The organism is Streptomyces sp. NBC_00523 (assembly GCF_036346615.1).
Taxonomy (GTDB): Bacteria; Actinomycetota; Actinomycetes; order Streptomycetales; family Streptomycetaceae; genus Streptomyces.
In genome coordinates this window covers 7,118,215-7,172,119 of record NZ_CP107836.1, presented here as the reverse complement: position 1 = coordinate 7,172,119, position 53,905 = coordinate 7,118,215, and the positions used below count along the sequence as shown (strand labels likewise).

Here is a 53,905-nt window from a genome sequence, read left to right as displayed (position 1 = left end):
CGCACCGGGCTCCCGCCGGCGCCCTGGTGACGGTGGACGGCCTGGCCGTCGTCCTGCCGGACGGCACCCGTCTCGTCGACGAGGTCTCCTTCCACGTCATGCCCGGCGAAATCGTCGGATTGGTGGGGGAGTCCGGCTCCGGCAAGTCGTTGACGGCGATGAGCGTGGCTCGGCTTCTCCCGGAGGGACTGTCCGCCCACGCGGCGGAAATGACCCTGGACGACCTCGATCTGGCCGACCCCACTGCCGATCGCAAGCGTCTGGCGACCGAGATCGGCATCGTCTTCCAGGATCCGTCCTCCTCCTTCAACCCGGCGCTGCGGATGCGCGGTCAGCTCACCGAGACGCTCCGCGTGCACCAAGGCGTGAGGGGGGTGGAGGCGGACCGGCGGGCCGTCGAAGCCCTGGAGCAGGTACGGATCAAGGAGCCCGCCCGGGTCATGAAGCAGTATCCGCACGAGCTGTCCGGCGGCATGCGGCAGCGTGCGATGATCGCCGCCGCGCTGCTGCCGGGGCCGCGGCTGATCATCGCCGACGAACCGACCACCGCTCTCGACGTGACCGTCCAGGCCGAAGTCCTCGACGTCCTGAAGAACATCAACCACCGGCGTGGCACGAGCGTGCTCCTCATCTCCCACGACATCGGTGTCGTCGGCACGGTGTGCCACCGGGTCGTGGTGATGTACGCGGGACGTGTCGTCGAGGAACTGTCCGCGGCCGACCTGCGGGCAGGCCGCGCCCGGCACCCGTACACGAGGGCGCTGCTGGCGGCGAGTCCGCGACTGCGGGACACCGGCAGCGGAGAACGCGCACCGCTCGCCACGATCCCGGGTCGCCCGCCGACGCCCGCCGACCGGCCACAGGGCTGTGCCTTCACCGACAGGTGCCCGGTGGCGCTCGACGCGGTCTGCGCGACCGAACGGCCGCGTCTGATCGACGACGTGGCCTGCCATGCCGTACGACAGGAGGTAGAGGCCGGATGACTTCATTCCCGCACAAGCTGGCCGTCGAGGACCTGACCGTCGCCTTCGGCCACGGCCGGCGCGTGCGAACCGTGCTGCACGGCGTGTCCACCGGCGTCCGGCCGGGGCAGACCCTCGGCCTGGTCGGCGAGTCCGGCTCCGGGAAGTCGACCATCGCCAAGGCCATCGTCGGCACCCACCCCGCCAGGACGGGCCGCATCCTCCTCGACGGAGTGGACCTCACCGGACTCGAGCGCAAGGAGCTCGCCGCGGTGCGCCGTCGGGTGCAGCTCGTCTCCCAGGACCCGTACGCCTCGCTCAACCCGCGCATGACGGCCGGTGAGGCCATTGCCGAGGCCGTCGACCCCCTGGGGGCCGACGCCAGGAAGCACGCAGCGACGGTCGAACGGTGGCTTGAGACCGTCGCGCTGGACGGCTCTGCGGCCGACAGGTACCCACACGAGTTCTCCGGCGGCCAGCGCCAGCGCATCGTGGTGGCCCGTGCTCTCGCCGTGGAACCCGATGTGCTGATCGCCGACGAGATCACATCGGCGCTGGACGCATCCGTGCAGGCCGAGGTGCTCAACCTCCTCGAGGAACTACGCCGGTCCCTGTCCCTGACGATGATCTTCATCTCCCATGACCTGGCCGTCGTCCGCCATGTCAGCGACGAGGTCGCCGTCCTGTGCCAGGGCGAACTGGTGGAGCAGGGCCCGGTCCGGGATGTCTACCACGCCCCACAGCACCCCTATACGCGCCGTCTCCTGGCGAGCGTGCCGACATTCGAAGAGAAGGAGGAAGCGGCATGAGTGCACCGACCGCCGTCGCCCGCCTCACGCAGGAGGTCATCGCGGGCTTGGAGCCCGCCATCCTGCGGGACTTCTACCAGGACCTCCACCGCCACCCGGAACTCGCCTTCCAGGAGCACCGAACCGCCGCGAAACTCGCCACGCGGCTGCGGGCGGCCGGCTACGACGTCCTGCCGGGTAAGGGGAAGCCCAGGCGGTGCGCTGAGGCAGGTGCTCAGGATGCTCACCGTGTCCATGAGCCACAGGAGCAGGAGCTCACGCAGCCCTCTCGGCTGATCGTGTTCGGGCAGCGTCGCGACGTGCCGGGCGACCGTGTCGGCGACCCCTTGCACGATCTGGCGCCCGGCGGCCGGGTCTTGGAGGCCGATGGCGAGGAGGAGGGCCCGGCCGGCGAGCTTCGCGATGTCCGGCTCGGGACCAGCCGCCCCCTGCATGGCCGGGTCGATAAGCGTGAGGCGGCCGGAGCCGATGAGGAAGACGTGCTCGGGCTTGAGGTCACCGAACACGACCGTCTCGCGCCGGGTGGAAAGCCCGTCGGCCATCGCGAGGAGCCGCCGCACTGAGGTCTCCACCCGGGCGACGACCTCCTGGCGCTCGTACTCGGCCAGTCCCCGGTCCTCACCGAGCGCACGCAGATACGTGCTGCTGCTCTGTCCGCCGAACTTGCGGCGGAAGACACCGACAACGGACCGCTCCGTGATCGGTGCCGCCTCGCGGAAACATGCCGCACCGGCCGGGCTGTGGAGGCGGCGCAGTTCGTCGAGAACCTGGTTCAGGAGCGCGGCCGTCTCCCAGGGGCGGGCGATCAACTCCTCGGCCAGCGACGTGCCGGGCACAATCCTCGTGAAGAGCACTCCGTCCTGCAGCCCTGCCGTCCTGCACACCTGGAGTCCGAACCAGTCGTCGAAGTCCGGAGCGAGCCAGTGTTTGCTGTGTCCTGCACGTTCGCCCATGGCACTGCCCCTCGTCGCGGCCGGGCGCTCCCGGCCCACGGATCGGGCACGGGACCGGCTCGTTCCGTACCCCGTTCCTCCAGCGTTCCACCGGCCCACGGCCCGGCACAGCGACCCTGCGGGGTCCTGCGAGGGCCCGGACGGCTCATTCACGCGGGGCTGACCGGCCCCGCCTCGGGCGAGGTCCGCGACCGCCGAGCTGCGGGATGAGCCGTTCGGGCCCGATCGAGACCTGCCCGGCCCTGCTGCGCCGGGCGGAGGGCAGGGCACGCTGAGTCTGTGACCCCGCACGAGGAGGTGCGTCATGACAGCACAGGTCATCGCCGGACTCGACGGCTCCGATGAGAGCCTTGCCGCCGTGGAATGGGCGGCCAAGGAGGCGCGGGTGCGGCAGGTGCCGCTCGCCCTGATGAACGTCGAGGAACTGCCCGCAAACCCCGAGATCCCCCTGGCACAGCTCAGCGAGGCGGCCGAGCGTACAGCGGAGCTGCTGCGGACGACCTCGGAGCGTCTGCGCGCCGAACACGCCGGGCTGGAGGTGTCCGTCGTACGGGCCAGGGGCCGGGCGGCCGAGGAGCTGACGGCCGCCGCGCATACGGCGGACGTCACCGTCCTCGGCTCGCGGGGGCTCGCCAGGATGGCCGGCTTCCTCGCGGGTTCGGTCTCGCTCGCCGTCGTCGGTGCCGCTCTGAACCCGGTCGTGCTGGTGCGGGCGCAGGACGAACGGATCGCGCCGCCGGGCGGCCTGCTCGTGGGCGTCGACGTCGACCGCGCGCCCGATGAGCTGTTCGCCTTCGCCTTCGCGGAGGCCGCTCGCCGGAACCTGGACCTGCGGTTCCTGCACAGCTGGACCCTGCCGGCCTCGTACGGCTACGCGGCGCTCATGGACCCGGCGCTCGGCGTGGATCAGAGCGAGCATCTGGCCCGTACGCTGCGGGACCTGATGGAGCCGTGGCGCCGGCGGTACCCGGAGGTGGAGGCCACCGCAAAGGCGGTCGTGGGGTCGCCCGCGCTCCAGATGGTGGAGGCGTCCCGCGACGCCGAACTGGTCGTCGTGGGCCGGCGCTCCCGCCGGCTGCCGCTGGGACCGCACCTCGGGCACGTCGCCCAGGCCGTCATCCACCACAGCCCGGCTCCGGTCGTGGTCGTGCCCGTGCCCGTGCCCTGAACGACGCGGCGGCACGGCCGAGCCCCCGGACGCCTGACGCGTCCGGGGGCTCCAGGGAGCCGGGGAGCCGGGGAGCCGGGGTCAGCCTCCGCCCCCACCAGGAGCGAACTCGGTGGAACCGGGTGCACCGGGGACCCGTATGCGCCGCCCGGTGACCCGGTCCGGGGAGAGCGTCACCACCGTCGTACGCCCGTCCCCGGCCCAGGGCTTCGAGTCCATGACGCTTCGCAGGCGTTCGGACTCCGGTCCGGCCGGGAGCGTACGGGTCCTGCCGACGGCCAGTACGCTCCACCCCTGGCTGAACGCCTCGTCCAGCCGGTCCAGTTCGAAGGCGACTTCGGTCCCGGCCGATGCCGCCCGTGCGAGGCCTGCGTCGGGGGCGGTCAGGAAGACGATCCGCCCGTCGGTGACCTGGTAGTTCACGGGGAAGACCACGGGGCCGTCCGCTCCCGTCATCGCGATGCGGCCGACTCCGTGGCCGTCGAGCAGCTTCCAGCACTCGGCCTCTTCGAGTTCTTCCATCCGCGGGTGGTGGCCTGCGGCGGCCCCGCCCTGTGGCAGGTCCGCGTTGAACCCGGCGAGGTCCTGCACGGTCGTCTCCAGCGCGTCCGCGAGCCGGACGAGGAAGGCGGGTCCTGGGGCGGGTACCTGCTCCTCCACATAGGCGAGGTAGCTGGGCGTGGAGCCCGCCCGGTCCGCCACTTCCTCCAGGGAGAGGCCGAGCTGGGCACGCCTGGCGGCCGCGCGGCGGCCCAGGTCTCCCGCGCCGTGCACGTCACGGGTTCCGGTCATCACGAGTCTCCTTCCGCTTCCGCGCCGGTCGCCGGGCCCCGGTGCGGGACGACGGCGACCGGGCACGAGGCGTGGTGCAGCGAGCGGTGGGCCACCCGGCCCAGCTCCAGCCCCACGAGTCCATGTCTGCGGCGCGCTCCGACGACGAGCAGGTCGGCCGCGGCCGACCGTTCCGTCAGCACCCGGTGCGGCACGCCCTCGACGGTGCTCCTGCGGAGCCGGACCCCGGGATACGCGCGGGCCAGGGGCTCAAGCGTCCGGTCGAGCACTTCGGCGGCCCGTCCCTCGTGGTGGCCCTCCCCGCCCGCCATGAGCGGGTGCGCGGCGGGTTCGTGGGCCGGCCGGCGCCAGACGCAGACGGCGTCGAGTTCCGCGTCCCGTGCGGCCGCCTCGCGGAACGCGAAGCGGAGGGCGGGCGGGTCCTCGTCGTGTTCCGCGATCCCGACCAGTATCCGGCCGTGCCGTGAGTCGCGGGCGTCCCGGTCTCCGCGGACCACGACCACCGGGCCCCGGGAACGCGCTGCCACGATGAGACCGACGGACCCGAGGAGGAGGCTGGCGAACCCGCCGCGTCCACGGGAGCCGACGACGACGGCCGCGGCCTCGGTCGCTTCGCGCAGCAGGGCGCCCGCCGGGTCCTCGGCCAGTACCTCGGCGGTGATGTCCAGGTCCGGGGCACGGCGCCGGGCCCGCTCGGCCGCGACGGCGACGATGCGCTCCGCGACGACCTCGTCGAACGGGCGGTCGGTGGACCGGGCCGGGAGCACTCCCTCGTACCGCTCCCAGAGGGACGCGTGCACGACACGCAGCGGGAGTCCGTGCCGGACGGCCTCGTCGGCCGCCCAGTCCACCGCTTCCAGACCGGGTTCCGAACCGTCGACACCCACCACCACGGGCAACCGCATCGGGCCCGCCTCCTCACGTCACCGCAGGGCCCCTCCTGCCACGGTCACACCACCACCGGCGGGCGGGAAGGGCCGGACGGTCCCGGACGGGTACGCATCGGCTCATGCGCGGCGGCCGTTCGCCCGGAATCGTGGAGTACCCGGCCGTACGAAGGCTCACGGAGGTGCGTCGTGACACGACCAGTGACCGTCGGACTGAACGGAACACGGGCGAGCGACGCGGCCGCCGACTGGGGCGCCCAGGAGGCGGACCTGCGGATGCGCCCGCTGCGCCTGGTGAGTGCCTGGGAGTGGCAGCCCTACTCCCACGCACCCCTCACGGGGACGGAGACACCCGAACAGTGGTCGCGGCGGCTGCCCGGCGAGACCGCGGCGCGGCTGGCGGAGCGGCATCCGCACCTGGTGATCGAGGCCGACCAACTCACCGGGCCACCACCCGAGATGCTCTGCCGGGCCGCCGCCGGGGCCGAGCTCCTGGCGCTCGGCACCGCCGGGCTCGGGGCGCTCAGGGGCTTCTTCCTGGGCTCGGTCGCCATGGCCACGGTCGCCCACGCCCACCGGCCCGTCGTCCTCGTCCGCCCGGACCGCGCCGCGCCCGGCCCTGCGGTGGACGACGGCGGGGCGGGGGAACAAGCCGCCGCTCCGGTCGTCGCCGGGATCGATCTCGGACCCACCACGGACGGCGTGCTGCGCTTCGCGTTCGAGGCGGCGGCCGTGCGCGCGGCCGGGGTGGAGATCCACTACTGCTGGAACCCGCCGGTCGGCTACGTACAGGGCATCGGCGGAGACCTGCGGTGGCGCACCGACATCGCCGAGGAGAGCATGCGCATGGTGCGGTCCCTGCTCGCACCCTGGTCGCAGAAGTATCCCCGGATCGCGGTGCGTGTGCGATGCGAGATCGGATCGCCGGCGCGCCATCTGGTCGATGCCGGTGCCCATGCCTCTCTGGTCGCCGTCGGCCGGCGCACCAACCGCTACTGGCCGCACGAGCCGCGCATCGGGCATGTCGCCCACGCCGTACTGCACCACTCGCCCGCCCCGGTCGCCGTGGTCCCGCAGGACTGACCGCGTCACGTCTCCCCAGCTGATTGAACCGGCGTCCGCCCCGGTATAGGGAACGACATGACCACCCATGAGATCGGCCCACGCATGATGGGCGAGCGGCTGATGTACAACCGAGCGGTCCGCGTGGACGACCCGCGCAGTTGGCTGTTCGTCTCCGGCCACGAAGCCCGCGGCGACGACGGCGGCATCGCCCACCGGGGAGACATGGCCGGGCAGATGCGACTGACGCTGCGACGGTTGGGTGAAACCGTCGCGGAGGCGGGGATGACGATGGGCGACGTGGTGCAGATCCGGATCGTCACCACCGACCTCGCGTCGTGCAAGGCGCACTACGACGTACTCCTGGACGGACTCGCGGCCGCGGACTGCCGGCCGGCCAGCCTGCTCGCGGAGGTCGGCGCCCTGTCCGATCCGGACATGCTCATCGAGATCGAAGCCGTAGCATGCGGCCATGTCTCATGAGATCTGCGCACTCGTCATAGCCGGGCCGGTCGATGCGCAGAGGGCGCACTCGGTGGGCCTTCGGGCCGTGCTCGTTCATGAGGGCGTCAGTGTGTTCCCGGTCAACCACTACTTCTCCTCGTACTGGGCCGCGAAGCGCGGAAACAGTGCGCTGCTCGATCTGCCGGACGGCCTCTCCCTCCTGTTTCCGACGGAAGCGGTGTTGCGTGACCTCGTCCGCGAGGTGACCGGGACGGACAGGCCGCGGTTCGCGATCATCGAGACGAACTACTTCGGCGGGGCCGGTGATCAGGGCGCTGTCGCGTTCGACGGCGAGGAGCGGTTGACGCCTGACGGGGCATCCATCAATCAAGCACTTGCCGCCCTCGGTGTGCGGGCGACCGCTTCGATGGATGAGTTCGAGGTGATCGGCCTGACCGGGTTCCGGCACAACCCGGAATACCTTGACGTGTACGTCGAGCTGTGCGAGGAGCTCGGCCTGTAGCCGCCTTCGGTGCGGCAAGGACGCGGTCAGAGCAGCGGAAGCGCGAACGTATGGGCGCGCTCCGCGTCGCATCCCTGGCACGCGCCCACGAACCGGGAGAGCAGGAGGTCACCCTCCTCGTCAAGGACGTTGCGCCAGGAGCAGCGGAACTCCCCACACGCGCAGGTTCGTTGAGCGACGTCCAAGAGCGCGGACAGGGTCGATTCGTGTCCCGCTTCGGCGACCGGGGGCGGCATGGCGTCCTCCGTGTCCGCTCCGTACAGCACATGCCGGGGTCGCCACCACGGCACGATCGCGGGGTGGCGGAGTCCCCTTCCCGCACACTCCACGCACCTGCCGGGACCGGCGTTGTTCGCGATGCACCAGCAGCGTTGGTATCGCCGCTCGTACGGGCGGCCCTCGCAGGTCAGGCACACCCCCCAGCCGCAGCAGTCGTCGCACAGCACACCATCGGCCGTGCTGCGCGTGAAGGGCGGTTGCCCGAGCCGTAGTTCGGGATACGTCACCGGCGTCCACCCGGTGAGCGTCACGAGCCCGGACCGGCCGCCCTCGTACACCCGCACCTCGAACTCCTCGCGCCGGGCCGTCCCCCAACTCTCCCCGCCCTGGCCCTCCGTCCCGTTCTCGCGCACCTCCCAGCCGGCCTCGGTGAACGCCGTCAGGGTCTCCCCGAACTTCGAGGGCGAGGGGCGCCCGTCCCAGCCCAGCCCGATGAGGAACACGGAGCGGAATCCGACCGGTTCGGGGTCGAGGAGCCGTACGGCATCACTCCACTCACGGGCGACCACCGGACCGCGGTCCGGACGCAGGGCCGACGCGATGTCCAGGAGGGCCCGTCTGAGCCACACCGCTCCGCTCGAAGCGCCGGGCGCGCCCCGGTCCATGCGGTCACCGGTTGTCTCGGTCATCGTGGTGTCGGTCCGCTTCCGCTCTGAGGTGCGCATGAGGGGTCGATGGCTGGTCAGGGGCTGACGACCAGTTGGCCGAGCCGCACGGCCAGCCACGGTTTACGGCCACCGGCCCGCATCCGGCCCGTCGCGACCGCCTTCCAGATGGGCGTGCGCCGGAAGGAGACCAGGAGGAAGGTGGCCGGGGCCGCGACGATCCGGCAGTCGTAGGCGCGCGGCGGGGCGTCGCGGGTCACCGTCACCGTTCCGTCGTCCACGACGACCGCGAGGCTCGGACCGTCCTTGATCGCGAGGTCGAAGGCGACGCGCACGCCCTTCGCCTTCACCGGGTCGAGGGCCGCCGCCATCATCGTCGGCATCGACTGCCCCAGGACGAGACGGGCCTCCTCGTCGCCGATCGGCCAGGCGAGGCGGGCGCCGCGCGCGACGTCCAGGCCGTGCACAAGGGTCTCGCTGAGCATCAGCCCGGTCAGCGTCGCCAGGGTGAACGGCACCTCCTCGTACCAGGGCGGTGCGACCGGGGTGTCCGGGGCCATGCCCTCGGTGACCCGCAGAAACGTCTCGCACTGCTCGGCGATGAAGTCCGGCACCTCCGCGCGTCGCTCGCGCTCGAACAGGGCCAGGGACCGCTCGTTGATGGCCGTGATCCGCTCGGCGAACGTGCCCTCGCCGGGCGGCGGGATGTCGCCCCAGTCCATCGCGCCACCGTCCGAGACGAGCGAGGTGTACGCGAGGTAGACGGCCGCCAGGTGCGTGCCGACGTCCCCGACCGTCCACTCGGGGACACCCGACGCCGCGTCCGGATCGGACACGGCACGCAACAGCTCGCCCAGCCGTGCGCCTGCGCCGGCCAGTGCGGCACGGGTCCGCTCATGCTCGGTGACGGTGCCCATGCAACTCCCCAGGTCGCGAACGAAGCCGAAGATTACCGCCCAGTAGCCCCACAGCGACACCCCCTAGCACGCGCCGACCTCCCCGGCCGGGCCTCTGCGGCGCTCACCGGCCGCGTTACGGTGCTCCTGACGGAAAGGCCCGGTGAAGGCAATGGAGATGAGCCGCGCGGAGGCGGTCGCGCTCGTACAGCGCATCATGGACGTCGATGACGCCTCCGACGACGAGATGGCGGAATCCCTGGACAGGCTCGACAGAGCCCTGGTCTGTCCCTCCGGTCACGTCAGCGACTTGATCTACTGGCCTCCGGAGCGGGAACTCTCGGCCGAAGAAGTGGTCGATCAGGCCCTGGCGTATCGGCCGATCGCTTTGTGATCCGAGGAGTCCAGGCACCGCCCGGCGGGGCGACCGGCGTGCGGTGGGGCTTACGGTTTGTGGGTCACCCAGAGCGCTTCCGCCGGCCAGTGGTGGGCCCAGTCGGGTGGGTCCGTCTTGTTGTAGCCGTTGGCTGCTTCGGGGTCGGGGCGCGGTTCGATGAGGTCGTCGATGACGAGACCCGCGCCGCGCAGGACCCTGATCCAGTCGCCGTAGGTGAGTTGGTAGCTGACCGCACCCTGGTCCTCATCGATGGTGTCCAGGCCGAAGTAGTCCTGTTGCAGCGTCGTGGTCGCGCGGCTGGTGGCTTCGTCGTAGCAGGCTTCGAACCAGGGGCTGGCGACGTTGAACACCAGGCGCCCGCCTCGGCGCAGTACGCGTGCGGCCTGGGGTACGGCGACGTGCGGGGGTGCCCAGCTGAGCCCGCCGTAGTCGCAGAACACCAGGTCGAAGGTGTCGTCGGCGAACGGGAGGTGTTCGGCGGCGCCCTGCACCAGCGCGTAGCGGGCCGGACCCATCGCGTGAGCGGCGGCGGCAAGCTGCTCCTCGGACAGATCGAAGCCGACCACCGCCGCCCCCTCGGCCGCCAACGCCCTGGACCACTGGCCGGCGCCGCAGCCGAGTTCCAGGACGCGCTTGCCGGTGACGTCGCCCAGCGCTCGCAGGTGCGCGTCGGGGATCGCGTACGTGCCCCACAGGCGGGGCGTCGCGCCGATCCGCGCGTCGTGTTTGTGCTGGTAGGCGCCGCTGAGATGGTTCCAGAACCGCCTGTTGCCGGAAATGCTGTCCACGTACCGACCCAAGCACCACCCGCCGGGGGCGGTCAACGTGGTTGTGGCGGCTCGCTCGTACGGAAGAGGGCCGTCCACAGAAAGCCCTCGCCGAAATGGGGCGAGCCGGGTGGCTCGTCCCGCATGCGGCGCAGTTCGACCTCCACGAGGTCGGAGAAGATCCAGCGCAGTGATGCGGGGGTGTAGGCGAGGCCGCCGTGCAGCCGGCCTTCGCGGTAGAGGTCCGCGTCCGCGAGCTCGGAGCCCATTCCCTGCTCACCGGCCGCGAAGCAGGTCAGGGCGAGGTGGCCGCCGGGGGCCAGGACGCGGTCGAGCAGAGCGAGGTAGCTCACCCTGCGATGCGGCGGCAGGTGGTGGAAGCATCCGGAGTCCACGACCAGGTCGTACGGTCCGCTCAGCTCCGTGCCCGCCAGGGCGAACGCGTCGCCGCACACGAAGCGCGCCTCCGCCCCCGCACCGGCCGCGCGCTCCCGGGCCCACGCGATGGCCACCGGCGAGAGGTCCACGGCGTCCACCTCGAACCCGAGCGAAGCCAGGTACAAGGCGTTGCGCCCCGCCCCGCAGCCCAGATCCAGGGCCCGGCCTGGCGCGATCAGGCGCCGCTCGAGGTAACCGGCCAGGCTCTCGTCCGGCTTCGCCGGGAAGAACGGGACGGGCCGCGACCTGTCGGCGTAGAACCGGTCCCAGAAGTCCTTGCCGTCCCCGGCCGCCAAGTGACCGCTCCCGGATTCGGAGACGAACAACCCGTCCAGGAGCGCCAGAACATCTTCAACGGTACGCACGGTCCGGTCCACCCGGGCCCCCTTTCCACCACGTCCGACCCTAGGAGCGCAGACACCGAAAGACCAGGTCACCCCAGGCGCCCCACCAGCCGGAACACCCCCCTCCCGCCCTACGCGAACCCCACCGGCACACCACCGCCCGCCCCGGCCCGGCGCCCGTTGAGCGGTGCACCGAAACCCCTCAGGGGGCCGTCCACAGCCGCGCCGGGCGAACGATTTCCACGAGTCTGCGCATCGGCCATCCCGGAGGCCGGGCACGCCACCTGACGGACGCTTCGCGCAGCCATGGCGCGTGGGCGCGGACGCGCGACGGGTCCTCGGGAAAGCAGCTGTCCCAGTCCTCGTTCAGCGGCATCCAGGCCGCCGGCTGCCCGCTCTCCGCGCGCAACGGCGTACCGGATTCCACGATCGCGGCATACGACAGCCCGAGCGTCGCAGGCCATCGGGAGTGGTAGGAGCGCACCGTCGCCGTGGCAGGTTCCGGCAGCAGTTCCGCCTCCACTCCGGTCTCTTCGAAGAGCTCTCGGCGGGCGCCCTCGCAGGGAGATTCCCCCGGCTCGACGGACGTGGACCTGACACCGATGCTCCGGTCGGGACCGGTTCCGATGAGTTCACCGTCCGCGAGCGGTCTACCCACTGACTCAGTCATCCACGGCAGGAGCGCCATGTCCACCATTCAGCCAGTGATCCTCACCGCCCACCAGGACGTCCTGGCCGGGTTCTATACGGACCTCTTCGGCGCCGAGGAGATTTTCCGGGTGCCGGCCGAGGGTCCGGTGTTCTACCTCGGTCTGCGTATCGGCGACACCGACCTCGGGTTGGTGGCCAAGCCGGAGGCGGAGGACGCTGCGGCGCCCCGGATGCTGCTCAGCATCGCGGTGGACGATGTCGACGCGACGCTCGGGCGCGTGGAGGCGCTGGGCGGATCGGTCAGCGGCGGCCCGAAGGACATGCCGTGGGGACAGCGTGTCGCCCACGTCCTGGACCCCGACGGCAACCCGGTGAACCTCACGCAGGCTCTCAGCGAGGCGGCCGGCCAGTCGTGATGGCGGGTCAGGAAGGCGGCGCCCATCTGGCCATCCTGGCTGGGTAGTTGGCCCGGGCAGGCGGACGGGAGGGCAACCTTCCGTCCGGGCCGGTCGTCCTGTACTGCATGAGAATCTCATTCCTCATCCATAGCGCGTACGCGATCGGAGGGACGATCACCACCACGTTCAACCTGGCTCGCGCACTCGCCGATCGGCACGAGGTGGAGATCATCTCCGTGCTCCGGAACAGGGATCGCCCGAGCATCGCACTCGATCCGCGTGTGCGGTTACGGCCCCTGGTGGACCTGCGGCACGAGAAGGACGACCCGCGACACCTCACCCCGGCGAAGGTCTTTCCCTCGTCCGAGTACCGCTACAGCGAGTACAGCGCACTCACCGATGAGCGAATCGGCGCCGCGCTCACCTCACTCGACGCCGACGTGGTCGTGGGGACGCGGCCCGGGCTCAATGTCCACCTGGCGCTTCACGGACCCGCGCGGTCGGTGCGGGTCGGGCAGGAACACCTCGCGCACGACCACCATCCCCCGCGCCTGCGCAGGGCGCTGCGCCGGGCCTATCCGCGGCTGGACGCGATCACCCCGGTCACAGAGGCCGACTCGGCCGTCTACCGGCGCAAGATGCGGCTGCCGGGTGTACGGGTGGAGGCGCTGCCCAACAGTGTCCCCGCCCCGGGCCTCGAACCGGCGGACAGCCGGGGGCGCATCGTGGTCGCCGCCGGGCGGCTGGCGCCGGTGAAGCGGTTCGACCTGTTGATCGATGCCTTCGCCTCGGTCGCGGCGGCGTATCCCGAGTGGCAGTTGCGCATCTACGGCAGGGGCGAGGAGCGGGAGCGGCTGCGCGCGCTCATCGACCGGCTCGGCTTGTACAACAACGTCTTCCTGATGGGTGCGGTGAACCCGATGGAGGCGGAGTGGGTCAAGGGGTCGATCGCGGCGGTGACCTCCGATTTCGAGTCCTTCGGCATGACCATCGTCGAGGCGATGCGCTGCGGCCTGCCCGTCGTGAGCACCGACTGCGCGTACGGCCCCGGCGAGATCATCGCCGACGGGGAGGACGGCCGGCTGGTGCCCGTCGGAGACCGGGACGCGCTGGCCGGCGCCCTGCTGGACCTGGTCGGCGACGAGGAACTGCGCCGCCGCCTGGGGCGTAACGCAGCGGAGAATTCCAGGCGTTACGGCCCTGAGCCCGTCGTGGCCCAGGCGGAGCGGCTGTTCGAGGAGCTGCTGACCGCCCGGCGTGAGGGTCGGGCGGTGGCCGGGACCGGCCGCACCTTGGCGAGCAGCGGTTTCGCGGCCAGGGACACGATGCTCGTGGCGGCCGGTCATGTCGTGAGGGCCGCACGGAAGGCGCGACGATGAGCGGCGACGGCGCAAACGCAATCGTGGAGAGGCCGCGTGGCGCGGTGACGGTGCGGGACGGAGGGCGTCTGGTCGTACGCGTCCAACTGCCCCTGCCCGCCTCGGCGCAGCCGCGGCTGCTGCTTCAGCGACGCCCGAAGAAGGGGCAGCCGGAGGAGACCGGGCGCTCGCTCGTACTGGAGTCCGCACGGCCGGACGAGTGGGAGGCCGTGCTGGAGGCCGACCCCGCCCTTGAGGAAGGCCGCTGGGACGCCTATGTCGTGACCGGACCGGACGAGGAGCGCGTGCCCTTGCTGCCCGGCCTGCGCGATCTGCGCGGGCTGATGTCCGGCGGGGATGCCGTACGGTACACACCCGTGGCGGTCCGGATCCCGTACGCCACCAAGGACGGCCGGCTCGCGATACGGGCCTGGCGGCGCGCCAGTCACGCGGAGGCCGGCCGGATCACCGTCGGGTCCGGCGCGATGACGGTGACGGCACGGCTGTACGGTGCCGGGCTGGGCGAGGGCGCGCAGGTCGCCCTGGTCCGGCGCGGGCGGAAGGCCAACGTGGTGCGGGTCGCGCTGAGCGCCGGGGAGGACCAGGACTTCTCGTTCACGGTCGACTACGCGGACCTCCTGGCGGAAGCGGGGGAAGGCGCACCGGCGGTCTGGGACGTGTTCATCCACCCGTGCGCCGAAGCTCCCCGGGTGCGGGTCGCCCGGCTGCTGGACGATGTCGCGGACCGGAAGACGGTGTTCGTCTACCCGGCCATCACGCTGGGCGGGGTGTCGGTGCGCCCGTACTACACCCTCGACAACGATCTCTCCCTGGAGGTCGCACCGCAGCCTTCACGGTGAACGCGGCTCGTACCCGGGAGCGCGCGGCGGACTTGGCAGCAGGTGCGCCGCCGACAGCACGGCGCAGGCCGCGACGGTCAGGAGCCCGCCGCAGAGGAAGGTGCCCCGCACTCCGGCGAGCGAGAGGACCAGCCCGCCGAGTGCGGCGCCCGCCGCGATTCCGGCGTTGTAGGAGCCGGAGTTCGCCGCGAGTGCGATGTCCGTGCGGCCCGGGGCGCAGTGCAGCATCGCGTTCTGGGTGGTCATGAAGACCGGTCCGAGTGCCGCGCCCGTCAGCGTCAGGAACACCACCGCCGCCACGGGCTCGGTCCCGGCCGCGTACAGACCGAGCATGCCCACCGCCTGCGTGGCGACGGCGGCGGTCAGTGCCGCTCGTGGGAAGCGGTCCAGCACGGCCCCGGTGACCGTCACTCCGGCCAGACACGCCAGGCCGAACGCCACGAGCAGGGCGCTGACCGCGCTCGTGGAGAACCCGCTCACCTCGCCCAGGAACCTGACGACGTAGGTGTATCCCGCGAAGGCCCCGGTGGCGGACAGGGTCCCGACCGCCAGGACGACGGCGAACCGACGCGCATCGGGGCGGGAGCCGCGGGCGGCGCTCCCCTCCTCGGGGCGGGACGTCGGCAGCAGCACGGCGATCGGCACCAGCGCGGCGAGCCCCAGCGCCGCGAGCAGGGCGACGGGCACCTGCCACGCGCTCTGCCGTCCCAGCCACGTTCCGGCGGGAACACCGAGTACGAGGGCGAGCGAACCGGCGACGGACAGCGCCCCGACCACACGGCCACGGACTCCGGGCGGGAACAGGCCGACCGCGACCGGTCCCATCACGGCCCAGAACAAGGCTTGGGCGAGCGCGGTGAGCAGCCGCGAGAGGAGAAGCACCGAGTAGGAGGCGACCGCCGCCGCGCACAGGCTGGACACGATCAGCACGGCCAGCAGTCCGGTGAGCACATGGCGTCGGGGCACGGCCCGCGTGGCGTGGGCGAGCGGGAGTGACGCGACGGCCACGGTCAGGCCGTAGCCGGTGACCAGGAGACCGACTGCCGAGACCGGGACCCGGAGGCTTGCGGAGATCACCTCCAGGAGGCCGATCGGCAGGTTCTCCGCGGTGTTGAGGGTGAAGGCGGCCAGCATCAGGGCCGCAAGCACCGTCCATCTGTGCCATGGGCGCGGCGGGGGCGTGGTCCTGCGGTCCTCCCGCGTCGCCGCCCGTCCCGCCTGCTGCCCGGCACCGTCCATGGGGACAGCCCACCGGGCTGCCCCGCCTCGCCTCAACTGAATTCCCGGGGGCTCACCGGGCATCTCCGTACGCGGAGGCCCGGTGAGCTCGGCGGGTCACTCCTCGTCGCGGAGCCGGGTCGCCAGGGCGGTCAGGGCTTCCGTCTCCTCGGTGTGGCCCAGGGCGGCCAGGCGCGGGATCGCCGTGTCGAGGCGGGTGAGGGCGGCGGCGGTGCGTTCCAGGTAGATGCCCTCCACGACGCCCGCGAGCCGGGTGCACTCGGCCCACTCACCCGCGTTCTCCGGTCCCGGCTCGCCGAGTCCGCCGAGGGCCTTCTCCAAGGCGGTCAGGGCGTCCTCGTACTCTCCGGCGTAGGCGTGGACCCGGCCGTGCTCGTAGGCGAGGGCGGTCTCCAACGAACGGCCGTGGGGTTCGTACCCGGCGGCGCGGGCATCGTCGGCCACCCGGTCGGCGTCCGCGAGGCGGGCGAGGGCGTCGGGGAGTCCGTCGGCGCCCTGCTGCTCCGCCTGGAGGCGGGCGAGTTCGCGCAGGGCGTTGCTCAGCTGCTCGTAGCGCGGGGCGCGGGCGTGGGCGGTGAGCGCCTGTCCGATGGCTTCGGTGGCCCGGTCGAAGTCGCCGGCCTCGCCGAGGAGCACGGCCGTCTCCGCGGCGATCATGGCGTGGCTGCCGGGGTCGTCGTCCCAGCCGGCCGACTCGGCGGCGAGGGCGACGAACTCCGTGGTGGCGGCCTTGAGGTCCTCCCCCGCGTGCAGGGCGCGGGCGCGGTTCAGGCGGAGTTGGGCGGTGAGCCGGTCGTCCACCTCTCCGGCGGCGATGTCCGGTTCGGCGAGGACGGAGTCGAGGAGGGCGATGGAGTCCTCGACGCGTCCCAGATCCAGGCTGAGCTGGGCGGCGTTGCTGTACGTGCAGAAGGCGTCCGTCCGCTTGCCCTGTCGGAGGTCCAGTTCGGCGGAGCGCGTGAGGTGGCGCAGTGCCTCCTCGGGGCGGCCCAGGTGCATGCACACCTCGGCCAGGTCGCCGTGGAGAGTGGCGGTGTCGGAGACCCTGGGCGGCCACGCGGCTGCCGCGCGTACGGCCTCGGACAGCTCCGCGTACGCGGCCTGCGCGTCGCGCAGGCCCATCCGGAAGCGGCCACGCAGCCCGAGCGTGCGCGGCAGATGCCAGGCGGGGCCGTGCTGCCGCAGCCGGTCGGCGTGTGCGTCGAGCACGGTGAGCGCGGTCGGCAGGTCGCCGGAGAGCGCGTGGGTGCCGGCCCGCAGCAGGACGGCGCCGGATATCTGGGCCGTCAGCTCGTGCCGGGTGGCGAACGCGTGCAGCTGCTCCACCTCGGCGGCCGCCGCAGCGAGGTGTTTCTCGCTCCTGGTGAGCTGTGCGCGCAGGCAGAGCGCGCTGGCACGCATGCGCAGCAGGCGGCCTTCCTGACACGGCGTGAGCCCCGGCGTCTCCTCGTGCAGCCGGACCACGTGCGCGTGGCCGGTGGTCAGCCCCTCGGCCTTCTCCTCGGCGTCGGCGGCCTCGCCTTCGGCCTCGCTCCTGGCGAGCGCGGCGGCGGCGTGGACGACCGCCGCCTCACCCGGCAGCTCGGCCGCTTCGTACAGGGCGGCGGCTTCCGCGTAGAGGACGGCGGCCTGCGCGTCGTCGTCCCGGTGGGCGGCGCCGGCGGCCTCGTCGGACAGCAGGTCCGCGCGCAGCCTGGCGAGCGGGCCCACGGCCGGGTCCTCGGGGTGGGTGTAGTCGGGGGCGGCGACCAGCGTGCGCAGCCGGTCCCAGCAGGGCTGTGCGTCGGGGTGTCCCTGCTCGTCCAGTTCGCGTGCCCGGGCGATGAGCTCGGGGACCGTGTCCGGGACGGCGGGCGCCTGGTGGGCGGGGGGCGCGGCGGCCGGGGCGGCCGGGGACAGGTCGTCGAGGGCGCGGGTGCGCAGGGTCAGTTCCAGCGCGTCGAGCAGCGGTGCGCGGCCGAGGCGGGCCTTGCGCCGGTCGGCGTGGGCCGTGGTGCCGTTGCGGACGTCGAAGCGGGCGGCGAGGTCGTCGGCACGCTCCCGGACCTCGGCACACAGTCCGGCCACGGTCCAGGTGCGGCCCGGGTACCCGGCGGCCGGCAGCTCGCCGTGGCCGAGGGACTCGACGCGCCGCAGAAGGACCTCGACGCCGGTCAGGAAGTCGAACTGGTCGAGGGGCGAGTCCACCTCGGAGAACAGGACGCGGTTCTCGGCGAGCAGTTCGAGCCCGCGGGCCTCGTTGCCGGTGAGGGCGCAGAACTCCAGGTGGCGGCCGACCTCCCCGGCCATCGAGGGGTTGCGGCGGCAGCCCCGGTAGCCGGCGAGGTGCAGTTCGCGGGCGCGGTCGGCGCCGCCGGTGCGCAGCAGGGGCAGCAGGGCGTACGAGAGGGAGCGGGCGGGCTCCTCCTGGCAGCTCTCCTTGCCTTCGAGGACGGGTTCCCAGGTGCGCAGGGCGCGGGCGTCGTCGCCGCCCTCCAGGTGGTGGAGGGCCCGTTCGCATATCTCGCAGGCTTCGCAGTCGCTGAACGGAGTGCGGGTGCGGGCCGCCCACAGCTCGTAGGCGGGGGCGGTGTCCTCGCCGAGGTGGGCGGCCAGCTGGTAGGTCTGGGCGTAGTACGGCTGGAGGCCGAGGCCGGCCTTCTCGTACCGGCCGCGCATCTCGGTGAGCCACTGCCGCAGGCTGGTCAGCGGGATCTCGGGCAGGGCGCGCAGGGAGTTCGCCACCCACTTGAACCGCCAGAACAGCAGATGGCGCAGCCGGTCGGTGAAGACGTCGGGCTGCTCGTCGAAGAGGGTGAGCAGCCGGGCGAAGACCACGGGCGACTTGCGGGGCTCGGAGCCGTACGTGTACGCCTCCTGGAGCTCGAAGAGCGTACGGACGAGGGCCAGGGGATCCTCGAACCGCTCGGCGGCCTCCGCGAGTTCCTCGGCGGCGACGGTGCGGGCGCGGCCGTAGGGGCGCCGCTGGTTCTCCTGGAGCGCGTCGTACAGCTCGTCGGTGTTCTGGGGTGCGGTCGGCATCGTCAGCTGTCCTTGCGGAGGGCGTGGGCGAGGAGGTCGAGGAAGGAGCGGTTGATCAGGCTCGTCTCGGCGGGCCTGAGCGGGCGCCTGGACAGCATCGCGGCCTGCCCGTACAGGGCTTCGGCGCTGGTACGGGCCAGCTCCGGCTCGGCGATGGCGGCGGCGGTGCGGACCAGCGGGTTGAGCTGGTTGAGGATCAGCTGGGCGCGCGGGACCTCCTGGCGCAGGGCGCCGAGGATGTCGCCCCACACCCCGCCCTGCTGCTCGCGGGCGAGCTGGGAGCGGGTGCGCTCGTGCCGGGCGTCGCGGCTGTCGATGAGGAGGGCCGGGGCCGAGGCGGGCTGGAAAGTGCGCAGGGCGACGTCGCAGTCGAAGACCGCGAGGGCGTCGCGGGCCAGCGCGAGGTAGGGCGCCGCGGCGAGCTCCGTCTCGCGGTCGACGGGGTCCAGGTGGGCGGTGAGCGTCGCCGGGTCGAGGTCGGCGACGCTCACTTCGGGCCGGAGCTCCGGGAGCCGGTGGACCAGTTCCCTGTCGTACGTGTAGCCGCCGTTGACGACGCCGAGCCCGGCGGCCGAGGCGATCGCCGCGACCTGCCGGAACTCCTCCACGCTGGAGGTCACGAGCACGGTGCGGTGCTTGCGGGCGAACTCGTCCAGGGTGGCGGAGCCGTCGGTGGTCTCGAACGGGATCCAGGGCAGCAGCATCCGCAGGATCTCGTCGTCGTGCACCGCGAGCGACTTCACGGCCAGGTGGTGGGCGCCGAGGAAGCGGGCGAGCAGTTCCGGGTCGCTGGCGGCGATGCGGGAGATCCAGCCGCGCAGCCGTTCCGCGAGGGCGTCGCGGACGGCGGCGAGGGTGTCGTCCTCGTACAGGGACTCCCGGGAGGCCGTGGGGCGCAGGCTCTCGGCGTCGACCACGCAGCGGACGAAGAACGCCCAGTCCGGCAGGATCTCCTCGGCCTGCTCCGACAGGAGCATGCCCTTGACGTGCACGCGGTGGCCGTGGCGGCGGCCGGTCGGCACCGCCTCGGGGAGTACGCAGGCGATGCCCTTGAGCCCCACGGCGGGCAGGTCGAGGTCGAGGGTGTCCAGCGGTTCGAAGCCGAAGACCTCCTTGCCGTAGGCGGCCAGGGCGCGGGAGCGGGCTCCCGGGGTCGGGTGGGTACGGGCCCAGGGCGCGGGCTCCGGGTTGATGCGCGTGGCCGGGCCGCCCTTGCCGTCGTCCACCGTGACCGGGTGGCGCAGCAGGGAGCCGAAGTGCCGGGCCAGGGCGGCGACCTGGGCCGGGCGGGTCCACTCCCCCGCGTCGGCGCGCGGCGTGAGCGTGACGGTGGTGCCGGGGTCCGGGCGGGCGGAGGCGGGCAGGGTGCGGACGGTGTAGCTGCCGTCGCCGCGGCCCCGCCACTCCACGGCGGGTGCGTCGGGGGTGCGGGCGGAGCGGCTGAGGACGTGGATCTCGTCGGCGACCAGGAAGCAGGAGAGGAGTCCGATGCCGAACTGGCCGATGAAGTCGCCGCGCTGTTCGGCGATCCGCTCGGCGCGCTTGCTGCTCCGGCCGATCGTGGCGAGGAAGGCGTGGACGTCGGTCTCGGTGAGGCCGACACCGTCGTCCTCGACGCGTACGACGTCCCCGTCCGCGTACAGCCGGATGCCGAACGCGTCGGCTGCGGCGCCGGGTTCGAGGCTGTGCCGGGCGGTCAGCGCGTCCACGGCGTTCTGCAGGAGTTCGCGCAGGTAGACGCGCGGGCTGGAGTAGAGGTGGTGGGAGAGGAGGTCGACGAGGCCGCGCAGGTCCACCTGGAAGGTGCGGTCGTCGCCGGTCTGGCGCGGGGCGGTGTCGGGCGAAGTCATCAGGCAGTCCGGAGAGGGAGGAGCGGGTGAGGGGGTGCGGGCCCGGACGGCGGGCCCCGGGGCCTGTGCGGGGTCAGGCGCGGCGCTGGTGGCGGGCGAACTGCTTCTCGGGTTCGCCGAAGTAGGCCCACGGCCAGCTGGTGAAGGCTCCGTCGAGGGCGTGGAAGACCCGCTTCACGGTCTGCCGTTCGCCGGCCAGCGAGAGGGCCATGGCGAAGATGTTGAAGTCGCCCTGCCAGCCCGGGCGCCGTTCGTAGGCGGGGTGGAGGATGCTGCGCTCGGCCGCGCGGCGCAGCTCCGTCCGTATCTCGTCGGTCTTCAGGCAGCCCGTCTCGTCCGACTCCACCCAGTCCTCGATGTGCGCCATGGGTATCACGCAGCTGATCCGGTCGCCTTCCGGCGCGTCGGCGTACGCGTCGCGGGCGAACCGCAGTGCCTGGCCCGGCTCACCGCCCCAGCGGGGCTGCAACTGGGAGATCCATTCGATGTGGGTCTCCAGGTCGAGCGGAGCCCGGCGCAGGGCCGCGTCGAGCCGGGCCTCCGTGATGTCGGCGCCGAGGGACATGCCGCGGCCCGAGGTGAGGAGGCGGCGCCACGGGGTGACCCACTCGGGCCTCAACTCGGCCGCTTCGAGCAGCTGCTCCTCACCGATGCGGAGCCGTTCGTGGAAGACCCTCCACTGCCCCTCGGTCACCTGGGACGCGCGGGCGGCGGTGCGCGCCTCCCAGCCCCACTGGATGTGGCGGGCTCCCGCGATGAGCAGCGCGGTCGCCCGGTGCTCCTTGTCCTCGTCGGCCGCCCGGCCGATCCAGTCCTGCACACCGTCGAGCTCTTCGAGTTCGTTGAGGATCTGGTGGTCGCGGCCCAGGTCGAAGGGCGTCAGCGCCGCCTTGACCGCCTCCCAGTCCCCCACCCGGGCGGCCTCCACCAGGGCGAGGACCCGTGTGTCCCCGAGCGCCCGCAGGGTGTACATCCCGTTCTGCTTGCGCGGGGCGGGAAGCGCGTGCGGGCCGGCCGCCGGTCTCTCCTCAGCCCTGCCGAACAGCTTGCCGAACATGCCGCGCCCTCCCCTGGTCCCGCTTGATCGTTCGGAGCAGCATAAGCGGCCCCGCCGACATCGGTTCCACAGGGCCTTCACGACTGCTCCATACGTCCGGCACCGGCGCGGATCCGGTCCTTCCTCAGGGCCGCGCCGCCGCCAGGGCCTCCTCGAACTCCCCGTACGCGGCCGCGTCGAAGAGCACGAACCGCACCTCCTCGACGGGTGCCGCGGCCTCCGCCAGCACGGTGCGGACGGCGATGCGGGCCCCGTCGTCCATGGGCCAGCCGTAGACGCCGGTGGAGATCGCGGGAAAGGCGACGGTACGGGCCCCGAGTTCCGCCGCGACGCGGAGGGATTCGCGGTAGCACGACTCCAGCAGGGCCGAGCGGTCCTCGGTCCGGCTCCACACCGGGCCGACCGTGTGCACGACCCAGCGGGCGTCGAGCTTTCCGGCGGTGGTGGCGACCGCCTGGCCCGTGCGGAGCCCCTTGCCGTACCGCGAGGCGCGCAGCTCCCGGCAGGCGGCGAGGATCGCGGGACCGCCCCGGCGGTGGATCGCTCCGTCCACGCCCCCGCCGCCGAGCAGCGAGGAGTTCGCGGCGTTGACGACGGCGTCGACGGACTGGCGGGTGATGTCTCCGCGTACGAGGGTGACGGTGACGTCGGAAGGCGTGCTCATGCGGTCATCATGCCCTGGCTCTCCGGGCCGTGCGGGACTTGTCCGGCGGCGTTGTCAGTCCCCGGTGCTAGCTTCGCGACCATGGCGAATCGTTCGTATCTCTACTCCGCCGACTCGGTTCCGAGCGACGCGGACATCCCGCAGCGCATCCGCTGCGTATCCGAGCACAACTGGGACATCCCGCTCGCGCACAAGCTCCTGGTGGGGTACGGGACGACGGTGGTCCCGTCCATGATCTGGAACCACCCGATCTGCATCGCGGCGGATTACGCCGACGGGGCGGCGCTGCTCCGCGGCGTCCTGCGCGCGGTCGGCAACGGCTTGGAGGACGATGCCGAGTTCGCCGAGTGCGTGGCCAGGACCACGGCCCACCTGGAGAAGCAGGAGGCGAAGTTCTTCCTGCTCGAAACGGGCGAGATCGTCTCGATGGCAGACGACGACCCGGCGGAGAGCGTACGGCGTCTGGCGTCCGAGGACGTCCCCGAGGCCGTCGCCCTCGCCGAGGCGGCGATCGCCGGCCGCAACGACGCCTGGCTCGCTTCCGTACGGGCCGACTGGCAGCGGCACTTCGCGTCGTTCTACGCCGACGCTCTCTACTTCTCCTTTCCCGAACCCACGGACAACTGACAACGGGAGTACGTGATGGCGAAATTCATTCTGCTGGTCAACCACGACGGCGGGGTCTTCGAGGAGCAGATGGACACCTGGCAGCCGGGTGACATCGCGGCCCACCTCGACTACTACGCCCTGTTGACCAAGGAGTTGACCGAGAGCGGGGAGCTGGTCCAGTTCATGGCGCTGGCCGATCCGCGCCAGGCCCGCACGGTCCGCGCGGACGGCGTCGCGCCTGCGGTGGTGACCGACGGGCCGTGCGCCGGGTCCAAGGAGGTCCTGGCCGGCTTCAACGTCTTCGAGGTCGAGTCGGAGGAGCGGGCGCTGGAGATCGCCGCCCGTATCTCCGCCGTTCCGGGCCCCGGCGGCGTGCCCACGCAGCAGCCGGTCGAGGTGCGGCGGGTCACGGCCGACGAGCACGGCGGGACGGAGTGACCCGTACGGGAGCCGGAAAGCGGGGCGAAACGATCTTGCACTGATCCAATCGGCTGTACACGGGGCGCGGCCTTCATCATTCGCCGCGCCGCTGCCGACACCACGGGCATGGCTTTCTCCTCTTCACGACGTTCCAGGACGCTCGCGCTCGCAGCCGCTTCGGCATGTGTCCTGGCGGCAGCGGGCACGGTGTCCGCATCCCCGTCCCAAAGCGCCCGCGCGGCCGCCACATCCTGGGTGGTGTCCCTGGGCGACAGCTTCATCTCAGGCGAGGCCGGTCGCTGGTCCGGCAACAGCAACGAGTCCGGCAGCGGCTATGCGCCCACCGACCGGGCCTGGGACCCGGGTGCCCGAGCCAGTGACCCGCACCGGGTCTACGGCCCCTCCTACGACAGCGGCTGCAACCGCTCCGACGTGGCCGAGGTCCAGTCGCTCACGCTGGACGTGCACCGCCTCAACCTCGCCTGCTCGGGGGCGACTTCCACGGCGGTGCTGCTGCCGGAACACGGTGGCAAGCCGTTCAAGGGCGAACCGTCCCAGGCGGGGCAGCTCCAGAAGGCGGTGACCGGGCACCCGGTGCGCGCGGTGGTGGTGTCGATCGGCGGCAACGACCTCGGCTTCTCCGACATCATCACCGACTGCGCGAGCAACTTCGTCAAGCCCTTCGGCGGCTCTCCCTGTACGCCGACGGCGTCCCAGCAGGTCGCCGAGCGGCTGCCGGACGTCCGGCAGGCGGCGGTCAACACACTGTCCGATGTGAAGACCGCCCTCGCCCGCGCCGGGCACCCGGCCGGCTCCTACCGTCTCGTCCTGCAGTCCTACCCGTCCCCGCTGCCCGACGCCGCCCGCCTGCGCTACCCCGGCGAGAAGTACGACCGCCTCACCTCCGGGGGCTGCCCGTTCTTCGACAAGGACCTCACCTGGGCGCACGACGACCTCGTGCCCCGTATCGGCTCCACCCTGGCGGGGGCGGCCCGCGAAGCCGGCGCCGAGTTCCTCGACCTGTCGCGCTCCTTCGAGGGGCGCGAGGTGTGCTCCACCACCACCCGGCAGGCCGACCTGGCCCACCCGCCGAGCGGCGCCACGAGCGAGTGGATCCGCTTCGTGACCAGCGGCGCCGGCCAGGGGCAGCGGCAGGAATCCCTCCACCCCAACAGCTACGGGCAGCAGGCACTCGGCACCTGCCTGACCCTGCAACTCCAGCAGCCCGCAGGCGACCACCGCTGCACCAACACCCCCGGCCGCGGGCCCGGCGCGATGCGCCTGGGACCGGTCACCTGACGCGGCGTCCAGGCGCCCGCCTGCGGGCGCTACGGCGCGATACGGGCGAGTGAGCCCGTCTCCAGCGCGGTCCACAGGGCGCCGTCGGGGCCGACGGTGATGCCGTGCGGTTCCGAGTCCGGGGTGGGCAGGTCGTATCCGGTGACGGAGCCGTCCGGGGCAATCGTGGCGACGCGGTTGGCGCCCCACTCGGTGAACCACACAGCGCCCTCCCCGTCGACGGTGACGGCGTGCGGCCGGGCGGCGCGGTCGGGCAGCGGGAACTCCGTGATCCGCCCCTCGGCGGTGATCCGGCCGATCCGGCCGGCGGCGATCTCGGTGAACCACAACGCGCCGTCCGGGCCCGCCGCGATGCCGACCGGGCCCGCCGCCTCCGTCGGCAGGGGGTGCAGGGTGATCCCGCCGTCCATGCCGATGCGCCCGATGGCGTTGCCCTGGTTGAGGGTGAACCACATTGCGCCGTCGCCCCCGGCGGTGATCGCGGACGGGAACGCGCCGCTGACGGGAAGCGGGTACGGGGTGACGTCGCCGTCGACGGTGAGGCGGCCGATGCGGTCGGCGGCGGTCTCGGTGAACCAGAGCGCTCCGTCCGGGCCCGCCGCGATGCCGAACGGCCCGGAGCCGGAGCCCGGTACGTCGAACTCGGTGATCGCGCCGTCGGTGGTGATCCGCCCGATCCGGTCCGCCCGGTACTCGGTGAACCACAGCGCGCCGTCCGGGCCGGGTGTGATGACGGTCGGCCCGCTGTCGGGATCGACGCGGTATTCCGTCGGCCGCTCGCCGGGGACGAGGCGGCCGATCCGGCCGCTGTGGACGAGGGTGAACCACAGGGCGCCGTCCGGGCCCGTGGTGAGGGTGTACGGCCCGGCCTCGGGGCCGGACACCTTGTGCTCCTCGATCGATACCGGGGTCGCGTCGTGCACAGGGCTTCCTCTGTTCGTACTCGGTGGCGGGGCCGGGACGTGTTCGCGGCCCCTCAACGGCTGTCCGCTGTGGTGGTCTTCGGCGTATCAGCAGACCGTACCGCCGCGGCCACGCCTTCCGCGGGACTGGCCTTCGTCAGCCACAGGCCCGTGAACACGGCGGTGGCCAGGGTGATGGCACCCGCCGTCAGGAAGGCGCTGTCGAGGCCGGCCCCGAAGGACGCCCCGCCGGACTGCCGGGCGCGGACCACGGCTCCGAGGACCGCCACGCCGAGCACCGCGCCGATCTGCCGGGTGGTGCTGCTGATGCCCGAGGCGAGGCCGCCCTCCTGCGGGCTGACGGCCTGGATGGCGGCGCCGGTCAGCGGGGACATCGTCAGGGCGAAGCCGATGCCCACGACCGCCAGGCGCCACCACACGTTCCCGTAAGCCGTGTCGGCGTGGACCGTGCCGAGCGCCAGGAGTCCGAGACCGGCCAGGGCCAGGCCGGCGGTGACCACGACGCGGAAGCCGTGCCGGGCGGCGAGGCGGCCCGCGTACGGGCTGACGATCACCATGGCGAGGGTGGCGGGAAGGGTCTGCAGCCCGGCGCGCAGGATCGAACTGCCCTGGACGTACACGAAGAACTGGGAAAAGAAGAACGTCGAGCCCATGAGCGCGAAACCCACCACGACCATGGCGGTGTTGGAGACGGTGAACAGGCGCTCCCGGAACAGCCGCAGCGGCAGCATCGGTGCGCGGCGGCGCGCTTCGACGGCCACGAAGGCGGCGAGGAGGAGCACCGCGGTGGTGAAGCTGCCGATGATCGGCGGCGACGACCAGCCTCGCGTCCCGCCCTCGATCAGCCCGTAGGCCAGCGCCCCCACACCCAGGACGGACAGGGCCGTCCCGGGGACGTCGAGCGCGGGCGCATCCGGATTGCGGGTCTCGTCGAGATGGCGCAGGCCGAGCAGGAGAAGGACCGCGCCGATCGGGAGGTTGACCAGGAAGATGGCGGGCCAGCCGAAGGCGTCGGTGAGCACACCGCCCGCCACGGGGCCCGCGGCCAGACCGACGCCGCTGAGGCCGGCCCACAGCCCGATCGCCTTGACGCGTTCCTGCGGCACGGGGTACGCCGCGGCGAGCAGCGCGAGCGAGGCGGGGCTGAGCGCCGCCCCGCCGATGCCCTGCAGCACCCGGCCCGCGATCAGCCAGCCGAGCGAGGGCGCGAGGCTGCACACCACCGAGGCGACGGTGAACACGGCGACGCCGGTCAGGTACACGCGTTTGCGGCCGAAGCGGTCGGCGAAGATGCCGCCGGACAGCAGCAGCATGGCGACCAGCAGGACGTACGCGTCAACGATCCATTGCAGGCCGGTGAGTTCCAGGTGCAGGCGGTGCTGCATGTCGGGCAGCGCCGCCCCCACGATCGTGTTGTCGAGCAGGACCATGAACTGGCCCAGGCAGGTCACCGTGAGCAGCAGGGCGCGGCTCCGCCGGCTGTTCGCGGTCGCTTGCGATGCGGTGATGGGAATCCCTTTCCCCCGTGGGACGCGCCCGGCCGTGGTCGGCGCGGGTCGCCGTACAACTCCCTAACGCAGCCGAAGACTGCGTTAGTCGACAGTAAGCGGAGGCGATCCACAAACGCAAGTGGTTACTGCGTTAAGGTGGGTCCATGGAGGAGCAACAGCGAGCCCGGCGGCCCGGTGGGCGCAGCGCGCGGGTCGGCGCGCAGGTGCATCAGGCCGTCACCGAGCTCATCAGCGAGCGCGGCTACGGAAACTTCACCGTCGGCGAGGTGGCAGCCCGCGCGGGCGTGGCCGACAGCAGCATCTACCGCCGGTGGGGCGACCTGGAGGCCCTGCTCTGCGATGTGGCTCTCAACCGCCTCAACGCACGCTCCCCCATGCCCGACACCGGGAGCCTGGACGGCGACCTGCGGACGTACGCCGCCCAGGTGGCCCGGGAGATCACCGGACCCGAAGGACCGGCGGTGCTGCACCTGGCGGTCGCGCTGGCGAACGCGGGCGAGCGGGGTGTGCAGGCGCGCGACGCCCTCCGGACCGAGCGCACCCGGCAGTTGCAGTCCATGCTCGACCGCGCCCAGGACCGGGGCGAGCCCGCACCCGACGCGCTCACCGTGCTGGATTACGTCCTGGCCCCGATGTACAGCCGCGTCCTGTTCGGCATGGGCCCGCTCACTCCGGAGTACGTCGACGAGCTGGTCGACCGGCTGCCGTGACGTCGGCCCGGTGGCCGAATTCCGGTGACGCGAGGGGGCGTCACCCCCACACTGTTCCTGTAACGATCAGCGGCCGACGCACCATCCACGGGGGCAGTTCATGACGGACCACGAAGACGCGTACCGGCCCCCGGCGGACCGCCCGCCGCAGGGCGCTCCGTACACCCCGCCGGCCGGGGTCTTCGGGCCGCCGCCCGCGGACATCCCGCCTCAGCACTCCCCGTACGCGCCCCCGCCCGGGGCGTTCGGGCCCCCGCAGGACGTGCCGCCGCCGCGCTCGCCCTACGGCCCGCCGCCGTACTCGTACGGGCCGCCGCAGTACGGGCCCGGGCAGCCGCCGCAGTACGGCCCTGGGCAGCCGCCGCCCGCCCGGCGCAAGCGGCTGCTGCTGTTCGGCGGGGTCGGGGTGCTGGCCGCGGGGCTGGTGGCCGGGCTGCTGGTCTGGCACGGGGGGCCGGGGTCGGAGGACCCGGTGGCCAAGCGCGACCTGAAGCCGTACCGGCAGGCCGTGGCCGCGCTGGCCGAGGCCCCCGGTCTGCGGTACCGGGACTCCGGTGACGACCCGGTGCAGCGGGACATCACCGTCACCGCGTCCGGCAGCCGCTTCGGCGCCGTGGAGGTCGGGAGCTCCGGGCTCGCCCGCGAGGTCCTGCACATCGGCGGCAGGACCTTCACCCGGGCGAAGGACTCGGTCTCCGGGGCGTGGGCGGCCGCCGACGAGAGCGACAGCGTCACGCGGGAGACGGTCGGGCACATGCCCGCGCCGCCCGACCTGGCGACCGCGCTCGCGAAGGCGCTCGACCGACTGGAGGGCACACCGGCCCCCAGCGAGTCCGCGCAGCCTCCCACCGTCGACGGCACCCCGGCCCTCGCGGTGGACACCTCCGCGGGCCGGCTGCTCATCACGAAGCAGAAGCCCCACCGGGTGCTGCGCCTCGAGTCGTACGGCCCCTCGCGGTCCGGAGGGACGTCGCGCGGCTCGGCCGAAGCGGCCTCCGTCCGGCAGGCGGCCGTCATCGTGCGCGCGGATTCCGAGGACGAGGATCCGCCCGGGATCCCCGAGTTGACGGACGGCCCGCTGGCGGACAGCGATTCCGCGGGGCTGGACCTGGCTCCGGTCGCCGAGGACGCCGTCGACCCCATGTACGACACGCTGGAGAAGCAGACGGAGGAGCTGAAGAACGCCACCGACAGCGGCATCGCCCTGACCCTCAGCAGCGGCGGAACGGTGAAGTGCGGTTCGAGTGGCTGCACGGCGAAGAACAGCTTCTCCGGACACATCACCACCAGCGCCAAGAGCCGTCTGATCAGCGGCAAAGTCACCGCGGTGATGACCGCCTCGTTCAGCATCGACGGCAAGTCCGCGGGCCGGTGCACCAGTCCGCAGAGCTCCTTCGCGGTCTCCGGAACGTCCGTCTCCGGGAGCCTGTCCTGCTCCAACCCGGGCGCCGGGCCCACCTTCTCCTCGGTCGAGGCGCAGAAGAAGAATGAGGCGCGCGCCCGCTCCCGGGCCAGTGGCGGGCGGCTCGTCCAGTACCGGATCCCGTACCGCGCCGACACTCTGATCAACGCATACGCCCTGGCGAAGACCGAGGTCAAGAAGCTGGTCGACCAGGTGCGCGACGAGCGCGACACCGGCGCCTGCGCGCTCCGCACTTCGGCCTCGGGCGCCTCGGCCCGCACCGGCGGAGTCACCGAGCCCGCCGGGCTGTTCCACTCCACCGCCCCCGTGCACCACCGCCTGTCCATCCGGGCCGGGTACTTCTCCGGCGCCAAGTGCCCCGACGCCAAGGCGGTGAAGGCCGCCGAGACCGTCACCGAACGGGCCGGGGACGGCAAGGTGCGCAAGTCCAGCAACTACCACCCCCACTTCAGCGACGCACGCGTGGCGGAGATCCTCAAGGCCCCGGACGCGGTGTACCTCTCTCAGGGACAGCGAGGGAACCTCATCTTCCGGAAGGGCGAGGACATCGTGGTGACGAAGGGCCCGGGTGCCGGGGCGGGCGATGTCATCACGGGCTACGGCCCCTCCGGGAAGAAGGGCGAGACCGGGGCCAAGGCGCTGGGCGGCTCGCCCGACGACCCGCAGCCCCCGGTGACCCACGAGGACATCGTGAACGGGAAGATCCCCGACACCAAGGGCGGCCATCTGCCGGCCGCGAGGCGCATCAAGTGAGGCGACGACCACGGTGAAGGTCACGGTCGGCGACGGCATGGCCGCCACGACGACGGGCAGCCCCCTCGCGTACGTCCCCCGCTTCGACTTCCGCGATCTCCAGCTGATCGTGGCGAAGTACGCGGACCCGGCCGGGCGCGAGCGGGAGCTGTCGGAGACGTTCGGCAGCATGCGATGGCTGTGGTCGCAGGACGAGTACGTCCGCTTCGACCGCGACACCCGCGAGCTGCGCAGCCTTACGTTCTTCGTGCCGCCGCAGTGGATCTGCGAGAACCCCTCGTTCCGCGGCGGGCCGCCGACGAGGGCAGCCGGTCTCCGCGCGGACATCGTCGGGGAGTTCGCCATGCCCCAGACCACGGTCCTCCACTGCGGCCCCGGGGCCGACGCACTGACCTGCCTCGCGGACGTCCTCCTTCTCGGCAGGGAGCCGGACGCGCGGCTCGGGGTCGCCCCCGATGTGGACCTCCTGGTGTACGAGGGGGCGGTGGCCGGGTGGAACCTCGGCGATCCCGCGCGGTACCTGACGGACGGGTTCGCCGCACCCCCGTCCGGCCCGCCGGCGCCCGCCACCCGGCTGCGGCTGGCGGAGTGCCTGGAGCTGGTCTCCTCGCCGCTCGTGGATCGGGTCATGGACCGGGAACCGGAGGCGTGGCAGCGGCTCCGGGTGGTGGAGCGAGCTCTGCGCGAGCAGCGGGAGGACCGGGGCCGGGCGGACGTCCTGCACGGCGTCATCAGCCGTCTCATCGAGGATTACGAGAGGTGAGGCGGGCCCGCATTGACATGAACACGCCTTGCCGTGGATAGGGTCATGGAGTCAGTCCGTCCCCGCGAACCCCCGTACGGGAAAGGGAAGCCATGAGACTCTCCCGGATGTCCGGTGTGGCAGCCTTCGCGCTGTCCATGCTGCTGGCCCTCACGATGTCGCTCATGTCCGCCGGGCCCGCCCAGGCGGGGCAGACGGCCATCCGCGGCGCCGATCCCAGCGTGCTGCGCGTGGGCGGAACGTACATCTCGGTGCAGTCGACAGGCGGCGGCATCAGCGTCCGGCAGGCGTCCTCGACCGGCGGCCTGGCCTCCGCCGCGGCCCGGCAGGTGTGGTCGGACACGGGAAACCTGGGCGAGATCTGGGCTCCGGAGATCGTGCGGGACGGCGGCCGTTACTACATCTACTTCTCGGGCGGCCGGGGCACCGCCCACCGCATGTACGTGATCAGTTCCGCCGCCCCCGACAGCGGCTACACCGCCGCGACGAAGCTCGCCCTGCCCGACGACAAGTGGGCGATCGACGGCACCCTGTTCACCTTCAACGGACAGCGCTGGTTCGTCTGGTCGGGCTGGGCCGGCACCACCAACGTCGAGCAGAACCTCTACATCGCGCGCATGAGCAGCCCGACGACCCCCACGGGCGCCCGCTACATCATCTCCCAGCCCAGGGAGAGCTGGGAGCGCGTCGTCGGCAACCCCTTCATCAACGAGGGCCCCGAAGCGATCAAGGACCCGAACGGGCAGCTGCACATCACCTACTCCGCCAACGGCAGCTGGAGCGACCAGTACTGCATCGCGGAACTGCGGCTCCGGGCGGGCGGTGACCCGACGTACGTATGGGACTGGTACAAGTCCAACGGCTGCCTGTTCGGCTCCAACCGCGCGACGATGATGTCCGGCTGGGACCCCACCCTGAACGTGAACGGACCGGGCCACCACACCTTCGTACTGCTCGACGGTGACATCGCGACCAGTCCGCCGGCCGGGCCCACGTTCCCGCTGATGTTCCACGCGGTGGCCAAGGGCACCCCGTACAGCTGGGAGAACCGCTACTGGTACACCGGCTCCTTCTGCTGGTGGGGCAACACCACGTACAGCCGCGCCAACGTCCCCGGGCCGAACACCGACACCGGGTACAGCCTCAAGTTCTTCGAGTGACACCGAGCACCTCGTGGATCCGGTCCGCGGTGGCGCGCGGGCGGAACACATAACCGTTGTGGCCGCCGGGGAACGTCTCCGGACGTGTCCCCAGCGCACCGGCGAGAAGCGCGGCACATGTGTACGTCCAGAGGTGGCGCGACTTCTCGCCGGCGGCGGCCACGACACGTACGGGCGATCCGGCGAGCTCGGCCGGATCGAGGACGTGGGCCCTGATCGCCGGCAGGTCGTAGGTGAGCAGGACCTCCATGTTCCGCAGGCGGTCCGGCCGGGGAGTGCGTGGCGGGAGGTCGGGCTCGGAGTCGGCCGGGTCGATGCCGAGGCCGGCCGCGAACCCGCGCATGGCCGCCTCCGCGCCCCGCGCCCGGAAGGTCTCCTCGACGGCGAGCAGCTGACCGATGCCCTGCGCGGGCTCCGGAAGCAGTCGCACGGCGGGCGGTTCGTGGGCGACGACCGCCGCGACCTGCTCGGGGTGACGGGCGGTCAGCTCCAGGGCGATGAGGGCGCCGAGGCTGGTTCCGTAGACGCGTGCGGGCTCCGGTGTGAGGCTGCGGAGCAGGCGGGAGGCGTCCTCGGCGTGGGTGGCGAGCGCCTTTGCGGGGGCTTCGGTGGTGCTCCCGGAGAGGCCGCGCCGGTCGTAGGTGACGACGGTGTACCGGTCGGCAAGATGGCGTGCCAGCGGTTCGGTGGCGTCGATCCCGTGGTGGCCTCCGGCGATGAGCAGGAGCACGGGGCCTTCGCCGCGGACGGTGTGGCGCAGTCGCGCGCCCGGAACGGACAGCGTGGATTCCCTCATCGTGCGACCGCCGATCTGTGTGCCGGACAGGCCCAGGACGGGCCATGTGCCGATCGTTCCGCCGCCCGCGTCCGCCCGGAAGCGGAGTGTTTCACCTAGGACCGGCGGTCCCAGGATGCGGCGGCCCGGGGCCGATACCCTGAGCCCGACATGACACCGAAGCGTCCAGAGCTCGCCGATTTCCTGCGCCGGTCCAGGGGGCGGCTGACGCCGCGCGACGTCGGACTGACCGAGGGGCCGAGACGGCGGACGCCGGGGCTGCGCCGCGAGGAGGTCGCCGTCCTCGCGGGGATGTCCGCCGACTACTACATGCGGCTAGAACAGGCCCGTGGCCCGCAGCCCTCGGTCCAGGTGCTGGCCGCTCTGGCGGGCGCGCTGCGGCTGACCGAGGACGAGCGGGACCATCTGTACGTGCTCGCCGGGCACCGCCCGCCGGAGGGCGCGCGGGCCGGCGGCTACCTGCGCCCGGGCCTGCGGTATCTGCTGGACCGGCTGGACGGGGTGCCCGTCCAAGTGGTCAGCGACCTGGGCGACCTGCTGGCGCAGAACGACCTGGCGCTCGCGTTGTTCGGCTGCGTCTGCTCGGTCGCGGAGGAGGACCGCAACATCGTCCTGCGCTGGTTCACCGATCCGGTGGTGCGCGGCCACTTCGCGGCCGGGGAACACGAGGAGCAGGCGCGGCAGTTGGTGGCCGACCTGCGGGCCGCGACGGCCCGGCGCGGGGACGACGCGGCCTCCCGGTCGCTGGTGGCGCGGTGCCGGGCGGCGAGCCCGGATTTCGGCGCGCTGTGGGACCGGCACGAGGTCGCCGTACGGCGGTCGCATCCGTACCGGCTCGTCCATCCCGACCTGGGCAGCATCGATCTGGACTGCGAGGTGCTGGCCACCCCCGCGGCGGACCAGCGCCTGCGCATCTTCACGCCGCCGCCCGGAAAGGCCACGGTGCTGGACGAGTTGCGCGTACGCGGTCCGCGCCACCTGTGCGAATGACCCGTCAGCCGTACATCGCGACCCGGTAGAGGGCTTCCAGCGCCGCGTCGATGGGGTGGGGCTGCGGCCTGCCGGAGGCGTCCAGGGTGTTCCACCGCTGGAGGTTCACCGCCACGGCCAGCTGCCGTTCGCCGTCGGCGCGGGTCATGGCCAGGGTGCCGCCGCCCCAGACCGTGCCGCCGTGGCCCCAGAAGGTGTCCTGGCCCGGCGTCTGCGTCGGGTGCAGTCCGAGGCCGTACTCGATGATCCGGCCCTCCTGGGAGATGACCGGGTTGGTGCGCCGCATCTGGTCCAGCGAGGACCGGGTGACGATCTTTCCGGCCAGGAGCTGGGCGTAGAAGAGGTTCAGGTCGGCAACGGTCGATATCAGGGAGGCCGAGGGGCCCGTGAACGACATGTCGTAGACGCTGTAGTCGCGCGGCGGGTCGATCTTGCCGAGCCACGCCTCGTAGAGCCGTGAGTGCGGTCCGGCGATCTCCGGTCCGGCGGGGAACGCGGTGTCCGCGAGCCCGGCGGGCTCGATGACCTCGCGGGTGATGCACTCCTCCGCCGTGGTGCCGCTCACCTGTGCCAGGAGTTCGGCGAGCAGCAGGTAGTTGGTGTTGGAGTACAGGCCCGGCGCACCACCCGGAGCGCAGGCCGCCGGCGCGTCGACGCCCATGGTGATCAGGTCCGTCCGTTCCCACCGCGTGTACCGGTGGTCGTCCAGGCTCTCGGGTCCGGTCTCGGCGATGATGGGGAACGCCTTCAGCGAGGGATAGGCGTACGGAAGGTACTCGGCGAGGCCGCTGGTGTGGTCGAGCAGCATCCGTACGGTGATGGCCTCACCCCGCTCCCCCGGTACCAGGGCCGGCAGATACCGGCCGACCGGTGCGTCGAGTTCGATCCGGCCGCGCTCGGCCTGCCGCAGGACCGCAGCGGCGGTGAACGTCTTGGTGACGCTGCCGATGCGGTGGCGCATACCGGCGTCGACGGGCCGGCCGGTGGCGGTGTCGGCGACCCCGGCGGCGCCGCGCCAGACCCGGTCGCCGTGCCGGACCTCGGCGAACAGCCCCGGCATACCCGCGCGGTGCACGTTCTCGATGGCCTCGTCCAGTGCCGTGGAATCCAGTGGGTTCTTCACGTCGTGCGTCCCTTCGTAACCCCCGGGACCGGCGGTCGCACACGCCGGCCCACCTCCTGCCGGGCCGCCCGGCAGCTCATGCACCCCATTATGCACGCACCGCGTGCAACACCAAGTGCATGAGCTAGGCTGAAGGTAGGCGAGAGGAGCGACATGGCAGGCCGAAGGCGTTGGACGAGCGAAGAGATCCTGGACGCGGCGGCTGAACTGCTGCGTACGAGCGCGACGGAGTCGTTCAGCGTGCGGAAACTGGCGGCGGTCCTCGGGACCGACTCGTCGAGCCTCTACCGGCACTTCCGCAGCAAGACGGAGCTGCTGCGCGCGGTCGCGGACCGGGTCCTGCTGACCGCCATGGAGGGCTACCGCCCCGAGGGCGACTGGAAGCAGCGCCTCATGACCCTGGCCCTGCGCGTCCGGGAGGCCTTCCGCCTGCAGCCGCAGCTCGCCGCGGTCTGGGCGCGTTACGTGTCGAGCGGCGCGGGTTCACGGCTCGTCGTGGAGGAGGTGCTTCAGGCACTGCGCGCCTCGGGGCTGGCCGACGAGGAGATCCCGGTGCGCTACCACCGGATCGTGGTCCTCATCGCCTCGCTGATCGCGTCGGAGGCCGGTGCCGACACCCTCACGCCGGAGGAGCGCGAGCAGGGCCAGGAGCTGTTCCGGGTGGCGGTCCTGGGCGCCGACCCCGGGCGCTTCCCCGCCCTGGCGCACTTCGCCCGTGACCTCCGCCCCCTCCAGACGGACCACCAGGCGGCTTTCGAGGACATCCTCGCGGCCCACCTCGGCCACATCGAGGCCGTCGTGCGCGCCGGCTAGCGGGCACGCGAAAGGGCCGGGGCGGCGGCTCGTCGTCCGTCGCTCCGGCCCCTCGTCGGCGCAGGGGTTACGAGTGCCCCGGCGCGGCGGGATCGGCGTTCGCCTCGGCCTTCATCGCCTTGGCCTCGCTCTTGAGAATGCGGGCGGACTTGCCCAGGGAGCGCGCCATGTCGGGGAGCTTCTTCGAGCCGAACACCATGATGACCACCAGTGCCACGACGAGCAGGTGCCACGGTTCCAAGCCGTTGCGGAGCATCACGTCACCTCTTTCCTTCATTGTCGTCCACGCGTGCGGGGGCACACCCGTACAGCAGACACCTTAGGCGCCGGAGCTGTGAACCCTTCGGGCAGGTGGGACGGGTCATGCCCCCGCGTCGCTACTTCAGGTGCCGGGTGAAGAAGTGGGCCGCCGCGGCCCCCGCGTATGCCGGGACGCCGGTGTGGCCGCCCATGTTGGCCTGCAGCGACTTCTCCTTCGAGCCGAACGCGTCGAACAGGTCGAGCGCCGCCTGCCGGTCGTTGCCCTCGTCGTCCCACTGCAACAGGACGTGCACCGGGATGGTGAGCCGGCGGGCCTCGTCGTACGTGGTGCGCGGGATGAAGCTGCCGGCGAAGAGGCCGGCGGCCTCGATGCGCGGGTCGACCGCCGCGAGCCGGACGCCGATGGAGATCACACCGCCCGAGTAGCCGACCGGACCGGTGACCTCGGGGAGCGCGAGGATCGCGTCCATGGCGGCCCGCAACTCCGGGACCGCCTGGTCGACCAGCGGGAGGACGACCGCGTCGATGATCTCGTCGGTGACCGGCTCGCCCGCCTGCAGGGTCCGCCGCATGTCGGCGCGGGCCCCGTCGAGGGCCGGCAGCCGGGGCCGGTCACCGCAGCCGGGGAGTTCGATGGCGGCCGTGGCGAAGCCGTCCGCCGCGGATTGCCGGGCCCTGTCGGCCAGACGCGGGTAAATCCGCTCGAGGCCGAGCGTGGGGTGACCGAGGAGGATCAGCGGCACCGGTGCGGAGGCCGACGCGGACTCGGGCGTCCAGAGGATGCCCGGGACGTCATCGAGGGTGAAGGAGCGTTCGAGTACGCCGTCGTCCAGGCGCTGCTCGGAAGTGAAATGCATGATCGTGCCTTTCGGGAGTGCACAGAACGGCGCTCCCGGACGACCTGCCTATCGCCCGACCGTGACCCCGGAGGGGAGCACCCATGTCGATACTGCGTTCACGGGTACCACCTCCTCGTTCTTTCGCACGGCCGGGAAGAATGTAGCAGGGGCCGCAGCGGTCGCCTAACGGGTTTCCGTACGGGCCCGCCGGCCGCGCACGGCGGCTGCCACCAGGGCCACGGCGATCCCGGCGAACGCCCAGGCACCGAGGATCCACAGGGCCCCGGTGGTGTTGTTGCCGTCGAAGTAGACCGTGTTCCGGACGACGGTTGTGCCGGCTCCGGGTGGCAGGGCCTGGCCGATCGCGGCCCAGAAGGGCGGCAGCAGGGAAGCCGGGTAGACGCCGCCGGAGCTCGGGTTGCCGAGGATCGTGAAGATGAGGATGGTCAGGCCGAGCCCGATCGTACCGAGCAGCGACTGAAGCGCCACGCCCACGGCACCGGAGGCGAAGACGACCAGGGTGCCGATGCCGACAAGTTCCCAGAAGGCGCCCGGCAGACAGTGCAGCACGGGGCCGACGATGAGGGCGCCGCCGATTCCGGAGATAAAGGCGTACGGCACCATCGCCGCGAGCCGAACGATGGAGCGCCGGAGCGTGGGGCGCTTGGATCCTGCCGCCATGTTCAGCGCCGAGGCGGCGAGGTAGCCGCCGATCGTCCAGCTGAGCACCAGGTAGAACGACGAGAGTCCTCGGCTGTCCCCCGCGGCGGGCGGGTGGATGTCGCGTACGGTCAGCGCCCGGTTCTGCGTACGTTCCACGGTCGCCACGACCTTCGCGGCGGCGTCGGACGCCGAGGGGCCGCCCGCCGAGGCGACGAGCAGCGTGTCGGTGCGCCCTGTCACCGCCACGATCAGCGCGGCGTCGGTCTTCCGCTCCATCAGCCTGGCCCTGGCCTGCGCGCGGTCCTGCACGGCGGTGACGTGCACCGGGTCGCCGGGCAGCGAGTTGAGCCGGGCGACCAGGTCGGCCTCCACGGCGCGCGGGGCGACCAGGGTGATCGGGACGCGGTGCGGCTTCGGAGCGTGGAAGGCCCCCATGTACGAGAGGGCGAAGCCCAGTTGGAGCAGCAGCACGCCCACCATGACGAGGACGGCTCTGGTGGTGATCGCGTCCCGCATCTCCGCCCACGCCCCGACCTGCGTCGTCGAGCCCGTTGTCTCCGCCACGTGACGTCCCCGCTCTCAGCCTGATTGACCGGTGCACCCATTCCGCCGACATCCTCACGCCGGGCCCGCGTGTCACGGAGAGAACACGCATGGCCGGTGCCGTACCCACCCGTTCGGCCCAGCACGGCGGCCTTGCGGTCCGGTCACTCCTGCCGTGCGAACCGGCGGGCGGCCCAGAGCAGGGCACCCGCGCCGCTGATCAGAAGCAGGGCCGCCTCCACGGGGAGCGGGAGGGGGTGGCCGGCCCAGGTGATGCCGTCGGCGGCCGCCGCGCCCGGGGCGCGCAGGGCGATGCTGCCGCGCAGCATGTCGACCCCGTAGGCGAGCGGGTTCGCGGCGGCCAGCGCGTGGGTCCAGCCCGGGAGCGCCTGGAGGGGGAAGAAGCCGCCGGAGAGGAACAGCAGGGGCATCATCAGCACGCCGAGCAGCGTGTGGAACGTCTCGGGTCTGCTCAGGCTCACGGCCAGGGTCAGGGCGAGGGCGGTGATCGTGAAGGAGATCAGGGCCATGCCGGTGAGGAGCAGCGCCAGGAGGAGCGGGTCGTAGGGCAGGCCGACGACTCCGGCCAGGCTCAGCAGTACGGCGCCCTGGATCGTGGCGACCAGGGTGCCGCCCGCGCAGCTGCCCAGGAGCAGGGTGGTCCGGCTGACCGGGGCCATGAGGAGCTCGCGCAGATAGCCGCTCTGGCGGTCGGTGATCAGGCGGATGCCGACCAGGATGGCCGGGGTCTGCACCGTCATCATCAGCATGCCGGGGAACAGGTAGGTCTGATAGCCGACCCCCAGCGTGGAATGCGGAATGAGCCTGGCGAGTCCGCCGCCCAGGATCAGGAGGTACAGCACCGGGTGGAGCAGCATCAGCGCGGTGTGGGCGCGCTGGCCTGCCAGGCGGAGGAGGTCCCGGTGGATCAGGCCGTGGACCGCGCGGAGTTCGTGCCGCAGCCGGGCGGGCGGTGTGCTGCCCCCGGTGCCGGCCGGGTGGAGCGGGAGTGCGGTCATCGGCCGCCGCCGGGCTGGGCGCTGTGGATGCTGCGGCCCGTGTGGTGGAAGAACACGTCGTCCAGGGTGGGCGGGGTGGCGGACGCGGCGCGGACGGAGATGCCGTGGCTCTCCAGGGTCGCGCAGAGGCGGGGAATCCAGGAGCTGCCGTCGGGCACCCGCAGGCAGATCCCGTCGGCGTCCCTGGTCACGGAGTGTCCGCGCGGAACCAGGCGGTGCACCACGGGATGGGCGCGCTCGTCCTGGCTGGTGCGCAGCACGACGCGGTCGTCGCCGATGGCGGCCTTGAGCGCCCCGGGCGCGCCCTGGGCGACCAGTCGGCCGCGGTCGATGATGGCGACGCGGTCGCAGTTGGCCGCCTCGTCCAGCTGGTGGGTCGTGATGAAGAGCGTGCTGCCGTTCCGCTCGCGCAGGGCGTAGAGGTGGTCCCAGATCTGCGCGCGGGCATGGGGGTCGAGGCCGGTGGTGGGCTCGTCCAGGAACAGGATGCCCGGTGCGTGCAGGAGCTGGCGGGCGATCTCCAGGCGGCGGCGCATGCCTCCCGACAGGGTGCGTACGGGTGAGGAGCGCCGGTCGGTGAGTCCGGCCACCTCCAGCACTTCGGCGGTGCGCCGGCGGACGTGGGCGCGGCGCAGGCCGTAGAGGCGGGCGTGGATGCGGAGGTTCTGTTCGGGTGTCAGGTCCGGGTCGAGGGCGCTCTGCTGGAACAGCATGCCGACGCGCTGCCGCACCTGGTGGGGCTGGGTGCGCACGTCGGCGCCCGCCACCGTGGCGTGGCCGGCGGTGGGGCGGGCCAGGGCGCAGAGCATGGCGATGGTGGTGGACTTCCCGGCGCCGTTGGGCCCGAGGAAGGCGAAGGTCTCGCCGCGGTGGACGTCCAGGTCCAGGCCGCTCACGGCGTGCGTGGTGGTGCCCTTGGGCCCGGGGTAGCTCTTGACGAGGCCGCGGGTGCTGATGGCGTACTCGGGCGGGCCGAGGGCGGCGGGGGTGTGCTCGGGGGCGATTTCCTCGCCGCCGGTGTGAAGGCGCATGGTCCGGTCCTCACCTCTGGTTCGCCGGTGGGGTCCGGCCGGCGGCTGTCCCGGGACAGCCGCCGGCCGGACGTGGGCCGGTCCTAGGCGCAGCTGATGCCGATGCAGACCGTGTTGAGGACCGTCAGCAGGCCGACGCACTCACAGGTGGCGGAGAAGCCCGCTTCGGCGCCGACGGGGTCGGTCTCGGGGAGGGCGTGGAGGTGGGCGAGGAGTTCGAGGTCCTGGGTCTGGTTTTCCATGGTTCTCTCCTTCTTCTTGTGGTTCGGCGGCAGGTTCTCTGCCGCTCAGCCCGGCAACTGGGCGAGCCAGTGCCGGGAGCTCGGGTGGCGAAGCCGGAGGAGGAAGGCCAGGATTCCGGCCGATCCGTCGCTCCAGCTGGTCGAGACGTCGCCGTACTCGTTGGGGAAGACCAGGTGCCGGTGGCGGCGGGCACCTTCGGTGACGGCGAGGCGGCCCATCGCGTCGGCCATGGCGTGGTGGGCGGACTCCCCCGTGGCGGCGCTCAGGTCGAGCAGGAAGTCGCCGTTGCCCGCGAGGCCGTGGCACTGGGACAGCGGGGCCCGGGAGGCGCGTTCGGTGACGGCCGGGGCGCTGCGGCGAGCGAGGTCGCCGAACCGTTCGTCGCCGGTGACCTGCCGGAGCCGTACGAGGTAGGTGCCGATGCCGGCCGAGCCGTGGCACCAGTACGGGGCGGTGGGTTCGTCGCCGGCCTGGGCGGGCCACTGGACGGCCTCACCGATCCGTACGGCGCTGCGCAGGAGGTGTTCGCCGGTCTCCACCGCGAGCCGCAGGTGGTCCTGGCGTCCGGAGGCGGCCGCGCTGAGCAGGAGGAAGCAGCCGATGCCGGCGGAGCCGTGGGCGAAGCCCAGGTACTGCTTGCCCGCCTCGCCGGAGGCCGCGTCGGCGGGGACCGGCCAGCTCACCGCCGACGGGCCGCGCCGGGCGGCGGACGCCAGCCGGTCGGCGGCGTCCTCGGCGAGCGCCGCGAACCGCGGGTCACCGGTGCGCTGCCAGAGGTGGAGGGCGGCCATGCCGCTGCCGGCGGTGCCGTGGGTGATGTCGTGGTGGAGTGAGGGCTCCTGCGGGGTCAGCGCGAGGGCGAGCGCCTGGTCGATGAGCGCCTGGTCGGAGAGGGCCCGGCCGGCGTCGTACAGCGCCCAGGCGGTGCCGAGGTCCCCGAAGTGCAGGCCGGGGCGGATGGTCCGGAGGTGGGTGCGGTCCGCGATCCAGTGGCCGGCCGCCGCGAGGACTTCGGGCAGCCGGGGGTCCCCGGTCAGTTCGAAGTACCGGGTCAGGACGGCCAGGGGTCCGGCCGCCCCCTGTTGCACGGTGCACGGGTTGGTCTCGCCGGCCGCGGTGGACACGGGCCACAGGCGCCGGTCGTCCTCGGGGGTGACGGTGTCGAGCAGGTGGTCGACGAGTCCGGCGACGGCATGGTCCAGGTCCTCGTCCCGTGCCGCTCGTGCCGGTGCGGTACGCGTGGGGCGGGCGGGGTCCGGTGCGCGGAGGGCTTCGCGCGCCCGGCGGGTGTCCCAGCGGGCGGCGGGCTCGTCCCGCATCAGCCCGGCGATCATCTCCGCCATGGCGTCCGGGGGCCCGGCGGGTCCGCAGGCGCGGAGCCAGGCGGCGAGCCGGTCCTCGCCGGTCCTGGTGGCGGGCTCCTCGGGCAGCAGGTTCGGCACCTTGCCGGTCAGGACGAAGCACACGGTGGCCCCGAGACTGTAGTAGTCGGCGGTCACGGACACCGGCGCGTCCCTCAGGCGCTCGGGCGCGCTGAAGCCGGGGGTGCCCACCCGGGTCGGAAGGCAGGAGCCCGTCTCGTCGGCGGCGAGTTCCAGGTCGATGAGGCGCAGTTCGCCGTCGGGGCGGACCATGACGTTGCCGGGGGTGAAGTCGCGGAGCACGCAGCCATGGGCGTGGGCCGCCGTGACGAGGTCCACGAGCCGCGCGACCAGGGCCCGCGCCTCGCGGCGGTACTCCTCGCCCCCGAGGTCGCGGAAGCGCTCGGCGACCCAGGTGCGCAGGCTGACGCCCGGGACTTCACTCTGAGCCAGGAACAGGTGCTGGCCGTGCTCGAAGAGGGCGAGGGCGTCCGGGGCGAGCCCGGTGTCCTTCAGCCGGTCCAGCATCCGGGCCTCGGCGCGCAGCCAGTCGCGGACGTCGCGCCCGGAGGCGTCGGCCTCCACATGGGGCCGGGTCTCCTTGATGACGACAGGCGCACCGGTGGAGACGTCGGTGCCCCGGTAGACACCGCCCTTGTTGGTGTGCCGGATCGCCTCCCGTACCGCGAAGCGGCCTCCGAGCAGGACCGGGCCGTTGGCCGCCTCCGCCGCCGGGGGCGGAAGGGGCACGGTGGCGGGGAACGGGCAGTCGGCCCACGGGGGCGGTGTGTAGTGGCCGCTGCGCTCGTCCTCCACGGGGTTGCCGTCGGGGTCCTCGATGTACCAGATCAACAGGCCCTGGTCGGACAGGCGTTGCCGCCCGGTGAAGGCGCCGTAGCGGTAGTGCACCACGCTGTACGGGGCGTAGGGCTGGTCGGAGAGGATGCGGGGGCCGGCGAGTCCGGTCGTCGCCGCGTGCAGTGCGCCGGCGAGGCGGACCGCGTCGGCGTCCGAGCGCGGGTAGACGGTGAGGAACTTTCCGGAGCTGCCCCGGGGCGTGGCGCGGGAGTTGAGGGTGCTCACCTGGTCGAGGGACCGGGCGAACTTGAACGCCGAGGTGTCCGGCAGCAGGACGTCCAGGGCTCGGACGAGGACGGTCGGTGCGGAGGCGGCCGTTGCCGAGAGGTGGAGCTTCCAGCCCTGGTCGCGCCGGGTCGCCGAACGGGGGGCGACGCGGCACCATGCCTCGTCGGTCCGGACCGTCCAGCAGTCGCCGGTGCGGGTGGCCTGAAGTGCTCGGTTCAGAAGGCTTTCGAGTGCGGCTTCGGTCGCGTGGCTCGTCATGTGGGGTGTCCCTCCCAACGGTGAGGACCGCTGGTCGGAAATTGCCCACGTCACGTGAGCGAGGAACGCGCCCGAGCCGGAATCACCTGCTCCAGCGAGCGTGGGGGGTCGCTGCTGACCGGGTCCGGCGCCGCCTGGCGCACGGGGAGGCGCACGCTCCGAGCGCCTTGCGGGACCCCCGTCCGACCCCGGGCACCGGTCCTGAGGTGCGGCGTAGGAGGATACGGCTCATGGCGGAAGATGAGCGGGGAGTCGGTTCCGAGAAGACGGCCGACGACGTGGTGCTGATCCGGGTCCGGGGCAGCCTGGACGGGTGGTCGGGCAGCGGTGACCTGTCGGCGGCGCTGACCGGCGCCGTGGCGGACGGTTGCGTGCGTACGGTGGTCGACCTGTCCGGGGTGACGTTCGCCGACTCCGCGGCGCTCCACTCCCTGCTGGGCGGTCAGCGGGAACACGTGAAGGCGGGCGTGCAGCTCGTCCTGGCGGGGCCGCTCCACTCCGGTGTGCGCAGGCTCTTCGAGGTCACGGGCACCGCCGGTGCGTTCCGGTTCGCGGACGACGTCGAATCCGCGCTCCAGTGCTGAGGGCGTCGGTCCGCCGGGGCGGGGGCGTGCGCCGGTGGCGGTAGAAGTGGGCGGGGAAGCGGAAGGGGTGCTTTCGGCCGTTCCGCAGAACGCGGCGGCGGCCCGGGGCATCGTGACCGATCTGCTGGCGGCGCGTTTCGGGGCCGCGCTCGACGCGTGGCCGGCCCATGTGGTGGACGACACGCTGCTGGTGACGTCGGAGCTGGTGACGAACGCGTTCCGGCACGGCGGCCGGTTGACCGCCTTCGAGACCGAGGTCACGGGTGAGGGGTTGCGCATCACGGTGGGAGACGCCAGCAGCGAGAGCCCGGCGGAACTGCCCGAGACGGGGCCGCGGGTGCGGGCGGAGGCGCCCAGGATCGGTGGCTACGGCTGGCCGCTGGTGCGGCTGCTCGCCAGCCGGGTCTCCGTCGGCGTCCACCCGGACGGCAAGCGGATCACGGTGGTGATGGCGCTGCCCGCGCTGCCACACCAGTGACGCCTTCGGCGCACGCGCCGCGGAATGCGTCGACGCCGACCCCGCGCCGGCCGAACTGCGCCTGGATCCGTCTCTGCGACTCCCGTTTCGACGGTGAGGCTGAGGGACGGGACGCTCATGCGGGTGCTCCGGGGTGTGCTGCGGTGGCGTCGGCCAGGGCGGATCTCGCCCGCTCCAGCGGCCGGACGGCCCGGGGGAAGTCCTTGAGCGCGGCCGTCAGGATCTCCAGGACGGGCCGCAGGGAGTGGGCGGGGACGTCGCGGGCGGTGAGGATGCCCGCGGTCCACGTGATGAGGGTGGTGAACAGTTCGTCGTCGTCGGTGTAGACGGCCACGGTCAGGAACTCCACGATGTGCGCGATGTCCTCGGCCGTGCGCTCGCGCTGGACATCGGTGTACGCGGCCATGGCCGGGAACAGGTCGTTCAATCGCGTCAGCACCTGCTTGACCAGTCGTCCCTGCGAACGCGCGACGAGGGTGTACTCCTGGTCGACCAGGTGCGGCAGGTCGTCGATCTGCTGGCGCAGGTCGGCCGGGGCGGGCGGGGCGAGGCCCGCCGCCAGCAGGTCGGCGGCGGTACGCGCGTCGGGGGCCCAGGCGTTCGCGCCGAGCATGCGCGCGAAGCGGCCGTCGGGCCCGAAGGCCGCCCCTCCGGCGAGGACGGGCATTCCGACGGACTGGCAGACGGTGATCGCCGCGTGGGCGGCGGGCAGCCGGGTGGGGAGGGACGACGAGAGGGCGACGACGTCCGCGCCGGTGTGGTGGAGGTGGGCGACGAGATGGGGGGTGGGTACCTGGGCTCCCAGAAAGTCGACCTCCCAGCCCCGCAGGGTGAGGACCTCGGCCAGCAGGCGGGCGGGCAGGGAGTGCCACTCCTGCTCCACGCAGGCGACGGTGACCTTGCCGTGCCGGGGCGGGGTGCGGGCGGCCGGGTGGTGGGCGAGCGCGGTGATCACGCGCTCCACGATGGCGCTGGTGGCGTGTTCCTGGGCCACGGTGAGGCGGTTGGCCGCCCACTCGGTGCCGACCTTCGCCTGTACGGGCGCGATGAGGTCCAGCAGCACCGTCTCGGCGGGCACCCCGTGGTCGAGGGCGCCCGGCGGCGGTGAGGAGGCGGTCGCGCAGTTCGGGCAGGCAGGCTGTCACGCGGTGTACCTGCCCCGAGTATGCCCGTCCACCGCGCTGAGATGGGAGGTCCGGGGTGCGGTGATCGCGACGACGGCCATGTCGTCGTGGCCGCCGCCCCGCACCCACTCGGCGGCGAGCATCTGGATGCGCTCGACCACGGCATCGCCGGGCATGTCCGCGCATTCCGACAGCGCCCGCTTCAGCCGGGTCTCGCCGAACATCTCGTCGCCGAGCGGGCCGCCCCGGGCCTCGGTGAATCCGTCGGTGTAGAGCAGGCACGTCTCGCCGGGCCGCAGAACGGTTTCCGCGGTGAGGGACTCGATGTCGGGCAGCGCCCCGACCAGGGTGCCCTGGGTCCGGATCTCCTCGACCCGGCCGTCCGCCCGCACCACCAGCGGTACGGGGTGGCCGGCGGCCGTCAGCCGCAGCCGCACCAGGTGGTCCGTGCGCCGGACCGAGGCCGGGACCATGGTCGCGAAGCGGGTGTGGTGGGAGTTGAGGAGTGCGTCGTTGAGGAGCCGCAGCACTCTCTGGTGGTCGTCCGCCATGGGGATGAGCGCCTGCAGGGTATTGCGGATCTTGCCGGTGAGCACGGCCGCGTCCAGCCCCTTGCCGCACACGTCGCCCAGGACCACCAGCGAGGAGCTGTCCTCGTCCGCGCCGGCCGGGTGGACGTCGTAGAAGTCTCCCCCGACGCGTTCCCGGGCGGTGGCGGGCCGGTAGCCGCCGGCGAACTCGACGCCGTGGACGCGGTGCAGCCGGGGCGGCAGCAGGTCCTGCATCAGGGTGCGGGTGATGGCGCTCTGCTCGGCGTACAGATGGGCGGCCGACGGGGCGGCTCCGGCGCGCGCGGCGAACAGCCGGGCGACGGTCTGCTCGTCCTCGGTGAACTGGCCGCCGCTCCGCAGCAGGACCAGGGCGCCCGCCGGGACCCCCTGGCCGGGCAGGGGCGCGACGACGACCGAGGTGATCGTGCCGGTGTACCCCTCGGGGATCACCCACGCGGGAAGCGACACGGGGTCGATCCAGCGCGAGGGCACGGGCGGGAAGCCCTGGAGCGCTTCGTCCAGGCCCGGCACCTCGGACGGATCGGCCACAACTAGACATTGGACGCCTCCGCGAGAAACGCGGTCCGTTCGCGTTCGGTGGCCGGCGCCTATTCGGCGAGCCGGCGGTCGGTGTCGTCCACCAGCCACCACAGCACGTCACCGTTGGAGCCGTGGCCGGCGCGTGCCTCGTAGCTGCGGACGCCGATCCGCCCCGACGCGGGCGGGGCCGTCGCCGTGCGGGGGTCGGCGGACGTGCTCGCCGTCGGTTCACGCAGCTCCTGGTCGGCCTGGGCGAGCCAGGCCGGGACCGCCTCGGCCATCATGGCCCCCGGACGCGCGTCCGGGAGGAGCCGGGAGGCCGCGGGGTTCAGCCCGGTCAGCACGCCGTTCGCACCGCTTTCGATCACCGGGTACGGGGCCGTGGACCAGGCGCCGGATGCCGGGCGTTCGTGGGTTCTCGTAACGGGAGTTCCCTGGGGAGCCATGAGGGGGGACCCGCCTGCGGCGAGTCGCACCACCTTCCGACTGGACGGACAAGCATTGCCTTGCGGCAACTATCACGCAGGGCCGCCCCCGATGGCAATCGACCCGCTCCTCCCGAAGGTGACGCAGCGTCACACCTCTACCGTCCGAACACGCCCCCGATACGTGACATTCACGGCGTCTTCACCGGTTCTCTGCCACGGTCCGTCTCGTCCTGCACGAGGAGGGTGAGCAGCGAGGCCACGGACAGACCGGCCTCCGCGGGGTGGCGCAGCACCTTGTCCGGTTCGATGCGGTACGTGTTCGCGCGGCCTTCTCGCGTATGGGAGAGGTATCCGTCGTGTTCGAGGTCGGCGATGATCCGCTGGACCGCACGCTCCGTGAGCCGGCAGCGTGCGGCGATGTCACGGATCCGGACGGTCGAGTCCTCGGCGATGGTCGCCAGTACGCGCGCGTGGTTGGTGATGAACGTCCATCCGGCATGGGATTCGGGTACTCCAGACATGCCTCCATCTAAGCGCGGGCCCTTGCCCGACCTCAACTACATGACATACTTTTCGTGTATTCATTGACATGGTGAGAGTCACAGGAGGCTCGGGGTGTCGTACGGCGAAGCCGTCCCGGCAGCGCGCATCAGCGGCGTCGGCACAAGCACTGCATCCTCGGCGGGCCCGCCGCAGGCCGTGGTGACGCAGTACACGCAGCACGGCGTACGGGTCGTCGCGGCTCATGGCTCCTGCGACGCGCAGTCGATCGCGCGGCTCGAAGAGGCGCTGACCACAGCGGCCTGGACGCAGCCGAAGGTGGTACTGGACGCGTCGGGGATCACTTTCGCGGATTCGTCGCTCCTGAACCTGCTGATCCTCACCCATCGGACGGCCGCCCTGCGCGTGGCCGGGCCCCGGCCCACCCTTCAGCGCCTGCTGCGGATCACGGGCCTCGACGCGGTCCTGTACGTACGGGCCACGGTCGAGGAAGCCGCCGCCTGCTGACCGGCAGGGGGCGCGCGGCGCATCCTTGACCTGAAGCGCGCTTGAGTTTCTAGCGTGTTCCCGAGTCCATCGCCTGACGACGGGAGCACACGCCATGATCCTCGTGACCGGAGCCACCGGAAACATCGGAAGCGCCCTGCTGAGGGAGTTGTACGCCCAGGGGGCGGGCCCTCTGAGAGCACTGACCCGTGACGTCCCGCGGGCGGCGTTCCCCGCCGGGGTGGAGGCCGTCGAGGCCGACCTCGCGGTGCCGGAGTCCCTGGAGCCCGCGCTGGTCGGGGCACGGTCACTGTTCCTGCCCTCCCGCGTGGGGCCGGACGCGGAGATCATCGCGGCGGCGCGGCGGGCGGGCGTCGAGCATGTGGTACTGGTGTCGTCCATCACCGTCCTGACCCACCCGCACCTGGGCCCCGCCGCTGAGAATCAGGCGGTCGAGCGGCTGCTCAAGGACAGCGGCATGGACTGGACGGTGCTGCGACCGACCCAGTTCGCGTCGAACGCCCTGATGTGGGCGGCGTCCATCCGCTCCGGCTACGGTGTCCGCGCACCGTTCGCGGACACCGGTCTGCCCACGATCCATCCCGGGGACATCGCGTCGGTGGCGCGGGTGGCGCTCACCGAGCCCGGCCACCGGGGCCGCACCTACGCCCTGACCGGCCCGGAGCCGGTGTCGGCCCGGCAGCAGGTGGCGGCGATCGGAACCGCCATCGAGCGCGAGGTGCCCTTCGCCGGGATCGGCCGCCAGGAGGCTCGGGCGTGGATGGCCGAGGCCTTCGGGGCCGAGGCGGCGGACGCGGTCCTCGACGTCACGGGCGGGGACGTCAACGACGAACTCCTCGCCGTACGCGACACCGTCCGGCACCTCACCGGCAGACCGGCCAGGCCGTTCCGGCAGTGGGCCGCGGACCACGCCGACGCCTTCCGCTGAGCAGGCACACATCCGCACCTTTGAGCAAGGGCGCACCCACACTTTGCCACTCCTATCGTTTTTCGATAGCTTTCCATCGTTGATCGATGGAAGGTGAATCATGGGACGACTGCCCGTGGGCGCGCTGCGCACCATGCTCGTGGTGGTGTGCGCCGGCACCCTGTTCGTACAGGCGGGCATGGCGTGGGCACTGATCAGCGGGAACGATCCGGAGGACGGGTCGATGCCGTTGACGCCGTTGCGGGTGCTCACGATCCTGGGGATGGTGTCGGTCCAGGTCGTCGCCGTCTGCGTCTGGCGACTCGTGGCGATGGCGCGACGCGGCACGGTGTTCTCGCCCGCCGCCTTCCGTTATGTGGACGGCGTCATCGGCGCGATCACCTCGGCCGCCCTCGTGTGGTTCGTGGTCACGGGCGTGAACGCGCCGGGTCAGCGGGACGACCCGGGGGTCACCGTCATCATGGCCGGGGTGGGCGTGGGCATTCTGGGGGTCGCGCTCATCGTGCTCGTCCTGCGGGCGCTGCTCGCCCAGGCCGCGCGGATGCGGGCCGAGTTGAGCGAGGTGATCTGATGGCGATCACCGTCGACATCGACGTGATGCTGGCGAGGCGGAAGATGTCCGTGGGCGAGCTGGCGGAGCGCGTGGGGATCACGCCCGCCAATCTGGCGGTGCTCAAGAACGGCCGCGCCAAGGCGGTGCGCTTCACGACGCTCGCCGCCCTCTGCGAGGTGCTCGCATGTCAGCCGGGCGACCTGCTGCGCTGGGAGCCGGAGGACGCGGCGGGCGAGTAGCCACCTTCAACAGGCCCCGGAGCGTGCGAATTTCGCCGCCCCGGGCCTTTTTGGCGCCACTTCGCGGAAACCCCTTGCCCTATGGTCAAGAAACGTTGACCATTGGGGGCATGCCAACCGACGACGTCCCCGAGACGTTTCATGTCACCACCGACGAGCAGCTGCGCGCGGTCTCCAATCTGACGCGCCACCGGATCATGGCGGTGCTCCGCTTCGAGCCCGCGACGATCACACAGATCGCCGAGCGGGTCGGCCTCGCGAAGGGGAGTTCCAGCTACCACGTGCGGCTCCTGGAACGGGCCGGCCTCGTGAAGGTGGTGCGGACACGCAAGGTGCGGGGCGTCATGGAGCGCTATTACGCGATGGCCGCGCGATCGATCGAGCTGCCCGACCCCGGGGACGGGGGGCCGGATGTGCTGATGCGGCACGCGGTGGCGGACCTGGAGGCGTCACCGGCGGGCGGCGAGCGGCATGTACGGATGGCGCACCTGCGGCTCACCGACGAGCAGTTCGCAGAGCTGGGGGCGCGGTTGCACGCACTGGCGGACGAGTACCGGGAGCTCTCCGATCCGTCGCTGCCGGACACCTCGCTCGTGTTCGCACTGTTCCAGCCCGCACCGGTTCAGCAGTCCGAGGGGGACACCAAGTGAAGTCCGGAACAACGAAGTTGCCGACCGGATTCGGACGGCTGTGGACCGCCCAGACGGTTTCCTCGCTCGGTGACGGGGTCACCCATGCCGCGCTGCCGCTCATCGCGTTGACGTTGACGCGGGACCCGATGGCCCTCGCCGTCGTCACGGCCTCGGGGACGCTGCCGTGGCTGCTCTTCGGGGTTCTCGGCGGTGCGCTGGTGGACCGCTGGGACCGTCGGCGCACGATGTGGGTGGCGGACACGGTGCGTGCGGTGCTGCTCGCGATACCGGCGGTGGCGGCCGGGCTCGACCTGCTGAGCATTCCACTGCTGGCCGCCGTCGCGTTCCTGCTCGGCCTCGGCGGGCTCTTCTTCGACACCGCCGCCACGGCCTACCTGCCGGACCTGCTCAGCCGCGACCCCGCGCAGCTGGAGCTCGCCAACTCCCGCCTGCGCGGGGCGCAGACGGCGATGTCCGGGTTCGCCGGGCCGCCCGCGGGCAGCGCGCTGCTGGCGCTCGGGCGGGCGGTTCCGCTCGTCGCCGACGCCGTTTCCTTCGGCCTCTCGGCACTCCTCGTGCGGACGCTGCCCGCCATGCCCCGGCCCGTGCCGGAGGCCCGCGAGTCGCTGCTCAAGCAGGCCAGGGCCGGTGCGTCCTACGTCTTCCGCAACCAGTTGCTGCTCGGGCTGGCGCTGCGCCCGGCGGTCGGGAACATCGCCTTCCTCGCCGTGGAGACGGTCCTCGCCCTCTTCGCCCACGACCGCCTCGGCATCGGCACGTACGGCTTCGGTCTGCTGCTCACCGCGGAGGCGACCGGCGGTCTGCTCGGTGCGGCCATCGCCTCGCGACTGGGCCGACGCCTCGGCACCGGCACGGCTCTGACCTGCACGGCCGCTGTCGAGGGCCTGGCGATCCTGGGCCTGGCCTCCGCCTCGAACGCGTACGTGGCCGGGCTGGCGCTGGCCGTGTGCGGGGCGGCCATGGGCGCCACGATGGTGCTCGGGCCCTCGCTCCGGCAGGCGATCGTGCCGGGCCACCTCATGGGCCGGGTCGCGTCCACCTCCCGGATGCTCGCGATGTGCGCCGCGCCCGTCGGGGCCTTCGTCGGCGGCTGGCTGGCGACCGCGTACGACATCCGCACCCCGCTCTACACCGCGGCCGCGCTGCTCCTGACGATGACGGCGGTCACCGCGTCCATGACGAACAACCGCCGCGTCGAAGCGGCGCTGCGTGCGGCCGCCCCGGCCGAGGAGACCGTCCGGGACGGCGCGCCGAACCCGGTGTGAACGCCTCCCCCGCCGCGGTCCGCCCGCTCCGTTGACCCCGGAGCGGGCGAACCGCGTTCACTTGCCCCGTTCCGCCAGCGTGTGGGCGACCAGGGCGTTGGCGTGGCCGTGGCCCAGACCGTGTGCGGTCTTGAGCCAGGCGACGAGTTCCATGTGCTTGGTCAGGTCGGACGCGCGGATCAGGTCCTTCCACTCCTCGACGGGGCGGCCGTACTTCTTCTCGATGGAGGGGAAGTAGCTGGCAGGTCCCTTGGCCGGTGCGGTCATGCGGTGGCTCCTTCTGGTGCGGGTGTGATGGCCGGTTGTGCTGACTACTTCACCTCCTCGCCGCCGAAGAAGGCGGCGAGGACCGGGGCCAGGGCCTGCGCCGGGATGTTGTGCTCCTCCCCCGGGAAGACCCGGAGGGTGAAGTTGTCGCCCGTCCCCGCGAGTTCACGGGCACCGGTCAGCATGTGCGGATCGCCCACGTCCCCGCTGCCGACGAGCACCGGCACGGTCACCGAAGCCCAGCGCTCGACCGGCAGCGGGCGGCCCGACATGGTGTCGCCCATCACCCGTCCGTCGTACGGAAGGGTGGGGGCGACGGCCGCCATGTCCGCCCAGAACGGGGCCTGCCGCATGCCCTCGATCATCTCGCCGGGCACCCCGACCGCCGCCTTCATGAAGTACGCGACGGCCTCCCCGTGCTCCTCGCGGCCGATCAGCTCCGTCAGGTGCGCCACGTAATCGGCGGGCAGCGGCGGCCGGCTGCCGTCCGTGATGAACGGCGGCTCGTAGAGCGCGAGACGCGGTACGGCACTCCCCCGGGCCGTCGCCTCCAGGGCGAGCACGGCACCCGAGGACATCCCGAAGAGCATCGCGGAGCCACCGCCCGGGCCCTCGATGAGCGCGTCGATGTCCTCGATCTCGCGCCGCACCTCGTACGCGGGGCCGTCCCCGCTGTCGCCCCGGCCCCGGCGGTCGTACGTGATCACCGTGAACGCACCGGCCAGGAGCGCGGCGAGTTCGGCGGAGGCGCCCCGGGTCATCAGGGCGCCGCCGACGAGCACCACGGCCGGGCCGTTGCCCTGCTTCTCGAACGCGATGGCCGTGCCGTCGGCGGAAACGACCTTGTCCACAGTCCCGCTCATGCGAAATACCCCCATAGATGCATGGTTGACATGGTTTCCGGACCGCAGCGAGCCGCGATCTGGAACTGGACGGTACAGTACCCACACGAGTACTGGTCAGTCCAGTACTCTTCGGATACGCAGACGCGGACATGGAGAGGGAGCCGATGATGGACAGTCGGTCAGCGCAGAAGCACCAGGCGATCCTGGACGCCGGGACCGAGGTGTTCCTGAACAAGGGATACGCGGGCACGAGCATGGACGACATCGCGAAGCTGGCCGCGGTCTCCAAGCAGACCGTCTACAAGCACTTCGCGGACAAGGAGAAGCTGTTCGCCGAAATCGTGCTCGCCACCACGGACCGCATCGACGCCCTGGTCAACCTGGTCGCCGACATCCCCGCCGACGCGGACACCCTCGGGGAGAACCTGACCCGGCTCGCCCGGCAGTTCCTCACAGGGCTCACCCGGCCCCAGGTGATCCAGTTGCGGCGCCTGATCATCGCCAACGCCGACACCTTTCCGGAGCTCGGCGCGGCCTGGTACGAGCAGGGGTTCGAGCGGGTCCTCGCCACGCTGGCGGAGACCTTCCGCCGCCTCACCGACCAGGGGCTCCTCAAGACCCCCGATCCGCTTCTGGCCGCCCACCACTTCTCCGGGCTGCTGCTGTGGATCCCGGTGAACCAGGCCATGTTCCACGGCAGCGCCCAGCACACCGACGCCGATCTGGACCGCTACGCGGACGGCGGCATCCGCGCCTTCCTGGCCGCCTATGCGTGAACTCCCGGCGGCTCAGGGCACCTTGGGACCGTCGATGAAGGTGCCGTCCGCCGCGTACGGCCAGGCGTTGGAGACGCAGCCGTGCAGGCCCTTGATCTGCTGCATCATCACGGGGGCGGGCCGCCCGGTCCCGGGGCACTCACGGTGGTCGTAGCCCAGCCAGTGGCCGACCTCGTGGTTGATGATCAGCGCCCGGTACTCCTCGGGCGACCCGGCGAACTCGGGTGAACCCAGCTGCCAGCGCTTGAGGTTGACGGCCACCGTCCGCCCCACCCGGCAGTTGAGTTCGCCCTCGGTGTCCAGGCCGCCGGTGGCGCAGATGGCGTCGGCCGTGTCCGGGGTGGCGATGCGGATGACCAGCGTGGCGCTGTCGTCGGCGACCTGCCGGAACGTGACACCGGCCCCGTGCCCCCAGCCCCGTGCGTCGGCGAGAATCGCGGCGGTCTGCTCGGCGGCCTCGTCCGGGTCGACGCCGATGCCGTCCTCGACCTCCACCCGGTACGGCCGGCCCGTGCCGGTGCGTTGTGCGTGGGCGGTCGCGACGGTGAAGGTGCCGGGCCCGGACTCCGGTACGGAGGTGGAGTCGTCGGCGGTCGCCTCGGGGGTGCGGTCCGCGCGGTGGGGTTCCGGCTTCCCTGCGACGGT

The 53,905-nt window shown here is 72.3% G+C and carries 56 protein-coding genes and 2 pseudogenes (2 of these 58 running past the window's edge); 28 read left to right on the top strand and 30 right to left on the bottom strand.

Annotated features, from left to right (window positions below; all coding sequences use genetic code 11):
* A protein-coding gene (locus OHS17_RS32335) for a dipeptide/oligopeptide/nickel ABC transporter permease/ATP-binding protein (protein WP_330315063.1) crosses the window boundary here: on the top strand, positions 1–983 show its 3' portion. It extends 856 nt beyond the left edge of the window; 983 of the gene's 1,839 nt are visible here — the last part of the coding sequence; the start codon falls outside the window, past its left edge; its stop codon occupies positions 981–983.
* The gene (locus OHS17_RS32330; protein WP_330315062.1) at positions 980–1,771 is read left to right on the top strand and encodes an ABC transporter ATP-binding protein; all 792 of its coding nucleotides are present in this window, start codon (positions 980–982) and stop codon (positions 1,769–1,771) included. The genes OHS17_RS32335 and OHS17_RS32330 overlap by 4 nt, the downstream gene beginning before the upstream one ends.
* Here OHS17_RS32330 and OHS17_RS33940 read toward each other — a convergent pair.
* Positions 1,711–2,724 (bottom strand): phosphotransferase, encoded by a 1,014-nt coding sequence (locus OHS17_RS33940; protein WP_443066159.1) that lies wholly within the window; start codon positions 2,722–2,724, stop codon positions 1,711–1,713. The two genes, OHS17_RS32330 and OHS17_RS33940, sit on opposite strands and share 61 nt — an antisense overlap.
* A 304-nt stretch (positions 2,725–3,028) precedes the next feature.
* Here OHS17_RS33940 and OHS17_RS32320 point away from each other — a divergent pair, with 304 nt between their 5' ends.
* A complete protein-coding gene (locus tag OHS17_RS32320; RefSeq protein ID WP_330315061.1) occupies positions 3,029–3,892 on the top strand; it encodes a universal stress protein in 864 nt (287 codons plus the stop codon).
* A gap of 81 nt (positions 3,893–3,973) precedes the next feature.
* Here the strand turns inward: OHS17_RS32320 and OHS17_RS32315 are convergent, their stop codons facing one another.
* Positions 3,974–4,684, bottom strand: coding sequence for a helix-turn-helix domain-containing protein (locus OHS17_RS32315; protein WP_330315060.1), 711 nt, complete (start codon positions 4,682–4,684; stop codon positions 3,974–3,976).
* Entirely contained in the window at positions 4,684–5,589 is a 906-nt protein-coding gene (locus tag OHS17_RS32310) for a universal stress protein (protein WP_330315059.1), read from the bottom strand. Before OHS17_RS32310 ends, OHS17_RS32315 begins: the two co-directional genes overlap by 1 nt.
* A gap of 171 nt (positions 5,590–5,760) precedes the next feature.
* On the opposite strand from OHS17_RS32310, the gene OHS17_RS32305 reads away from it, so the two are divergent.
* From OHS17_RS32305 to OHS17_RS32295, 3 genes are read left to right on the top strand one after another with little or no spacing between them, the layout of a single operon-like run.
* Positions 5,761–6,654 carry a universal stress protein gene (locus tag OHS17_RS32305; protein WP_330315058.1) on the top strand — a complete coding sequence of 298 codons (894 nt, stop codon included), beginning with the start codon at positions 5,761–5,763 and terminating at the stop codon, positions 6,652–6,654.
* A gap of 57 nt (positions 6,655–6,711) precedes the next feature.
* Positions 6,712–7,116, top strand: coding sequence for a Rid family hydrolase (locus OHS17_RS32300; protein ID WP_330315057.1), 405 nt, complete (start codon positions 6,712–6,714; stop codon positions 7,114–7,116).
* Complete coding sequence (locus OHS17_RS32295; protein WP_330315056.1) at positions 7,106–7,600, top strand: hypothetical protein; 495 nt, start codon at positions 7,106–7,108, stop codon at positions 7,598–7,600. Before OHS17_RS32300 ends, OHS17_RS32295 begins: the two co-directional genes overlap by 11 nt.
* Positions 7,601–7,626: 26 nt before the next feature.
* Here OHS17_RS32295 and OHS17_RS32290 read toward each other — a convergent pair whose 3' ends face one another.
* Positions 7,627–8,508: a hypothetical protein gene (locus OHS17_RS32290; RefSeq protein WP_330315055.1), complete on the bottom strand. Its 882-nt coding sequence runs from the start codon at positions 8,506–8,508 to the stop codon at positions 7,627–7,629.
* A 53-nt stretch (positions 8,509–8,561) separates the two neighbouring features.
* Positions 8,562–9,401 (bottom strand): maleylpyruvate isomerase N-terminal domain-containing protein, encoded by an 840-nt coding sequence (locus OHS17_RS32285; protein ID WP_330315054.1) that lies wholly within the window; start codon positions 9,399–9,401, stop codon positions 8,562–8,564.
* A 151-nt stretch (positions 9,402–9,552) separates the two neighbouring features.
* Between OHS17_RS32285 and OHS17_RS32280 the strand changes: the two genes are divergently transcribed.
* The gene (locus OHS17_RS32280; RefSeq protein WP_330315418.1) at positions 9,553–9,774 is read left to right on the top strand and encodes an e9imm peptide; all 222 of its coding nucleotides are present in this window, start codon (positions 9,553–9,555) and stop codon (positions 9,772–9,774) included.
* 50 nt (positions 9,775–9,824) lie between these two features.
* On the opposite strand, the gene OHS17_RS32275 is transcribed toward OHS17_RS32280, so the two are convergent.
* The 3 genes from OHS17_RS32275 to OHS17_RS32265 all read right to left on the bottom strand — a co-directional run bounded on the left by OHS17_RS32275 (position 9,825) and on the right by OHS17_RS32265 (position 11,996).
* Positions 9,825–10,565 carry a class I SAM-dependent methyltransferase gene (locus OHS17_RS32275; protein ID WP_330315053.1) on the bottom strand — a complete coding sequence of 247 codons (741 nt, stop codon included), beginning with the start codon at positions 10,563–10,565 and terminating at the stop codon, positions 9,825–9,827.
* 32 nt (positions 10,566–10,597) lie between these two features.
* On the bottom strand, positions 10,598–11,359 hold the full coding sequence (locus tag OHS17_RS32270) for a class I SAM-dependent methyltransferase (protein WP_330315052.1): 762 nt from the start codon (positions 11,357–11,359) through the stop codon (positions 10,598–10,600).
* Positions 11,360–11,528: 169 nt separating this feature from the next.
* On the bottom strand, positions 11,529–11,996 hold the full coding sequence (locus OHS17_RS32265) for an NUDIX hydrolase (protein WP_330315417.1): 468 nt from the start codon (positions 11,994–11,996) through the stop codon (positions 11,529–11,531).
* Between the two features lie 16 nt (positions 11,997–12,012).
* Between OHS17_RS32265 and OHS17_RS32260 the strand changes: the two genes are divergently transcribed.
* The 3 genes from OHS17_RS32260 (at position 12,013) to OHS17_RS32250 (ending at position 14,593) form a co-directional block, all read left to right on the top strand.
* Complete coding sequence (locus tag OHS17_RS32260; RefSeq protein WP_330315051.1) at positions 12,013–12,393, top strand: VOC family protein; 381 nt, start codon at positions 12,013–12,015, stop codon at positions 12,391–12,393.
* Between the two features lie 107 nt (positions 12,394–12,500).
* A complete protein-coding gene (locus OHS17_RS32255) occupies positions 12,501–13,754 on the top strand; it encodes a glycosyltransferase family 4 protein (protein ID WP_330315050.1) in 1,254 nt (417 codons plus the stop codon).
* Positions 13,751–14,593 (top strand): hypothetical protein, encoded by an 843-nt coding sequence (locus OHS17_RS32250; RefSeq protein ID WP_443066158.1) that lies wholly within the window; start codon positions 13,751–13,753, stop codon positions 14,591–14,593. Before OHS17_RS32255 ends, OHS17_RS32250 begins: the two co-directional genes overlap by 4 nt.
* Here OHS17_RS32250 and OHS17_RS32245 read toward each other — a convergent pair.
* From OHS17_RS32245 to OHS17_RS32225, 5 genes are all read right to left on the bottom strand, one after another.
* Complete coding sequence (locus OHS17_RS32245) at positions 14,585–15,727, bottom strand: MFS transporter (protein ID WP_330315416.1); 1,143 nt, start codon at positions 15,725–15,727, stop codon at positions 14,585–14,587. The genes OHS17_RS32250 and OHS17_RS32245 overlap by 9 nt on opposite strands.
* Before the next feature lie 201 nt (positions 15,728–15,928).
* Entirely contained in the window at positions 15,929–18,853 is a 2,925-nt protein-coding gene (locus OHS17_RS32240; RefSeq protein WP_330315048.1) for a tetratricopeptide repeat protein, read from the bottom strand.
* A 2-nt stretch (positions 18,854–18,855) separates the two neighbouring features.
* Entirely contained in the window at positions 18,856–20,703 is a 1,848-nt protein-coding gene (locus OHS17_RS32235; protein WP_330315047.1) for an HSP90 family protein, read from the bottom strand.
* A 73-nt stretch (positions 20,704–20,776) separates the two neighbouring features.
* Positions 20,777–21,760, bottom strand: coding sequence for a hypothetical protein (locus OHS17_RS32230; RefSeq protein WP_330315046.1), 984 nt, complete (start codon positions 21,758–21,760; stop codon positions 20,777–20,779).
* 124 nt (positions 21,761–21,884) lie between these two features.
* Positions 21,885–22,424, bottom strand: coding sequence for an O-acetyl-ADP-ribose deacetylase (locus OHS17_RS32225; protein WP_164631083.1), 540 nt, complete (start codon positions 22,422–22,424; stop codon positions 21,885–21,887).
* A gap of 81 nt (positions 22,425–22,505) precedes the next feature.
* On the opposite strand from OHS17_RS32225, the gene OHS17_RS32220 reads away from it, so the two are divergent.
* The 3 genes from OHS17_RS32220 (at position 22,506) to OHS17_RS32210 (ending at position 24,752) form a co-directional block, all read left to right on the top strand.
* Positions 22,506–23,051: a DUF7822 domain-containing protein gene (locus tag OHS17_RS32220; protein WP_330315045.1), complete on the top strand. Its 546-nt coding sequence runs from the start codon at positions 22,506–22,508 to the stop codon at positions 23,049–23,051.
* Between the two features lie 15 nt (positions 23,052–23,066).
* On the top strand, positions 23,067–23,471 hold the full coding sequence (locus tag OHS17_RS32215) for a YciI family protein (protein ID WP_330315044.1): 405 nt from the start codon (positions 23,067–23,069) through the stop codon (positions 23,469–23,471).
* Between the two features lie 240 nt (positions 23,472–23,711).
* On the top strand, positions 23,712–24,752 hold the full coding sequence (locus OHS17_RS32210) for a GDSL-type esterase/lipase family protein (RefSeq protein WP_330315043.1): 1,041 nt from the start codon (positions 23,712–23,714) through the stop codon (positions 24,750–24,752).
* Positions 24,753–24,781: 29 nt separating this feature from the next.
* Here the strand turns inward: OHS17_RS32210 and OHS17_RS32205 are convergent, their stop codons facing one another.
* Both OHS17_RS32205 and OHS17_RS32200 read right to left on the bottom strand, forming a co-directional pair.
* Positions 24,782–25,675, bottom strand: coding sequence for a Vgb family protein (locus OHS17_RS32205; RefSeq protein WP_330315042.1), 894 nt, complete (start codon positions 25,673–25,675; stop codon positions 24,782–24,784).
* A gap of 53 nt (positions 25,676–25,728) precedes the next feature.
* Positions 25,729–27,183, bottom strand: coding sequence for an MFS transporter (locus tag OHS17_RS32200; protein WP_443066178.1), 1,455 nt, complete (start codon positions 27,181–27,183; stop codon positions 25,729–25,731).
* Positions 27,184–27,329: 146 nt separating this feature from the next.
* Here OHS17_RS32200 and OHS17_RS32195 point away from each other — a divergent pair, with 146 nt between their 5' ends.
* From OHS17_RS32195 to OHS17_RS32180, 4 genes are all read left to right on the top strand, one after another.
* Positions 27,330–27,896 carry a TetR/AcrR family transcriptional regulator gene (locus OHS17_RS32195; RefSeq protein ID WP_330315041.1) on the top strand — a complete coding sequence of 189 codons (567 nt, stop codon included), beginning with the start codon at positions 27,330–27,332 and terminating at the stop codon, positions 27,894–27,896.
* Positions 27,897–27,996: 100 nt separating this feature from the next.
* Complete coding sequence (locus tag OHS17_RS32190) at positions 27,997–30,072, top strand: hypothetical protein (RefSeq protein ID WP_330315040.1); 2,076 nt, start codon at positions 27,997–27,999, stop codon at positions 30,070–30,072.
* A 13-nt stretch (positions 30,073–30,085) separates the two neighbouring features.
* On the top strand, positions 30,086–30,835 hold the full coding sequence (locus tag OHS17_RS32185; protein ID WP_330315039.1) for a hypothetical protein: 750 nt from the start codon (positions 30,086–30,088) through the stop codon (positions 30,833–30,835).
* Between the two features lie 92 nt (positions 30,836–30,927).
* Positions 30,928–31,995, top strand: a complete 1,068-nt coding sequence (locus OHS17_RS32180; RefSeq protein ID WP_330315038.1) for a glycoside hydrolase family 43 protein — start codon at positions 30,928–30,930, stop codon at positions 31,993–31,995.
* On the opposite strand, the gene OHS17_RS32175 is transcribed toward OHS17_RS32180, so the two are convergent.
* The gene (locus OHS17_RS32175) at positions 31,979–32,791 is read right to left on the bottom strand and encodes an alpha/beta fold hydrolase (RefSeq protein ID WP_330315037.1); all 813 of its coding nucleotides are present in this window, start codon (positions 32,789–32,791) and stop codon (positions 31,979–31,981) included. The two genes, OHS17_RS32180 and OHS17_RS32175, sit on opposite strands and share 17 nt — an antisense overlap.
* A 150-nt stretch (positions 32,792–32,941) precedes the next feature.
* Between OHS17_RS32175 and OHS17_RS32170 the strand changes: the two genes are divergently transcribed.
* The gene (locus OHS17_RS32170) at positions 32,942–33,781 is read left to right on the top strand and encodes a helix-turn-helix transcriptional regulator (RefSeq protein ID WP_330315036.1); all 840 of its coding nucleotides are present in this window, start codon (positions 32,942–32,944) and stop codon (positions 33,779–33,781) included.
* A gap of 4 nt (positions 33,782–33,785) precedes the next feature.
* On the opposite strand, the gene OHS17_RS32165 is transcribed toward OHS17_RS32170, so the two are convergent.
* Positions 33,786–34,904 (bottom strand): serine hydrolase domain-containing protein, encoded by a 1,119-nt coding sequence (locus OHS17_RS32165; protein WP_330315035.1) that lies wholly within the window; start codon positions 34,902–34,904, stop codon positions 33,786–33,788.
* 153 nt (positions 34,905–35,057) lie between these two features.
* Between OHS17_RS32165 and OHS17_RS32160 the strand changes: the two genes are divergently transcribed.
* Positions 35,058–35,717 carry a TetR/AcrR family transcriptional regulator gene (locus OHS17_RS32160; RefSeq protein ID WP_330315034.1) on the top strand — a complete coding sequence of 220 codons (660 nt, stop codon included), beginning with the start codon at positions 35,058–35,060 and terminating at the stop codon, positions 35,715–35,717.
* 67 nt (positions 35,718–35,784) lie between these two features.
* Here the strand turns inward: OHS17_RS32160 and tatA are convergent, their stop codons facing one another.
* The 7 genes from tatA to lanL all read right to left on the bottom strand — a co-directional run bounded on the left by tatA (position 35,785) and on the right by lanL (position 43,021).
* A complete protein-coding gene (tatA, locus tag OHS17_RS32155) occupies positions 35,785–35,976 on the bottom strand; it encodes a Sec-independent protein translocase subunit TatA (RefSeq protein WP_330315033.1) in 192 nt (63 codons plus the stop codon).
* 118 nt (positions 35,977–36,094) lie between these two features.
* Positions 36,095–36,835 carry a dienelactone hydrolase family protein gene (locus OHS17_RS32150; RefSeq protein ID WP_330315032.1) on the bottom strand — a complete coding sequence of 247 codons (741 nt, stop codon included), beginning with the start codon at positions 36,833–36,835 and terminating at the stop codon, positions 36,095–36,097.
* A gap of 165 nt (positions 36,836–37,000) precedes the next feature.
* Positions 37,001–37,996: a DUF3533 domain-containing protein gene (locus tag OHS17_RS32145; protein WP_330315414.1), complete on the bottom strand. Its 996-nt coding sequence runs from the start codon at positions 37,994–37,996 to the stop codon at positions 37,001–37,003.
* 191 nt (positions 37,997–38,187) lie between these two features.
* Positions 38,188–39,042 (bottom strand): ABC transporter permease, encoded by an 855-nt coding sequence (locus tag OHS17_RS32140; protein ID WP_330315031.1) that lies wholly within the window; start codon positions 39,040–39,042, stop codon positions 38,188–38,190.
* On the bottom strand, positions 39,039–40,073 hold the full coding sequence (locus OHS17_RS32135) for an ABC transporter ATP-binding protein (protein ID WP_330315030.1): 1,035 nt from the start codon (positions 40,071–40,073) through the stop codon (positions 39,039–39,041). The genes OHS17_RS32140 and OHS17_RS32135 overlap by 4 nt, the downstream gene beginning before the upstream one ends.
* Positions 40,074–40,156: 83 nt before the next feature.
* Complete coding sequence (locus tag OHS17_RS32130; protein ID WP_018104907.1) at positions 40,157–40,315, bottom strand: VenA family class IV lanthipeptide; 159 nt, start codon at positions 40,313–40,315, stop codon at positions 40,157–40,159.
* 45 nt (positions 40,316–40,360) lie between these two features.
* Positions 40,361–43,021: a class IV lanthionine synthetase LanL gene (gene lanL / locus OHS17_RS32125; protein WP_330315029.1), complete on the bottom strand. Its 2,661-nt coding sequence runs from the start codon at positions 43,019–43,021 to the stop codon at positions 40,361–40,363.
* A gap of 230 nt (positions 43,022–43,251) precedes the next feature.
* On the opposite strand from lanL, the gene OHS17_RS32120 reads away from it, so the two are divergent.
* Together OHS17_RS32120 and OHS17_RS32115 are read left to right on the top strand one after the other, a co-directional pair.
* Entirely contained in the window at positions 43,252–43,605 is a 354-nt protein-coding gene (locus OHS17_RS32120; RefSeq protein WP_330315028.1) for an STAS domain-containing protein, read from the top strand.
* 67 nt (positions 43,606–43,672) lie between these two features.
* The gene (locus tag OHS17_RS32115; RefSeq protein ID WP_330315027.1) at positions 43,673–44,083 is read left to right on the top strand and encodes an ATP-binding protein; all 411 of its coding nucleotides are present in this window, start codon (positions 43,673–43,675) and stop codon (positions 44,081–44,083) included.
* 115 nt (positions 44,084–44,198) lie between these two features.
* Here the strand turns inward: OHS17_RS32115 and OHS17_RS32110 are convergent.
* From OHS17_RS32110 to OHS17_RS32100, 3 genes and pseudogenes are all read right to left on the bottom strand, one after another.
* Positions 44,199–45,228 (bottom strand): annotated as a pseudogene (locus OHS17_RS32110) (cobalamin B12-binding domain-containing protein).
* Positions 45,225–46,744: pseudogene (locus OHS17_RS32105) on the bottom strand (PP2C family protein-serine/threonine phosphatase). Before OHS17_RS32105 ends, OHS17_RS32110 begins: the two co-directional pseudogenes overlap by 4 nt.
* Positions 46,745–46,914: 170 nt before the next feature.
* Positions 46,915–47,247 (bottom strand): helix-turn-helix transcriptional regulator, encoded by a 333-nt coding sequence (locus OHS17_RS32100; protein WP_330315026.1) that lies wholly within the window; start codon positions 47,245–47,247, stop codon positions 46,915–46,917.
* A gap of 94 nt (positions 47,248–47,341) precedes the next feature.
* Between OHS17_RS32100 and OHS17_RS32095 the strand changes: the two genes are divergently transcribed.
* The 6 genes from OHS17_RS32095 (at position 47,342) to OHS17_RS32070 (ending at position 51,372) form a co-directional block, all read left to right on the top strand.
* Complete coding sequence (locus OHS17_RS32095; protein ID WP_330315025.1) at positions 47,342–47,734, top strand: STAS domain-containing protein; 393 nt, start codon at positions 47,342–47,344, stop codon at positions 47,732–47,734.
* A 94-nt stretch (positions 47,735–47,828) separates the two neighbouring features.
* Positions 47,829–48,662 carry an SDR family oxidoreductase gene (locus OHS17_RS32090; protein WP_330315024.1) on the top strand — a complete coding sequence of 278 codons (834 nt, stop codon included), beginning with the start codon at positions 47,829–47,831 and terminating at the stop codon, positions 48,660–48,662.
* A gap of 100 nt (positions 48,663–48,762) precedes the next feature.
* A complete protein-coding gene (locus OHS17_RS32085) occupies positions 48,763–49,233 on the top strand; it encodes a DUF2975 domain-containing protein (RefSeq protein WP_330315023.1) in 471 nt (156 codons plus the stop codon).
* Positions 49,233–49,454, top strand: coding sequence for a helix-turn-helix domain-containing protein (locus OHS17_RS32080; RefSeq protein WP_161211452.1), 222 nt, complete (start codon positions 49,233–49,235; stop codon positions 49,452–49,454). The genes OHS17_RS32085 and OHS17_RS32080 overlap by 1 nt, the downstream gene beginning before the upstream one ends.
* Positions 49,455–49,564: 110 nt before the next feature.
* Positions 49,565–50,104 carry an ArsR/SmtB family transcription factor gene (locus OHS17_RS32075; protein WP_330315022.1) on the top strand — a complete coding sequence of 180 codons (540 nt, stop codon included), beginning with the start codon at positions 49,565–49,567 and terminating at the stop codon, positions 50,102–50,104.
* 17 nt (positions 50,105–50,121) lie between these two features.
* On the top strand, positions 50,122–51,372 hold the full coding sequence (locus OHS17_RS32070) for an MFS transporter (protein ID WP_330315413.1): 1,251 nt from the start codon (positions 50,122–50,124) through the stop codon (positions 51,370–51,372).
* A 57-nt stretch (positions 51,373–51,429) separates the two neighbouring features.
* Here OHS17_RS32070 and OHS17_RS32065 read toward each other — a convergent pair whose 3' ends face one another.
* Both OHS17_RS32065 and OHS17_RS32060 read right to left on the bottom strand, forming a co-directional pair.
* Positions 51,430–51,639 (bottom strand): DUF4287 domain-containing protein, encoded by a 210-nt coding sequence (locus OHS17_RS32065; RefSeq protein ID WP_330315021.1) that lies wholly within the window; start codon positions 51,637–51,639, stop codon positions 51,430–51,432.
* Between the two features lie 44 nt (positions 51,640–51,683).
* Entirely contained in the window at positions 51,684–52,502 is an 819-nt protein-coding gene (locus OHS17_RS32060; RefSeq protein ID WP_330315020.1) for an alpha/beta fold hydrolase, read from the bottom strand.
* A 149-nt stretch (positions 52,503–52,651) separates the two neighbouring features.
* Between OHS17_RS32060 and OHS17_RS32055 the strand changes: the two genes are divergently transcribed.
* On the top strand, positions 52,652–53,260 hold the full coding sequence (locus OHS17_RS32055; protein ID WP_239079704.1) for a TetR/AcrR family transcriptional regulator: 609 nt from the start codon (positions 52,652–52,654) through the stop codon (positions 53,258–53,260).
* Between the two features lie 12 nt (positions 53,261–53,272).
* Here OHS17_RS32055 and OHS17_RS32050 read toward each other — a convergent pair whose 3' ends face one another.
* Positions 53,273–53,905: the 3' portion of a DUF3152 domain-containing protein gene (locus OHS17_RS32050; RefSeq protein ID WP_330315019.1), read on the bottom strand. Its footprint extends 156 nt past the window's final position; the window shows 633 of its 789 coding nt (coding positions 157–789); the start codon falls outside the window, past its right edge — the gene reads right to left on this strand; its stop codon occupies positions 53,273–53,275.

What these genes read in the sequence shown, in the direction of transcription:
- OHS17_RS32315 (WP_330315060.1), bottom strand. Translation starts at nt 4,684, where the DNA reads ATGACCGGAACCCGTGACGTGCACGGCGCGGGAGACCTGGGCCGCCGC.
- OHS17_RS32195 (WP_330315041.1), top strand. Translation starts at nt 27,330, where the DNA reads ATGGAGGAGCAACAGCGAGCCCGGCGGCCCGGTGGGCGCAGCGCGCGG.
- OHS17_RS32290 (WP_330315055.1), bottom strand. Translation starts at nt 8,508, where the DNA reads ATGACCGAGACAACCGGTGACCGCATGGACCGGGGCGCGCCCGGCGCT.
- OHS17_RS32170 (WP_330315036.1), top strand. Translation starts at nt 32,942, where the DNA reads ATGACACCGAAGCGTCCAGAGCTCGCCGATTTCCTGCGCCGGTCCAGG.
- OHS17_RS32055 (WP_239079704.1), top strand. Translation starts at nt 52,652, where the DNA reads ATGGACAGTCGGTCAGCGCAGAAGCACCAGGCGATCCTGGACGCCGGG.
- OHS17_RS32245 (WP_330315416.1), bottom strand. Translation starts at nt 15,727, where the DNA reads ATGCTGGCCGCCTTCACCCTCAACACCGCGGAGAACCTGCCGATCGGC.
- OHS17_RS32255 (WP_330315050.1), top strand. Translation starts at nt 12,501, where the DNA reads ATGAGAATCTCATTCCTCATCCATAGCGCGTACGCGATCGGAGGGACG.
- OHS17_RS32150 (WP_330315032.1), bottom strand. Translation starts at nt 36,835, where the DNA reads ATGCATTTCACTTCCGAGCAGCGCCTGGACGACGGCGTACTCGAACGC.
- OHS17_RS32280 (WP_330315418.1), top strand. Translation starts at nt 9,553, where the DNA reads ATGGAGATGAGCCGCGCGGAGGCGGTCGCGCTCGTACAGCGCATCATG.
- OHS17_RS32175 (WP_330315037.1), bottom strand. Translation starts at nt 32,791, where the DNA reads ATGAGGGAATCCACGCTGTCCGTTCCGGGCGCGCGACTGCGCCACACC.
- OHS17_RS32100 (WP_330315026.1), bottom strand. Translation starts at nt 47,247, where the DNA reads ATGTCTGGAGTACCCGAATCCCATGCCGGATGGACGTTCATCACCAAC.
- OHS17_RS32090 (WP_330315024.1), top strand. Translation starts at nt 47,829, where the DNA reads ATGATCCTCGTGACCGGAGCCACCGGAAACATCGGAAGCGCCCTGCTG.
- lanL (WP_330315029.1), bottom strand. Translation starts at nt 43,021, where the DNA reads ATGACGAGCCACGCGACCGAAGCCGCACTCGAAAGCCTTCTGAACCGA.
- OHS17_RS32075 (WP_330315022.1), top strand. Translation starts at nt 49,565, where the DNA reads ATGCCAACCGACGACGTCCCCGAGACGTTTCATGTCACCACCGACGAG.
- OHS17_RS32080 (WP_161211452.1), top strand. Translation starts at nt 49,233, where the DNA reads ATGGCGATCACCGTCGACATCGACGTGATGCTGGCGAGGCGGAAGATG.
- OHS17_RS32235 (WP_330315047.1), bottom strand. Translation starts at nt 20,703, where the DNA reads ATGACTTCGCCCGACACCGCCCCGCGCCAGACCGGCGACGACCGCACC.
- OHS17_RS32320 (WP_330315061.1), top strand. Translation starts at nt 3,029, where the DNA reads ATGACAGCACAGGTCATCGCCGGACTCGACGGCTCCGATGAGAGCCTT.
- OHS17_RS32330 (WP_330315062.1), top strand. Translation starts at nt 980, where the DNA reads ATGACTTCATTCCCGCACAAGCTGGCCGTCGAGGACCTGACCGTCGCC.
- OHS17_RS32160 (WP_330315034.1), top strand. Translation starts at nt 35,058, where the DNA reads ATGGCAGGCCGAAGGCGTTGGACGAGCGAAGAGATCCTGGACGCGGCG.
- OHS17_RS32295 (WP_330315056.1), top strand. Translation starts at nt 7,106, where the DNA reads ATGTCTCATGAGATCTGCGCACTCGTCATAGCCGGGCCGGTCGATGCG.
- OHS17_RS32285 (WP_330315054.1), bottom strand. Translation starts at nt 9,401, where the DNA reads ATGGGCACCGTCACCGAGCATGAGCGGACCCGTGCCGCACTGGCCGGC.
- OHS17_RS32065 (WP_330315021.1), bottom strand. Translation starts at nt 51,639, where the DNA reads ATGACCGCACCGGCCAAGGGACCTGCCAGCTACTTCCCCTCCATCGAG.
- OHS17_RS32135 (WP_330315030.1), bottom strand. Translation starts at nt 40,073, where the DNA reads ATGCGCCTTCACACCGGCGGCGAGGAAATCGCCCCCGAGCACACCCCC.
- OHS17_RS33940 (WP_443066159.1), bottom strand. Translation starts at nt 2,724, where the DNA reads ATGGGCGAACGTGCAGGACACAGCAAACACTGGCTCGCTCCGGACTTC.
- OHS17_RS32310 (WP_330315059.1), bottom strand. Translation starts at nt 5,589, where the DNA reads ATGCGGTTGCCCGTGGTGGTGGGTGTCGACGGTTCGGAACCCGGTCTG.
- OHS17_RS32220 (WP_330315045.1), top strand. Translation starts at nt 22,506, where the DNA reads ATGGCGAATCGTTCGTATCTCTACTCCGCCGACTCGGTTCCGAGCGAC.
- OHS17_RS32190 (WP_330315040.1), top strand. Translation starts at nt 27,997, where the DNA reads ATGACGGACCACGAAGACGCGTACCGGCCCCCGGCGGACCGCCCGCCG.
- OHS17_RS32140 (WP_330315031.1), bottom strand. Translation starts at nt 39,042, where the DNA reads ATGACCGCACTCCCGCTCCACCCGGCCGGCACCGGGGGCAGCACACCG.
- OHS17_RS32250 (WP_443066158.1), top strand. Translation starts at nt 13,751, where the DNA reads ATGAGCGGCGACGGCGCAAACGCAATCGTGGAGAGGCCGCGTGGCGCG.
- OHS17_RS32215 (WP_330315044.1), top strand. Translation starts at nt 23,067, where the DNA reads ATGGCGAAATTCATTCTGCTGGTCAACCACGACGGCGGGGTCTTCGAG.
- OHS17_RS32240 (WP_330315048.1), bottom strand. Translation starts at nt 18,853, where the DNA reads ATGCCGACCGCACCCCAGAACACCGACGAGCTGTACGACGCGCTCCAG.
- OHS17_RS32060 (WP_330315020.1), bottom strand. Translation starts at nt 52,502, where the DNA reads ATGAGCGGGACTGTGGACAAGGTCGTTTCCGCCGACGGCACGGCCATC.
- OHS17_RS32265 (WP_330315417.1), bottom strand. Translation starts at nt 11,996, where the DNA reads ATGACTGAGTCAGTGGGTAGACCGCTCGCGGACGGTGAACTCATCGGA.
- OHS17_RS32180 (WP_330315038.1), top strand. Translation starts at nt 30,928, where the DNA reads ATGAGACTCTCCCGGATGTCCGGTGTGGCAGCCTTCGCGCTGTCCATG.
- OHS17_RS32130 (WP_018104907.1), bottom strand. Translation starts at nt 40,315, where the DNA reads ATGGAAAACCAGACCCAGGACCTCGAACTCCTCGCCCACCTCCACGCC.
- OHS17_RS32145 (WP_330315414.1), bottom strand. Translation starts at nt 37,996, where the DNA reads ATGCGGGACGCGATCACCACCAGAGCCGTCCTCGTCATGGTGGGCGTG.
- OHS17_RS32225 (WP_164631083.1), bottom strand. Translation starts at nt 22,424, where the DNA reads ATGAGCACGCCTTCCGACGTCACCGTCACCCTCGTACGCGGAGACATC.
- OHS17_RS32260 (WP_330315051.1), top strand. Translation starts at nt 12,013, where the DNA reads ATGTCCACCATTCAGCCAGTGATCCTCACCGCCCACCAGGACGTCCTG.
- OHS17_RS32085 (WP_330315023.1), top strand. Translation starts at nt 48,763, where the DNA reads ATGGGACGACTGCCCGTGGGCGCGCTGCGCACCATGCTCGTGGTGGTG.
- OHS17_RS32120 (WP_330315028.1), top strand. Translation starts at nt 43,252, where the DNA reads ATGGCGGAAGATGAGCGGGGAGTCGGTTCCGAGAAGACGGCCGACGAC.
- OHS17_RS32230 (WP_330315046.1), bottom strand. Translation starts at nt 21,760, where the DNA reads ATGTTCGGCAAGCTGTTCGGCAGGGCTGAGGAGAGACCGGCGGCCGGC.
- OHS17_RS32300 (WP_330315057.1), top strand. Translation starts at nt 6,712, where the DNA reads ATGACCACCCATGAGATCGGCCCACGCATGATGGGCGAGCGGCTGATG.